Here is a 57,175-nt window from a genome sequence, read left to right as displayed (position 1 = left end):
TCAAGCAAGTCACTTCAACGCCGACGCTGGTCAGCGGTCCGACCGGCCAGGTGGATATCGTCAAGCAGGCCAGCGACCTGACCGCTGCTCTGCACGGCGGTTCCAGCAGCTCGGAACTGGCGCCCTCGGGCCACGACACCATCTCCGGCGGCGCGGGTGACGACATCATCTTCGGTGACACCATCAACACCGACAACCTGCCCTGGGGCGTCAACGGCAACCCGGCCAAACCGGCCGACATGCCAGCAGGCTCAGGGGTCAGCGCACTGTCGGCGTTCCTGGAACTGAAAAACGGCCACGCAGCGACCAGCGACGAGATGTACGACTACATCAAGACCAACCACGCGCTGTTCAACGTCGAGGGCGATACCCGTGGCGGCGACGACCACCTGTATGGCGGCGATGGCAACGACATCCTCTACGGCCAGGGCGGCAACGACTTCCTGTTCGGCGAGAACGGAAATGACATCCTCTTCGGCGGCACCGGCAACGACCAGCTCACCGGCGGCAAGGGCAACGATATCCTCACCGGCGGTGCGGGTGCCGACACCTTCATCTGGAAGGCTGGCGATATCGGCAACGACACCATCACCGACTTCAAGGCCGGTGAAGGCGACCGCATCGACATCAGCGACCTGCTGCCGGAGACCGCGCACAACGACATCCTCAGCTACCTGAAGGTGGACACCACGACCTCGACCCTGCAGGTGAGCACCACCGGGCAGATCAACAACGGCGGCGCGGCGGATGTCACCATCAAGCTGAGCGGCGTGGATCTCTCGGCCTACGGCTCGACCTCCACCGAGATCGTCAACAAGCTGGTGGCGGGTTCCGACCCGGTGGTCAAGACTGAGCATCACTGATCCGCGGTTGCCGCAAGGCGTCCGAACGATCAGGCTCTGACACGGCGACAGCGGGATCATCCCTGGGATGATTCCGCTGTCGTTCCTTCACATCACGAGAAATGGGGACGGGTCGATGCTGTACATCCAGCGCAACGCCGAGGGAAAAGTGGCGCGCGTCGAGGACGCCGAATTCGAAGGCGCCACCGGCACACTGCCGGCGGACCATCCGGATATCCAGGCTTGGGCGGCCGAAAGCAGCCTGCTACAGCTCAAGCAGAGCGACCTGGACATGATCCGGGTACTGGAAGACTTGATCTCGGTGCTGATCACCAAGGGCGTAATCCGCATCACTGACCTGCCGCCGGCCGCGCGCTCCAAGCTGCTCAACCGGACCCAGGCGCGGGAAGCCCTGGGCGGCCTGACCCGGCTGATCAACGACGACGAGGAAACGGGGCTGATCTGAGCCCCGTTTTCTTTTGCTCGATGGCCACGCGGCATCCCCTCCCCTGTAGGAGCGAGCTTGCTCGCGAACAAGCTCCGCTGCGAGGCCAGGTTCGCGAGCAAGCTCGCTCCTACGTGAAAGGCACGCTCCGCACTTTGGATTTAGCTCTCGAGAGACTTCCAGAGAAACGCCCGCCCTCGTAGGAGCGGACTCCGTCCGCGAAGCTCATCAGCGGCACGGAAACATCGCGGACAAAGTCCGCTCCTACGAAAAGCACCCCGCCCCGACATCCATCACCAGGGCGCCGGCCCACCGAACAGCTGCCCCTGCACGCCCTGAATCCCCATCTCTTTCAACACACGGAACTCCCCGGCCGTCTCCACGCGCTCGGCGATCAGCGGCAGGTCGATGCTGTGCGCGGCTCGCTGCATCGCCTCGATGAACAGACGCTTGTCGTTTTCCTGGTCGATGTGGCGGATATGGCTGCCATCGACCTTGAGGTACGCCAGCCCGAGGCGCGCCAGGTTGCCGATCATGCTGAAGCGCCCGCCAAAGTGCTGCAGGCTCAGGCGATAACCCAGCTCGCCGAGGCGGCGGGTCAGGGCTTCGAGAACCGGCTGCGCCGGCAACTGGTCTTCCTCCAGCTCCAGGGTCAGGCGCCCGGCGAATTGCGGATGCTGCTTGAGCAGATCGAACACCCGAGTGGTCGCCCACTCATCCCGCAGCAGCGCGGCGGACAGGTTCAGCGCCAGCGGGCGGTTGTGTTTGGCCATGTCCGCCAGCACGCTTTCGAGCATCAACAGGTCCAACCGAGCGGTCCAGCCGAAGCGGTCCAGCCAGGGCAGGAAGCGCCCGGCGGCGATGCTGCCGCCCTGCCCGTCCGGCAAGCGTGAGAGCACCTTGTAATGCAGCACCACCTGCGGATCGGCGCAGGACACCACTGCCTGGAAATGCAGCTGGAAGCGCTTGTGCACCAGCGCCTCGTCAAGCAGTTGATGCCAGGTGTGTCGCTCCTCGGCGACCGGCTTGGCGCCGCCCTGGAGCAAGGCCCAGCAGCTGTCGTTCTGCCGCTCGGCCTGCACCAGCGCCTCGTCCGCGCGCTGCAACAGCGCCTGCGCCGATTCGCCGGAAACGAACGGCACCAATCCCAGGCAGGCAACCGGACTCACATCGCTGGCACCGGTGGTAACCAGTGCCGCCAGCATGCTTTCCAGGCGCATCGCCAGCGCCGGCGCGTCCTCGGGCATCAGTCCCGGCGCGAGCATCACGAACTCACCGCCACGGCTGCGCGCCAGGGTCAGGCCGGCCCCCAGGCCCTGCCCGGCCAGCCGCAGCTGATCGGCTACCGCCTTGAGCAGCTGATCGACGCGCTGGCCGCCCAGACGCTGGTTGAGTCCTGCGAGATCATTGACCCGCAGCACCAGCAGCACGCCGCTGCTCACCTGGTCCTCGGCGCTCAGCCGGTTGCTGAGTTGCATGTCAAAGAAACGCCGGTTGCCCAGCCCGGTCAGGCTGTCCTGGTAGGCTTCGTCGCGCAGGCGTTCGCTGCGCTGGGCCTGCTCCTGGAACAGCGCCTTGAGCTTCTCCACCATCTGGTTCATGGCCTGTACCACGCGGCGCAGCTCAGGGGTGCGCGGCAGCTCCGGCAGGCTGAGGAATTCGCGGCGGGCGATGGCGTGGGACTGCTCAACCATGTAGTCCAGCGGCTTCAACTGGCGGCGTAGCAGGATGGCGCCGAGCACGGCGCTGGCGATGCCGCACAGCACCAGCCAGAGCAGGCTGCCCAGGGCGCTCTGCCAGAGCTTGGCGATGGCGAACATCGGGTGGCTGAGCACCTCGACCCGCGCCGCCTGGGTCCAGCCACGGCTGACGATGGCATCGCCACCGGCCGAATGCAGGTTGATCAACGAGATGAACCACTGCGGCACCTTGGCCGCCACCGCGTCGGGCACCCCGGTGCGCTCCACCATCACCTTGCCGGTGGCCAGGTCAATCACGCGGATGCTCTCGAAATAGCCACTGTCGAAGATCGAGCTGACCATCAGCTCGACCATCGCCGGGTCGTCGATGTTCGGCGTCAGCGACAGGCCCAGCGCGGTGGCGGCGTCCTGGGCGTGGGAGCGCAGCTGGTTGCCGTACTGCTCGCGCGAGCTTTCCAGGCCGACCATGAAGCTGCCGCTGAAGGCGACCACCAGGAACAGGCAGATGGCGATCAACAACTGTTTGAACAGGGACATCGTGTCTCCAGGCTCCCTCATCGGAGCTATTCGTGCCGGTGCAGCTATTGGTTCTGCCGCGAATGGTTCAGGGACTATTCATTCGAAGGGAACCCTTCGCCCTTCATCTTCTTCAACAGGTCCTGCCAGCGCGACAGCCGCTTGCTGTCGCCCACCTGCTTGCCGCCACCCGCGCCGCTGCCGGCGAGCCACAGGCCCTCGCCGTTGAACGCGTAGACCGGCTGCAGGTCGCTGCGCTGGCTGGCCGGCAGGATGCTGCCGATCAGGTTGTCCAGCACCAGCGGCACGGCATCGGGCCTCGGGTAATAAGTCAGCACCATATGCGCCTGGTTCAAACGCAGTGCCTTGACGTAGGTAATGCGCAGCTTCTGCGCCGGCACGCCCAGGTGTCGCAGGCTGATGTACTTGGCGATGGCGAAATCCTCGCAATCGCCGGCTCCCTTGAGCAGCGCCTCAACCGGCGTGGCCCAGTAGTCCACCTCGTGCCAGAGGCTGAGGTCGTCGGTAAAGCGCAGCTGGTCGTTGAAGAAGCGATTGACCGCCTGCAGCTGATCGCGCTCCGCCGCGCCAGCCTGTTGGGCGAGCAGCTTCTGCCAGGCATCGATGCGCACCTGGCCTTCGCCCAACGGCCCATAAAGGCGCGTGGATTGCTGGCTGATCAGCTTGAAGTCCCATTCGGCCTGCTGTGCCCCCGCCAGGACGCCGAGCGAAGCCGCCAGCATCAGGACCAACGGCCCCGGCCAGCAACGACGCCACACCCTGGAACAACGGCTCAACACGATCGCGACTACTCGACTGCGAGCGCCGGCAACCAGCTGCAGGCGCAGGGGTCGCATGGTGCAGACTGGGCACGAAAAAAACAATGGCACAATGCAATCACTGCATTGTGCCATCACCGGATGACGCGGCCTGGAGAGATGTCAGCCGCGCCGCAGAGGGGAGCGCGTTCAGCTCTTTTCGGGCGGGGTCACGATGTCGAACCAGAAGTCGAAGTCTTCGAGCATGCCGAACAACTTCGCCAGCAGCAGCGGATTGCCCGAGCTCTTGAGTTTGCCCTCGAACACCAGGCGCACCGGCGAGACCTCCTTGAGCATCAGGCGGTTGAGGTCGGCGCGGTCGATGGTGACGGTCTGCCCGGCGTTTTCGCTCTGCACACCCTTGATGTTGTTCAGGTGCGAGTTCTTCAGCTCCAGCAGGTACTGCTCGTTCTTGTCCGGCAGCACCAGATTGATGCTGAAGTCCTCGCCTTCGGCCTTCTGCGCATTCATGCGCACGCCGAGGTAGTCGAACAGCAGGCCGGTATCCATGGCTGCCAGCGCATCGGGATTGCTGACGCGCAGCGATGGCAGGTTACGTGGTACGCCGTTGCGCAGCTCCTGCGCGGCGACCAGGTAGCTGTTGCGCCAACCGGCGTTCTCCGCCTGGTAGCCGAGCTGCTCCAGGGCGTCGGCCTGCAGGTTGCGCGCGGCCTGGTTGGTCGGATCGGCGAACACCAGCTTGTTCAGCACCTCCACCACCCAGCGATATTCACCCTTGTCGAACGAAGCCTTGGCCATCTGCAGCAAGTGATCGGCCCCCCCCATGAACTCGACGTACTTCTTCGCCGAATCCTCCGGCGCCAGCGGGTTCAAGGTCGCCGGGTTGCTGTCGTAATAGCCCAGGTACTTGTTCACCACCGCACGCACGTTGTGGCTGACGCTGCCGTGGTAGCCGCGGTTGAACCATTCGTTGGCCAGCTCCGGCGGCACCTTCAGGCGCTCGTGGATCTGGTTGATGGTCACCCCGTTGTTGGCCAGGTGCAGGGTCTGGTCGTTGAGGTAGCCGTACATGTCACGCTGCTTCTCCAGGGTATGGACGATGTCCTCGTGCCCCCAGCGCGGCCAGTTGTGCACCGCGAACATCACCTCGGCCTTGTCGCCGAAACGGTGCAGCGCCTCGTTGATGTACTTGCTCCAGCCCAACGGGTCGCGGGTCTCGGCGCCGCGCAGGGTGTAGAGGTTGTGCAGCGTGGCGGTGACGTTCTCGGCCATCAGCAGCGCCTTCTGCTGCGGCAGCCAGACGTTCATCTCCGCCGGCGATTCGGTGCCCGGGGTGTTCTGGAAGGTGAAGGGAACACCATCGATTTCCAGGTCCTGCAGCTCACCCTCGATCAGTTTGGTCGGCGCGATGATGCTCAGCGGACCGTGCGCCACGCCCTTGCCGATGGCCATGTCCACCTGGCCGTTCGGCCCCTTGGGCAGCAACGTGCCGTACTGGTAGCTGGCGCGGCGCAGCATGGCATTGCCGGCCATGACGTTTTCCTTGATCGCCGCTTCCATGAAGCCCTTGGGCGCAATGATCTGCACCTCACCCTTGTCCACCTGCTCCTGGCTGACCAGCCCCTTCACCCCACCGAAATGGTCGGCGTGGGCGTGGCTGTAGATGATCGCGCGAATCGGCTTCTGCCCCAGCTCCTGGCTCACCAGGGCGTAGGCCGCCTTGGAGGTCGCCGGGGTGGTCAGGGTGTCGATGACGATCCAGCCGGTCTTGCCTTGGATGAAGGTGATATTGGCCAGGTCATAGCCGCGCACCTGGTAGATACCGTCGGTGACCTTGAACAGACCGTAGCTGAGGTTCAGCTGCGCCTGGCGCATCAGGCTCGGGTTGACGCTGGCGATGTCCTTGGCGGCCTTGATGAAGTCGTAGTCGCCCAGCTGCCAGGCGACGCTGCCGTCATCGTTCTTGATGATGAGGTTATCGGGGCGCTTGATCAGCCCCTTCTCCACCCGATCGAAATCGGCGCGATCACCGAAGGGCAGTGACTGGCGCACCTGCTCCTGGGCGGCCTGGGTGAAGGAAGTCGCGGGCTTGGGCTGTTCGGCGGCGAGCAGCAGGCCAGGACAGAGGCTGGCGACCAGCACGGCAGCGGAAAGACGGGACATCGGAGGACTCCGGAATTTGTTGTTGTGCTCGCACTATGCCGGCCGTCGCGCTAATAATTCCAATGCATTCCAATTTCACTATCAATGCAGGAAGCGCATGAGCGATCTCCGCCAGCTACGCCACTTCGTCGCCCTCGCCGAACACGGCCACTTCGCCCGTGCCGCCGATGCGGTGAATCTTAGTCAACCCGCTCTGTCGCGGAGCATCCAGACGCTGGAAGGCCAGTTGAGCTGCCAACTGGTGGACCGCAACCCGCGCGGCGTGACCCTCACGGCCCACGGCCGACTGGTGCTGGAACACGCCCGCCGCCTGCTGGCCGGTGACCGCGCGCTGAAGAATGCGGTGCTGCAACTGGCAGACCTGGAAACCGGCGAACTGCGCCTGGGCGCCGGCCCCTTCCCCGGTGCGCGGCTGCTGCCACAGGTATTGGCGCGCTACAGCGGCGCGCACCCCAAAGTGTCGATCCTGCTCTCCATCGAGAACTGGGGCGAGCTGCAGCAACGCCTGCTGGACGACGAGTTGGAACTGTTCGTCGCCGATTACCGCGAACTGGAGGGTGACACTCGTCTCGATATCCTGCCGCTACGAGAGCATCGCGGCGTGCTGTTCTGCCGACCAGGGCACCCCTTGCTCGGAACCCCGCCGACGGTCGAGAGCGTACTTGACTACCCGTTGGCCGGCCCGCGCCTGCCGCGTGACGCCCACGAAGGCCTGGCGCGCACCTTCGGCCGCGAGCAGCCGCTGAGCGTGCAATGCGATGACGTACTGATGCTCAAGGAGCTGGTGAAAGGCAGTGACGTACTGTGCCTGGCGACCTGGGACGTGGTCGCCGCGGATGTGCGAGCCGGAAACCTCGCCACTCTGCCCTGGCCCAGCGGCGAAGTAGCTGGACGCGGCTCCGCCTACGCCCTGGTGCGCCATGCCAGCCGCAGCCTGTCGCCTGCGGCCAGCCAGTTCGTCGAGTTGTTGCTGGAGGAGGATGCGGCTTTCAACACCGTGTCTTGAGCGCAATCAGCGGGCAGCAGAAAAGGCTCGGCGCAAATGCTTCCTCCTCACCCCGGCCCTCTCCCTCAGGGAGAAAGAGCCGCCCTTACCATCTGATGCCGAGGTTTCACCCTGCACCGAACGGTCTCTCTCCCGCTTGAGGAGCGGGGCGCGCCGCCAGTGTTGGGGTGTGGGGCTCTGGCTCGACCTTCACCGACGCCACCCGTGTTGTGGGCCGCCGTAGTACGCCGGCGGCGGCGCCGGCTGGTAATAGCGAGGACCATCCCGCCAACCGCCGTGACCGTGCCCCGGCGGCGGAAGAATCACGCAGCCAACCAGCGGGAGAAACAACAGTGCAGCAGCAAAGATACGACGCATGGCGCCTCCATCAAGCGAGCCGGCCGCCCCGCCGGGATGCGGGGCGTACATTCTTCCGGTCTCGCAAGATCAGACATGCATGTCAGAAGGCGGTGCCACAGGCGAAGGTAAAGCTTGGGTAAATCAGCCGTTTACAGTTTCCAAACGGCGAAGCTTGCGGCTCTGCAGGTGCAGCACGCCAAACAGCAGGACCTGCACCTTCTCGGTGACCGAACGCCGGCGCGCCAGCAACAGCACCTCGCCCACATGCACCACCAGCAGGATCGCGGAGAGCCACAGCAGCGGGCGATGCAGCTCGCCGAAGGGATAGATCAGGTTGAGCACGGCGGCGACCCAGAACATGGTCAGCGCACCCTTGGCAAAGCTCAGCAATTCGGACATGGCGATGGATTCCTCAAGGTGAAGGTCGCAGCAGTCTGCCGCCGGCCACGCCCGCCACGCTCCTGCCTTTCGACTGGCCCGCGCACCAGGAAGCGGCGCCACGCTTCATTTGAGGGCAGGCGAATGCCCTCGCGTGCACCGAAAAACATCCACCACTCCACCGCAGCCCTTCTGCCCCGGCACTTTCGCCAACTTGGCACGCTGCTCGCTTTGACTCGGCTGTGCAGGAACGATCCGAAGCACTCGGACAGCGGCACCACAATCTGACAATGGATGACTAGGGTTCCGGCTCGCGAAGCGAGTGACTGGTCCGAGAGTCATCGACCTCCAGCGAGGTTACACGGCGGGACAAAAGCCCGGGAGACGAGAGCGACACGTGCCGCCCGACTCCTGCCCGCCCGACAACCGACCTGGAGACTCTCCATGCGCAAGCCCCTCCTCTCTGCCCTATTCGCCGCCGGTCTCGCCGCCTTCTCTCTCTCGGCCTCCGCCGCGCCGAAGAACAGCTTCAACCTCTGCTGGACCATCTATGCCGGCTGGATGCCCTGGGAGTACGCGGCCAGCCACGGCATCGTCGACAAGTGGGCGAAGAAGTACGGCATAGAGATCAAGGTCACCCAGCTCAACGACTACATCGAGTCGATCAACCAGTACACCGCCGGCCAGTTCGATGGTTGCACCATGACCAACATGGACGCCCTGACCATCCCCGCCGCCGGTGGCGTCGACTCCACCGCGCTGATCGTCAGCGACTTCTCCAACGGCAACGACGGCATTGTCATCAAGGGCGAAGGCAAGACCCTGGCCGACCTCAAGGGCATGAACGTCAACCTGGTGGAGCTTTCCGTCTCCCACTACCTGCTCGCCCGCGCCCTGGAGAACGCCCGCCTGAGCGAGAAGGACGTGAATACGGTGAACACCTCCGACGCCGACATCGCCGCCGCCTTCAACACCGACGACGTACAGGCCGTTACCACCTGGAACCCGATGCTCGCCGAGGCCCGCGCCAAACCGGGCACCACCGAAGTGTTCAACTCCAGCCAGGTCCCCGGCGAAATCATGGACATGATGGTGGTCAACAGCGCGGTGCTCAAAGACAACCCGGCGCTGGGCAAAGCCCTGACCGGCGCCTGGTTCGAGACCGTCGCGCTGATGCAGGGCGACAGCGCCGAAACCCGCGCCGCGCTGGAACACATGGCCAAAGCCTCGGGCACCGACCTCGCCGGTTACCAGAGCCAGCTCGCCACCACCAAGCTGTTTGCCACGCCGAAGGAAGCACTGGCCTTCGCTACCAGCCCGAAACTGCCGGCGACCATGGACAAGGTCGCGGCCTTCTCCTTCGCCCACGGCCTGCTCGGCGAAGGCGCCAAGAGCGCCGACGCGGTGGGCATGAGCTTCGCCGGTGGGCTGTCCACCGGGGATGCGAAGAACCTCAAGCTGCGCTTCGACCCGACGTACGTGCAGATGGCGGCGGACGGCAAGCTCTGACGCTCTTCGTAGGAGCGAGCTTGCTCGCGAACGGCGTTTCGCTTGGCGCTAAGGCGCCGTGCGGTTCGCGAGCAAGCTCGCTCCTACAGGTTATCGACCAACAGGTACGAAGCATGCGCCTGATCAACCGAACCCCCGACCGCAGCGGCCGCCTGTTCCTGGTACTGCTGCCCTTCGCCCTGCTGCTGTTCGCCTACTTCACCGGGTCGGCGTCACGGCTGGCGGAGAACCCCAACGACAAGCTGCTGCCCAGCGCCGCGCAGATGGCCGACGCAGTCAACCGCCTGGCCTTCAACGAGGACAAACGCACCGGCGAAGTGCTGTTCTGGAAGGACACCGGCGCCAGCCTGCAACGCCTCGGCCTGGGCCTGGGTATTGCCGCCCTGCTCGGCCTGGTGCTGGGCATCGCCGCCGGCAGCGTGCCGTTGTTCGGTGCGCCGCTGTCGCCGCTGCTCACTGTGCTGTCGATGATCCCGCCACTGGCAATCCTGCCGGTGTTGTTCATCGTCTTCGGCCTCGGCGAGCTGTCCAAGGTGGTGCTGATCGTCATCGGCGTCGCCCCCTGCATCGCCCGCGACATCGAACAGCGCGCCCGGGAAATCCCCCGTGAGCTGCTGATCAAGGCGCAGACCCTGGGCGCCAGCACCTGGACGCTGATCCTGCGCGTGGTGCTGCCGCAACTGATGCCGCGCCTGCTGATTTCCCTGCGCCTGATGCTTGGCTCGGCCTGGCTGTTCCTCATCGCCGCCGAGGCGATCGCCTCCACCGACGGCCTGGGCTACCGCATCTTTCTCGTACGCCGCTACCTGGCCATGGACGTGATCCTGCCCTACGTGGTGTGGATCACCGCGTTGGCCTGGCTGATGGATTGGGGTCTGCGCGCCCTCACCCGCCGCGCCTTCCCCTGGTACGAAGGAGGCAAGGCATGAGCTTCATTCAAGTCCGCAACGTCTGGCAGGAGTACGACGGCAACGTGGTGCTCGAACGCCTGAATCTCGAGGTGAAGGAAGGCGAATTCTGCACCCTGGTCGGCGCCTCCGGCTGTGGCAAGTCCACCTTCCTGCGCCTGCTGCTCGGCCAGGAGCGCCCCAGCCGTGGCGAGCTGCTGCTCGAAGGCCAGCCGCTGCCGGGCGAGCCCGACCCGAGCCGGGGCGTGGTGTTCCAGCGCTACTCGGTGTTTCCACACCTGTCGGTGCTGGACAACGTCGCCCTCGGCCTGGAACTGCCGCGCTCGCCGCTGCTCGGCCGGCTGCTGGGCAGCGCCAAGCGCGAAGCCCGCGAACAGGCCGCCGCCCTGCTCGAACGAGTCGGCCTCGGCCATGCGCTCAAGCAGTATCCCAGCGCCCTCTCCGGCGGCATGCAGCAGCGCCTGGCCATCGCCCAGGCGTTGGTGATGAAGCCGCGCGTGCTGTTGCTCGACGAGCCCTTCGGTGCGCTCGACCCCGGCATCCGCAAGGACATGCACGCCCTGCTGCTGGAGCTGTGGCAGGAAACCCGCCTCACCGTGTTCATGGTCACCCACGACCTCGCCGAGGGCTTCAGCCTGGGCACTCGCCTGCTGGTTTTCGACAAGGTCCGCCACGACCCGCAGGCGCCCACCGCCTACGGCGCCCGCATCACCTACGACATCCCGCTCAACGCCGACCGCAAGGCCTCCCGCGCCGCCCTGCCCGAACCGCTCGCCGCGCGCCTGGAAACGGCCGCCGCTGCGCTGATCACGCCGGCCTACTAAGGAGCCCACCATGAATGACCTGCGTACCACCCTCTACGAAGAAACCGTCCCCGGCGGCGGCCACACCTCCTTCGTCCTCAAGCGCGGCCAAGTGCTGCGCCTGACCGACCTGGAAGGCGGCGGCAACGTCAGCCTCCTGCTGTTCAACGCCGCCGAGAAGAGCGAGCGGCTGAACCTGCCCGACAGCCTCAAGTGCCAGCACACCGCCAAGCTGACCGCTGGCCATTGCCTGTACTCGGACATGGGCCGCGTGCTGGCCGCCATCACCGCCGACAGTTGCGGCTGGCACGACAGCTTCGGCGGCGTGCTCAACGCCGCCGAAGTGCAGGAGAAATACGGCCAGGGCCGCTACCAGGAGTTGCGCAACGGCTTCTACCGCAACGGCGTGGACAACCTGCTGGTGGAAATGGGCAAGTGGGACATGCGCCTGCAGGACCTGCTGATGTGCCTGAACCTGTTCAGCCGCGTGGACGTCGACGCCGATGGCTGCTTCCACTTCGCGCCGGGCAACTCGAAAGCCGGCGATTTCGTCGAGCTCTACGCACCGATGGACACCCTCGTCGTCCTCACCGCCCTGCAACACCCGCTGGACCCGAACCCGCAATACGCACCCAAGCCCACCGGCCTGACCTGGCAGCAGGTCGCCGCCGACGGCATCAGCGTGCTCTGCCGCACTTCCCGCGCGGAGAACGGCCGCGGCTTCCACAACACCGAACGCCAGTACCTGTAAGGAGCGCGAGCATGCCCATCGTCCCCAGCGACAAACACCCCGAGGCCTGCGTCTCGCGCACCCTGATCGCGGCTGGCGAACCCAGCCTCACCGAACTCAAGGCCGGACAGACCCTGCGCATCCTCGACCTGGAAGGCAACCAGGCGGTAGACACGCTGTTCTTCAGCGCCGCCAACCCGCGCGAGCGCTACGACGTGCAACGCACCCTGCGCAAACAGGGGCAGGTCTACCTCAGCGCCGGCAGCGTGCTCTGGTCCAACCTCGGCAACCCGATGCTGACCATCACCGCCGACACCTGTGGCCGCCACGACACCCTCGGCGGCGCCTGCGCCCAGGAAAGCAACACCGTGCGCTACGCCCTGGACAAGCGCTACATGCACAGCTGCCGCGACAACTTCCTGCGCGCCAGCCTGCACGACGGCCGCCTGAGCAAGGCCGACATCAGCCACAACATCAACTTCTTCATGAACGTGCCGGTCACCGCCGAAGGCGGCCTGACCTTCGAGGACGGCATCTCCGGCGCCGGCAAGTACGTCGAACTGATCGCGCACATGGACGTCATCGTCCTGATCTCCAACTGCCCGCAGCTCAACAACCCCTGCAACGGCTGGAACCCGACGCCGGCGGAGCTGCTGGTATGGGACTGACCGCGCGTCTGCGCCGCTGGTTGTTCCTGCTCGCCCAGAGCCGCAGCGCCCAATGCAGCCCGACGCTGAGAACCTGTAGGAGCGAGGGGGACGCCATCGTTATTGCTCGCGAACGAACTCCGCCCCCGCGCCGGAGTTAAGCGGGGTTCGCGAGCAAGGGCTAGGCGCCCCCCTCGATCCTACGAAAAGCGCTTCAGCGCCATGGACGACCGTGGTGCACACCGAATCATGGCGGGACGGCCCGCCACCCCATGGGGACGCCCTCATGTTCGACAAGCTCCTGATCGCCAACCGCGGTGCTATCGCCTGCCGCATCCTGCGCACCCTGCGCGAGCTGCAACTGGACGGCGTGGCCGTGTACTCCGACGCCGACATGGCCAGCCTGCACATCCAGCAGGCAACGCAGGCCATCAGCCTCGGCGAGGGGCCCGCGTCCACTACCTACCTGGTAGTGGAAAAGATTCTCCAGGCCGCCCACGACAGCGGCGCCCAGGCTATCCACCCCGGCTACGGCTTCCTTTCCGAGAATGCCGCCTTCGCCGAAGCCTGCGAAGCCGCCGGCATCGCCTTCGTCGGCCCGACGCCGGAGCAACTGCGGGTATTCGGCCTCAAGCACACGGCCCGCGCCCTGGCCCGCGAACAGGGCGTGCCGATGCTCGAAGGCACCGACCTGCTGCCCGACCTCGAAGCCGCGTTGCTCGCCGGTGAAGAGGTCGGTTACCCGGTGATGCTGAAAAGCACCGCCGGCGGCGGCGGCATCGGCATGCGCGTGTGTCGCTCGGCAGACGAACTGCGCGACGCCTTCGACGCGGTGAAACGCCTGGGGCAGAACAACTTCAGCGACTCGGGCGTATTCATCGAGAAGTACATCGAGCGCGCCCGCCACCTGGAAGTACAGGTGTTCGGCGACGGCCAGGGCGAGGTGATCGCCCTTGGCGTGCGCGACTGCTCGGTACAACGACGCAACCAGAAGGTGCTGGAAGAAACCCCGGCGCCCAACCTGCCCGCCGGCATGGCCGAGGCCCTGTGCGCGGCGGCGATCCAGCTGGCGAAAGCCGTCAGCTATCGCAGCGCCGGCACCGTGGAATTCGTCTACGACAGCCAGGCGCAGCGCTTCTACTTCCTCGAAGTGAACACCCGCCTGCAAGTGGAGCACGGCGTCACCGAACAGGTCTGGGGCGTCGACCTGGTGCGCTGGATGATCGAACTGGCCGCCGGTGACCTGCCGCCCCTGGCCGAGTTGGCCGCCGCGCTGAAGCCCAGCGGCCATGCGATCCAGGCACGCCTTTACGCAGAAGACCCCGGCCGCGACTTCCAGCCCTGCCCCGGCCTGCTCACCGCCGTGCAGTTCCCGGCGGCCGACGGCAAGGCCCTGCGCATCGACACCTGGGTCGAGGCCGGCTGCGAGATTCCGCCCTACTTCGACCCGATGATCGCCAAGCTCATCGCCTGGGCGCCGACCCGCGAGCAGGCCAGCGCCGGACTCGACCGCGCCCTCGAAGGCAGCCAGCTCTATGGCGTGGAATGCAACCGCGACTACCTGCGGCAGATCATCAAAGACGCGCCCTTCGCCAGCGGCTCGCCCTGGACGCGCTGCCTGGAAGGCCTGCGCTACCGCGCGCAGACCTTCGAAGTACTCAGCGCCGGCACCCAGACCAGCGTGCAGGACTACCCCGGCCGCCTCGGCTACTGGGCCGTGGGCGTGCCGCCGTCCGGGCCGATGGACGATCGCGCGCTGCGCCTGGGCAATGTCCTTCTTGGCAATGCCGAAGGCGCTGCCGCGCTGGAAATCACCATGAGCGGCCCGACCCTGCGCTTCAACACTGACGCGGTCGTGGCCGTCACCGGCGCGGCGCTGCCGATCAGCCTGGACGGCGTCGAACAGCCGATGGATACCGCACTGCTCATCGCCGCCGGCTCTACGCTCAGCCTAGGCACCGTCGGCGGCGCCGGCGCCCGCAGCTACCTGTGCCTGCGCGGCGGCCTGCAGGTGCCGGATTATCTGGGCAGCAAGAGCACCTTCACCCTCGGCCAGTTCGGCGGCCACGGTGGCCGCGCCCTGCGCGCCGGTGATGTGCTGCACCTCGACACGCTGGAAGACGCGAGCCACGGCGACAGTCTGCCAGTGGCACTGCGCACCGACCTCCCGGCCGTGCGCAGCATCCGCGTGATCTACGGCCCCCACGGTGCGCCGGAATACTTCACCGCGGCCTACATCGAGACCTTCTTCGCCACCAACTGGGAAGTGCACTTCAACTCCAGCCGCACCGGCGTGCGCCTGATCGGCCCGAAGCCGGAATGGGTGCGCGAGAGCGGCGGCGAAGCCGGCCTGCACCCGTCGAACATCCACGACAATCCGTACGCCATCGGCGCGGTGGACTTCACCGGCGACATGCCGGTGATCCTCGGCCCGGACGGTCCGAGCCTGGGCGGCTTCGTCTGCCCGGTGACGGTGATCGAGGCCGACCTCTGGCAGCTTGGCCAGCTCAAGGCGGGAGACAAGGTGCGGTTCGTGCCCGTCGATATCTCCACCGCCCGCTCGCTGAGCCGCTCCCAAACCGCCGAATACCGGACTCCCTGTAGGAGCGAGCTTGCTCGCGAACGCATTCTGCCGGAGGTCCAGGAGCTGGGCGGGTTCGCGAGCAAGCTCGCTCCTACAGGAGAGTCCAGCTCCGGCAGCGCCGTTTTCCCCTCACCCCAACCCTCTCCCGGAGGGAGAGGGGGCAGTGCGGAGCTACCGGCGATTGCAGTGCTATCCGGCCAAGCGGACAGCCCCCTCTCCCGCGTGCAGGAGAAGGCGGGGAGTGAGGGTAGCCCGAGCACCGCGCTCACCTCCCCCATCGTCCTCGACCTCGGCCAGGACGACACACGCCTGGTCGCGCGCCTCGCCGGCGACACTCACCTGCTGCTGGAAATCGGCCAGCCCGAGCTGGACCTGGTCCTGCGCTTCCGCGCCCACGCGCTGATGCAGGCGCTGGAGGCCAAAGACCTCGACGGCGTAATCGACCTCACCCCCGGCATCCGCTCGCTGCAGGTGCACTACCAGCCGGAAACCCTCTCACTGGAAACCTTGCTGGAAACCGTCGCCGGCCTGTGGGACGCCGTCTGCGCCGCGCAGGACCTCAAGGTACCGTCGCGCATCGTGCACCTGCCGCTGTCCTGGGACGACCCGGCCTGCCAGCTGGCCATCGAGAAATACATGACCACCGTGCGCAAGGACGCGCCCTGGTGTCCGAGCAACCTGGAGTTCATCCGCCGCATCAACGAACTGCCGGACCTCGAGGCGGTGTATCGCACCGTGTTCGAGGCCAGCTACCTGGTGATGGGCCTGGGCGACGTCTACCTCGGCGCGCCGGTGGCCACGCCACTGGACCCACGCCACCGCCTGGTGACCACCAAGTACAACCCCGCGCGCACCTGGACGGCGGAGAACTCGGTCGGCATCGGCGGCGCCTACCTGTGCGTCTACGGCATGGAAGGCCCCGGCGGCTACCAGTTCGTCGGCCGCACCCTGCAGATGTGGAACCGCTACCGCGAGGTCGCGGCGTTCGACGGCAAACCCTGGCTGCTGCGCTTCTTCGACCAGATCCGCTTCTACCCGGTGTCGGCGGACGACCTGCTGCGCATCCGCCGCGACTTCCCGCTGGGCCGCTATCCGTTGCGCATCGAAGAAAGCGAGCTGCGCCTGGCGGACTACCAGCAGTTCCTCGCCGAGGAAGCCGCGAGCATTGCCGAATTCCGCAGCCACCAGCGTGCCGCCTTCGATGCTGAGCGCGAGCGCTGGATCGCCTCGGGCCAGGCACATTTCGAAAGCGAGGAGGCCGCCATCGACAGCGGCGAGGACGCCCCGCTCGGCGCCGGCCAGCACGCCGTCGAAAGCCACATCGCCGGCAACCTCTGGCAGGTGCAGGTGGAAGCCGGCGCCAGCGTGAAGGCGGGCGACATCCTGGTGATCCTCGAGTCCATGAAGATGGAAATTCCCCTCACCGCCCCGCGCGACGGCGTGGTGCGCGAAGTCCGCGTGCAGCCCGGCTCACCAGTGCGCGCCGGGCAGCGGGTGGTGGTGATGGAGGAGGCTTGAGCTGACGTAGCCGATGTTGCGTAGAGCCCCTCTCCCCAGCCCTGGCTGCGCGCCCCGCTCCTCAAGCGGGAGAGGGAGCCGTCCGGAGCAAGAGGCCACACCCGACTCATCCTGAAACCCATTGTCAGACCCGCGCCGAACTGCTCTTCCCCCTCTCCCTTCAGGGAGAGGGCCGTCCGAAGCGGGGAAAAAATCCGATTCATCCTGAAACCACGGCCAAGCCAGTGGATTGAACCCGACACCGCGCCGGACTGCTCTTCCCCCTCTCCCTTCAGGGAGAGGGCCGGGGAGAGGGGCTGCGCCCAGCACAGGAACCTCAACCATGCCCATCACCTTCGACCTCCGCCTCGCCGCCCTGCGTGCCGCCTACCGCGAAGGCCGCGCCACGCCGCGCCAACTGATCGCCGGACTGCGCAACAAGGCCGCCGCACTGAACCCGGACTACCACCTGTTCATCCACTTTCTCAGCCTGGAAGAACTGGAACCCTACCTGGCCGCCCTGGACGACAAGTCGCCGGATAGCCTGCCTCTCTACGGCATCCCCTTCGCCATCAAGGACAACATCGACCTCGCCGGCGTCCCCACCACCGCCGCCTGCCCGGCCTTCGCCTACACGCCGAAAACCTCCGCGACGCTGGTGCAACAGCTGATCGACCTGGGCGCCATTCCGCTGGGCAAGACCAATCTCGACCAGTTCGCCACCGGCCTCAACGGCACCCGTTCGCCCTACGGCGAATGCCGCAACAGCGTACTGCCGGAGTACCCGTCCGGCGGCTCCAGCGCTGGCTCTTCGCTGGCGGTGGCTCTGGGGGTGGCGAGCTTCGCCCTGGGTACCGACACCGCCGGATCCGGCCGCGTGCCAGCGGCGCTCAACGGTCTGCTCGGTCTCAAGCCGAGCAAGGGCCTGCTGTCCAACCACGGCCTGGTGCCGGCCTGCCGCACGCTGGACTGCATCACCTACTTCACCGCCAGTGCCGCCGAGGCCAGCGAGCTTCTGGCTCTGACTGCCAAGCTCGATCCGCAGGACGGCTACAGCCGCGCCAACCCGGCGTGGAACGACGTCAGCGCCTTCGGTGCGCCCAAGCCATTTCGCTTCGGTGTTCCCCGCGCCGATCAATTGGAATTTTTCGGCTGCCACGAAGGCCCGGTGCTGTTCACCGACGCCCTCGACCAGCTCAAGGCGCTGGGCGGCGAGGCTCGGGAGATCGACTTCGCCCCCTTCCTCGAAGCCGCGCGCCTGCTCTATGAGGGGCCGTGGGTCGCCGAGCGCTACAGCGTGGCCGGCGAGCTGATCGAGCGCGACCCGCAGGCCGTGCTGCCAGTGATCCGCGACGTGCTGGCGAAAGCCCCCGGCGCCACCGCCGTGCAGGCGTTCCGTGCGCAGTACCGGCTGCAGGAACTCAAGACGCAGTGCGATGCAATCCTCGCCGACCTCGACTGCGTGCTCACCCCCACCATCGGCCGCCCGGTAACGCTGGAGGAGCTGCACGCCGAACCGGTGAAACGCAATTCGGACCTGGGCTACTACACCAACTTCATGAACCTGCTGGACTACGCCGCCGTGGCGGTACCCAGCGCAATCATGGACAACGGCCTGCCCTGGGGCGTGACGCTGTTCGGCCGCGCCTTCACCGACCAGTACCTGCTTGGCGTGGCTGACGCCCTGCAGCGCCAGCACAACCTGCCACTCATCGGCGGCAACGCCATCGCCCCGGCGTCCTCCGCCAACGCCGCGCGCAACGACCGTGCGCGCCTGGTGGTATGTGGCGCGCACCTCGACGGCCTGGCGCTGAACTGGCAGCTGCGCCAGCGCGGCGCCCGCCTGCTGCGCGCCACCCGGAGCGCACCGGCCTACAAGCTCTATGCCCTCGCCGGCGGCCCGCCGCTGCGCCCCGGCATGCTGCGCGTGGCCGACGATGGCGTGGCCATCGAGGTGGAAGTCTGGGAACTGCCCAGTGCCGAACTGGGCTCCTTCCTCACCGGCATTCCTGCGCCGCTGGGGCTGGGCAAGGTGCAACTGGAGGACGGCAGCTGGGAAACCGGCTTCATCTGCGACGTCTGGGGCCTGGACGGCGCCGAGGACATCAGCCATTTCGGCGGTTGGCGGGCGTGGCTGCACAGCCACAGCTGAGCGGCTTTTCGTAGGAGCGAGCTTGCTCGCGAACAGTCTCCGCCACCGAGGTTTGTTCGCGAGCGAGCTCGCTCCTACAGGTCCGCGGCATCGTGGATGTGTGGGCGTAGAGGGTGGGCACCGCGCAGGAGCGGACTCCGTCCGCGATAGCCCGACCACGCGCAAATGGTTATCGGCAAACCCATGGAACCCCGCCGCGCCACCAGCTAGAGTCCCAGCATCACCCGCCGCAAGGACCGGCCATGCCCGACCTCAGCCACCAGCAGGCGCAGCACCGCGTCAACGATATCCTGGCGTTCGACCGCGAGCTGCGCCGCCTGCATGACGAAGGCGCGCTCGTCCTCGATACCACCCAGCGCGACCGCCTGCACGACCACCAGCAACGCCTGCTCGCCGATTACCGCGCGCGCTTCGACATCGACCGCGACAGCCAGGACCATCGCCTCTCGCTGGGCATGCGCATCGCCTCGTTCCTCGGCGCGCTGGCGCTGGCCGCGAGCCTGTTCTTCCTCTTCTACCAGTTCTGGGGCCTGTTCAGCGAAGGCGTACAGGTCGTCATCCTCATCAGCGCCTCGCTCATCAGCCTGTTGCTGACCCTGATCCTGCAGCGGCGCGACGCCTCCGGCTACTTCGCCAAACTCGGTGCCATGCTGGCCTTCGCCTGCTTCGTATTGAACGTCGTGATGGTTGGGCAGATCTTCAACATCACGCCGTCGGACAAGGCCCTGCTACCCTGGGCCGCCTACGCCCTGGTGCTCGCCTACACCTGCAACACGCGCCTGCTGCTGGCCGCCGCGCTGATCTGCGTGATGGGCTACGTCGCCGCACGGGTCGGCACCTGGAGTGGCGTCTACTGGCTGGATGTGGGCGAGCGCCCGGAGAACTTCTTCCCCGCCGCCCTGCTGATCTTCTTCGTTCCCTCGCTCATCGCGCAGAACCGCTTCGATGGCTTCGCCGCGATTTACCGGGTGCTTGGCCTGCTCGGGGTGTTTCTGCCGATGCTGGTGCTGGCCAACTGGGGCAGCGGCAGCTACCTGCCCCTGGGCTTCGCCACGGTGGAGAGCCTCTATCAGGTACTCGGCTTTATCGTCTCGGCGCTGGTCATCTGGCTTGGCGCGCGCCGCGAGTGGCCTGAAGTGGTGAATACCGGCCTGACCTTCTTCGTGATCTTCCTCTACACCAAGTTCTTCGACTGGTGGTGGGAGATGATGCCCAAGTACCTGTTCTTTCTCGTCCTGGGTCTGTGCGCGGTGCTGATCCTGCTGGTGCTGCGTCGCCTGCGCCGGGCCCACGGCCTGCTGGGAGCTCGCCCATGAACTGGACACGCACCCATGCCCTGGCCGGCGGTGTCGGCCTGATCCTGCTGGTCAACGCGGTGGCCCTGGCCGGCGTCGCCTGGAACCGCTCCGGCGAGCCGGACAGCGTGCTGCCGCTCAGCCAGCGCGAGCTGCTGCGCAACAGCGACTGGTACAAGGAAAACAGCGGCCTGAGCCTGCGCCTGCGCTGGCGCACGCCCAGCCGGGACGAAGAGGCGCGGCAGCACAGCCGTGGCTGGCAGCCCGCCCTCGACGGCCAGAAGATGGCCGAACTCGGCTTCGCCATGCCCGAACAGGTGGATGACAACAGCGCCCGACGCTTCGGCCGCCAGCAATCGCGCGATGCCCTGCTGGTGCTGGAGCTCAACGGGCCGCTGTACGAGCGCGAAGTGCAGCTGACCCGCAAGCGCCTCGATGAGGCGCGCCAGGCCGCCGATGCCGCGCCGCAGAATGCCCGGCTGGCGGACGAGCGCGACTTCATCCGCCGCGAGCTGGACAGCGAGGAGAAGACCGACACGCGCCTGCTGCTCAAGGACGTCGGCCTGGACCTGCAAACGCTGCGCGCACGCTATCCCGATCGGCAGCGCTACCTCATCGTCCACGGCCAGGTACGCCCCGTCTCCAACTACTACCAGCACATCTGGACACTCGGCGGCACCGCCACTGCCATCGGCACCGACAGCCTCAACGTGCCCTACCAGTGGCGCGAGCGCCTGGACCAGATCACCGCGCAGCCTCACCGGGCAGCAGACGGGCGCGCCCAGCCCTTCGTCGCCGAAGTCGCCTTCGGCCAGCGCCTGGAACCGTGGATCAAGCGCATCGACATGCCCTGACCGCCCCCTCCGCGCCGATCCGAATCCGCTTGCGCGATGCGGGTCGGCGCTGCACCCTGTGCGCCCGCCTCACTGCCACTTGCCGCCCTGACCGGCCATGAACGACTCCATTCCCGATCCCAGCCGCTGCCCGCTCTGCGGCCAGTCCAATCGTTGCACCCAGGCCGACCCGGCGCTGCAGGGCCAGAGCTGCTGGTGCTTCGGCACGCGCATTGACCGCAACATCCTGGAGCGCATTCCAACCGAACTGGTCGACCGCGCCTGCCTGTGCCCCCGCTGCGCCGCCGGGCTTTCGCCGCAGAGCCAGGACGACGAGAACGCCTGATGCGCCTGGATCGCTTCATCGCCAACCTGCCCCACCTGAACCGTCAGCAAGCCCGCCAGTTGCTCGCCGAAGGCCGCCTGCGCGTGGATGGCAACGTGGTGCGCGATGGTCGTCACGAGGTGCGTGAGTTCTCCCGGGTGGAGTTGGACGAAGACCTGCTGCAGGCCGGCAAGCCGGCGCGCTACTTCATGCTGCACAAGCCCGCCGGCTGCGTCAGCGCCACCCGCGACGCCGAGCACCGCACCGTAATCGACCTGCTGGAAGAGCCGGACAAGCATGAGCTGCACATCGGCGGCCGCCTGGACTACAACACCACCGGCCTGCTGCTGATCACCAACGACGGCCAGTGGTCGCGGCGCATGACGCTGCCGGGGCGCAAGCTGCCCAAGGTCTACTACGTGGAGACCGAAGACCCGATCGACGAGCGCTACGTCGCGACCTTCGAGCAGGGCCTGTACTTCGCCTTCGAAGACCTCACCACCCTGCCCGCCCAACTGGAAATCCTCGACACCCGCGCTGCCCGGTTGACCCTGCACGAGGGCCGCTACCACCAGGTCAAGCGGATGTTCGGCCACTTCCAGAACAAGGTCACCCGCCTGCACCGCGAGAGCATGGGCAGCCTCCAGCTCGATCCGGCGCTGCAACCGGGTGAATACCGCGCGCTGACCCCAAAGGAAATTGCCGAGCTCGGCTGATCTGCACCGTGTAGGAGCGAGCTTGCTCGCGAACAATCTTGCCGGCGAGCACGGCGTCCGGGCAGTTCGCGAGCAAGCTCGCTCCTACATACCGTGCTCCGTTCAACGTTCCGAAAAGCCTTACGCAAACCGTTCAGCCCGGCGGTTTGCAGCCGCCGTCACCGCTTGGCTAAGCTCCCTGCCATGCCCGCGTTCCAAGGAAAGGTAATGAAGAAACTGTCGGTTGCCCTGCTGATCGCCCTGAGTGCCAGCGTCGCCTTCGCCAATCCGAGCAAGCCCTCACCGCTCTCGGACCTGCAGGCCGCACTGAAAACGCTCAAGCCCGGCCAGTTCCTCTGGTATCCGGAAATCTCCCCGGCAGGCCCGGTCACCCTGGTGGTCAGCCTCACCGAGCAGCGCGCCTACGTGTACCGCAACGGCATCGCCATCGGCGTGGCCACGGTGAGCACCGGCAAGAAGGGCAAGGAAACCCCCACCGGCGTGTTCTCCATCCTGCAGAAGAAAGTCGAGTACCACTCCGACCTCTACAACAGCGCACCCATGCCCTACATGCAGCGCCTGACCTGGGATGGCATCGCCCTGCACGCCGGCAACCTGCCCGGCTACCCCGCCTCCCACGGCTGCATCCGCCTGCCCATGGCCTTCGCCAAGAAGCTCTACGAAGTCACCGGCTTCAGTACCACCACGGTGATCATCTCCGACGCCAAGAGCTCGCCCGTGGAGGTCTACCACCCAGGCCTGCTCGCGCCCATCGTCAGCGACGGCCGCCCCGCCGGCCCGCACGACGACAGCGGCATGGTGGTGCCGTTCTGGAGCGATCCGGGCGCAGAAAAGGGCCCGGTCTCCGTGCTGGTCAGCCGCGCCGACCGTCGCCTCTATGTCTACCGCGGCGGCCTGCAGATCGGCACCGCGCCGGTGGCCTTCGAGCATCCGGAAGAAAGGACCGGCGTCGCCGCCTTCTCCCTCATGGAGAAACCCTCCCAGACCGAGATCGAGAGCGAGAGCCCGAACCTGCGCTGGACCAGCGTGCAGGTCAGCGACCCGCAGCGCGGCCTGACTCCCGCCGAGCAACTGGGCAAGTTCAGCCTCGACCGCGAATTCCTGCGCAGCCTGCTGGCCAGCATGGACGTCGGCAGCACCCTGGTGATCACCGACCTGCCCTCCACCCGCGACATGCGCAGCAACCCGGACTTCACCGTGATCACCACCAACGACCGCAAGGCGGAACAGAAGCCGGTCAAGAACCAGACGGTGGAATGAGGAAATGGTCCGGGGCATTGCGGCACCGTCCTGGACCTCCCCTACAGCGCCTCATCATTCCACTGCACCCCACACTGCCCATCCCCGCCGGACTGCCCAGCCTCACCTCCGGACAGACGGCCTCAAGCCCGCCCTGCCAGCCGCCGAAGAATCTCGAAACACAAAGAGTCCAGGCGCCTGCCGGGAGTGCGTCGATTCCCTCTGCCCTCCCGTAAACCGGCGCCTTGCGGTGGCAAATCGCAGCGGAAAGTTCGTAATTACCGACGGGCGGAACCATACTTGATCAAAAAACAACCACATCACTGGTCAAAAATCGCGCACAATGCGGCGTTTCCCAGAAAAAACCATATCGATTCAACGGGAATGTTGTATTCATGCTGACTTTTTTGAAGTTACGGGGGTTCTTCCGGATTTCGCTCGCCAGTGCCGCGCTCTTCGCGATCGGTAGCTGGCAGACCGCGTCCGCTGCCCGCCTGCCCACGGCCGAGGAACTGCACCGCCTCGCGCCGGCGACCAATACCGAAACCCTGCGCCTGGCACTCAGCGCCCTGCAGTGCGCCAGCACCCAGTTGGGTGGCCAGAACCAATTGCTGACGGTGATCGACTACTCCAAGCCGTCCCGCGACAAGCGCCTCTGGGTCTTCGACCTGAAGCAGCGCAAGCTGCTCTTCGAAGAATGGGTCGCCCATGGCAAGAAGAGTGGCGACGACATGGCCACCTCCTTCTCCAACCGCCCGGAGAGCTTCCAGTCCTCCATCGGCCTCTACCAGACCGGCCAGACCTACAGCGGCAAGCACGGCCGTTCCCTGCGCCTGCTGGGCCTGGAGCCGGGCTTCAATGACAACAGCGAAGAGCGCGCCATCGTCATGCACGCCGCCGCCTACGCCGACCCCAAGGTCGTCCCCGGCCTCGGCCGCCTGGGCCGCAGCCTAGGCTGCCCAGCGGTGCGCCCGCAGGTGGCGCAGAAGCTGATCGACACGGTGAAGAACGGCAGCTACGTGTTCGCCTACTACCCGCAGCAGCAGTACCTGAAGACCTCGCAGTTCCTTGCCGGGCAAAGCTGCACCGTGGCGAAGAACCCACAGATCAACCGCTACGCCACCAACCTCGCCAAGCGCTGATCGACTCCCGCACCTGAAACGCAAACCGCCGGCTGATGCCGGCGGTTTGCGTTTGCGAGTGTTGCAGGGGCGAGCTTGCTCGCCAACCAACATCGGCGAAGAGGTGTTTCGCGAGCAAGCTCGCTCATACTTGAAGCCGCCAGCTACGCCTTCACCCCATCCAGGATCGCCAGCAACGCCCGCACGTCCACGGCATCCATCTGCTCGGGGTGGAGGAAGCGCTCGCCGTATTCGCGGTAGACGCCCTGGCTGATGAACAGGCGGAACAGGTCGGCGTCAATGTGCTGGTCGCGCGCCATGAAGGCGAGGATCTTCAGCGATTCGGAGAGCGTCTTCGGTGCCTTGTAAGGGCGGTCGGCGGCGGTCAGGGCCTCGAAGATGTCGGCGATTGCCATCACCCGCTCCGGAATGCTCATCTGCTCGCGGGAGAGCTTGCGCGGGTAGCCGGTGCCGTCCATCTTCTCGTGGTGGTTGGCGGCGATGGTCGGCACGCGGCGCAGGTTTCGCGGCAGCGGCAAGGTGGTGAGCATCATCAGGGTCTGGACGATGTGCTCATTGATCTTGAAGCGCTCCTCGTCGTTCAGCGTGCCGCGGCGGATACCCAGGTTGTACAGCTCGCCGTAGTGGCTCGCGTAGGGCGGCAGGCGCATGTCGAAACCCCAGATGTTGCGCGGGTCGTCCTTCACCACCGGTGGCTTGCGCTCGCCCCAGGGCACGCGATGTTCGGGTTTGTCGGCGAGGAGGAATTCCTCCGCCGGCAGCGGCCGCTCCGGCCGGCCCTGCAGGCGTTCGGCCTCGTCGTGGGAGATGCCCAGGCGGTCGTCGAAATGGCGCAGCCAGCGGCGCTCGCCGATCTGCTTGAGGCGCTCGATGTCCTCGTCCTTCATGAACTCGCCGCCGACGTTGGCCTGGGCGACGAAGGCGTAGTCATCGCGCAGCGATTCGTGCAGCGCATCCCGGCGGGCGGCGAGCAGGCCGATGTCACTCCCCTCGGCGATACCGCGCCAATAATCCAGCTCGATGTCGCGCCAGATCACCTCGAAGCGCGTGCGTACCTCGTGCAGGCGGTTGTACAGCGTCTCCAGCTTGGTGGCCTTGTCCACCACGTACTCGGGGCTGGTGATCTTGCCGCAGTCGTGCAGCCAGGCGGCGATCTGGAATTCGTAGCGCTCGGCATCGCTCATGCTGAAGCCGGCGTACTCGCCGTCACGCGAATCGATGACCTTCTGCAGCAACAGGTCGGCCAGTTGCGGCACGCGCTCGCAGTGGCCGCCGGTGTAAGGGCTCTTGGCGTCGATGGCATCCGCCAGCAGCTTGATGATGGCGTCCAGAAGGCGCTGCTGGGCTTCGATCAACTGGCGGGTTTCGATGGCCACGGCGGCGGCGCCGGAAAGCTCCTCGACAAAACGCTTGAAGGGTTTGCGCGGCTGACGGCTGTGGGCGCCCTCCTCGGCCAGTTGCAGGACCAGGATGCCCAGCAGCTCGTCCGAGCGGTTGCGCAGGGAAACCTCCAGGTACTGCCCGCGGTTCGCCAGCGCCAGATCCACGCGCTCGGCCAGTTGGGTCTCGGTGAAGCCTTCGATCAGCATGGATTGCGGGTACTGCTCGCCGTTCACCGTGCACGCCAGGCGCAGCCGGCACTCGTCGTCGTCCAGCAGGTACACCGCGCCGCCCATCACGCCGGTGGCTTCCACCAGGCGCGAGAGCACGCCTTCGAGCATGCTTTCCAGGCGCGTCTCGCGGCTCAGGGTCAGGGTAATCGCCTGGAAGTTGTGGATGGTGCGCGACATGCTGCCCATCACGCTGCTCAGGTCGCGAACCTCGGCGATCTTCGACTCCACGCCCACCGGCCGGGCGAAGTCGAAGGCAGCCAGCGCGCCGACCTGATCGGCCAGCGCGGTCAGCGGGCGGGCGATTCGCCGGCCTATGTACCAGCCGATCAGCAGCAGGACGAGCAACAGCGTGCCGCTCCACATGGCTTGGTTGAACAGCAGTTGCCGTGCGCCCGCCAACAACTCCACCGCGGGGATCGCGATCAGCACTTTCACTTCGTTGCTGGTGAAGTTCGACAGCGGCACCCAGATGCCGTACCACTCCTCACCCTTTACCCGGTACGCCTGGGGTGTGCCGGAAGGCACCGATTCCGTGTTGAGCTCGCTCAGGCTCGGCACCTGCAACTCGGCGAGGGTAGCCAGACGCAGCTCCTTGCCTTCATGGACCATCAGCTTGGACAGGTCGGGATAGGCGATCACCGTGCCCTTTCCGTCCACCACCGCCAGTTCGGTATTGGCGGTCTGGCGCAGGTCGCCCATCTCGCCGCCCAGGTCGTTGACCGAGGCGTCCATGCCGATCACCGCGGCGCCATCGACGCTGCGGTGAGCCAGGGTCAGGCCGATCTCGCGGGTGGTGAAGAACACGTAGGGTTGGGTCAGCACCGTCTTGCTGGTCAGGCGCGCCTCGTTGTACCAGGGCCGCTGGCGGGGGTCGTAGTTGTAGTCGGGCCGCTCCTGCACTCGCAGCAGGCGCAGCTCGCTGTCGTAGAAACGCCACTCGCCGAGCAGGCCGCCCTGGCCGTTGAGGGTCTGGCTCTGCACCAGGTACTTGGCCGCATCCGGCGCCTGCAGCACGCGGCGCACCTCGGGCACGCGCAGCGCGCGTATGAGCAGGAACTCGCCGTTCGGGTAGCCGATGTACACCGCACTGAGGGTGCGATTGGCGCGCAGGTTTTCCACCAGCATCGGCAGGCGATCGAGGCGCGCCGGCAGGTTGTCGGTCTGCGAGATCGGGTCGTGGGTCAGCAGGCGCAGCGCGCTTTCCGCCGGATCGATCAGGCGGCGGATACGCTCGTTGATGGTCGCGCCCAGCTGGCTGGCCGATTCCCCGGCCGCCGTCACCAGCGCACCTTCCACGCCGCGGTATCCCTGGATCAGCAAAGCACCCGCCAGCACCAGCATGCTGGCGATAATGGCGCCAGCCACCAGCAGTTGCAGCGGAATACCCCGTTCGAATGCCTTCATCCTTTACCAGCCTCTGTCCGTGGAGCTGTAACGATATCCGCTGTCGAGCAGTCCTTCCGCCACCTGCGGCGGTGCATTCTTACGCATGATCCGGGCCAGGGTTCCGTCCAGCCACAACGTTTCCAGCAGGCGCATCCATTCAGCGCTTTGCGCTGGGGTGAAGCGCTTGCGCGAGAGCATCAGGTTGTGGGGTGTCGCCGGCCCGGGCATCACATCTACCACATGAAAGCGGTCGCGTTGACGACGATCGCTCACCGCCCCTTCGAGGTTCATCTCGTGGCCGATCACGCCCTCGACGCCGCCGTTGAGCAACGCGGTGAAGCGGGTCGCATCGTCCTTGTACTCCAACACCCGCCCCTCGGCGCGAAGGATGCGCAACATGCCATCGATATAAGCGCCATGGCGGTAGCCGGCGATCACACCCAGGCGGGCTCCGGGCATATCGTGGAAAGCGTCCAGGCTGTTCATCTCGCCCAGGTCGTCACGCACGATCAGCTTGTTGCGCATGTACAGGTAGGGAAGCAGGTAGGTATAGGCACGCCGCTGCGGTGTGGCCACGCCGCTGGTGCCCATCTGCAGGTCGCCGCTTTCCAGCATGCGCCAGACTTCATCGCGAGGGCGGACGGACACCTCGAACTGGCAGCCGGTGCGCTTGGCCAGTTCGGCAATCAGGTCCGGGTCGATGCCGACGTCGTCATGGAAGAACACCACGTTGCGGGTGAAGGCGACGGTGAGCGGTTGCTCGCAGCCGTAGCGGTCCTCGGCCATGGCTTCCGCACACAGCCATGCGGCCGGGGCCAGGACCAGCAGTGGGACGAACGTTCGGTGAAATGCCATGGACCCGCTCCGCACGCGGTATCGGCCTCAGGGGGAGCACGGCACAGTCGCTCGTCTTCGGCAGGGGGCGTTACAGCTATCACAAGAGTGTAATCCGGCTTCACCAAAGCGCCGGACAATCGCGCGGAGAAATGTCATTTCGTCGGATTTTGGCCAAACGATGTGACTCAAGCGCTCGGTGGCTGTTGCAGGTGCCAGACCACCCTGCTTAACTCTGGCTCAAGCGTGACCAATGAGTCACGCAGCGCAACCAACAATGATTTCCGCGGCAGCTGTTCCCCAAGCCGCACCTTCCCCGCCTGATCAGAAGCCTCCGTCCGCGCCCCCACGGGTTTCGGAGCGTCGTCTTTTGATGCCTTAAACCATTGAAAATAAAGAAATTATTAACTTTCGTCGAGTGACATGAAGCTGTCACGTCAAGACGCTTTCCTCTGCCTGGGTACTTTCTTCGCATCCGATGGTGGATGCGCACCATGACCTGCGTCTGGAGGAATACGACATGAGGCCGGAAACCGCCGTCGTCGAGATTCAGCAACACCGGGTATACACGGAGTTTCACGCCAACAGGGAAGCGCGCCAGACCATCATCCTGGTCAACGGCTCGCTGGCAACCACCGCCTCCTTCGCGCAAACGGTGAAATACCTGCAACCGCATTTCAACGTGGTGTGCTACGACCAGCCCTACGCAGGCCGGTCCAAGGCTCACAACGACTGCCGCGAGTTCATCACCAAGGAGTACGAGGCGCAGTTGCTGCTCGGCCTGATCGAACACTACCGCGCCGACGTGGTGATGTCCTTCTCCTGGGGCGGCGTCGCCACCCTCCTGGCCCTGGCGGAACGCCCGGCGCGTATCCAGAAGGCCGTGATCAACTCCTTCTCGCCGCTGCTCAATGCCTCGATGCTCGACTACCTGCACCGCGGCCTGGACTACCTGTCCGCGTGCGACCGCACCAACGTCGGCAACCTGGTGAACGACACCATCGGCAAGTACCTGCCGCATCTGTTCAAGCGCTACAACTTCCGCCATGTCAGCGGCCTCGACGAGCACGAATACCAGCAGATGCACTTCCACATCTGCCAGGTGCTCAAGCTCAGCGCGGAGAGCTACATGGAGAAGTTCGCCGCCATCGACATCCCGCTGCTGTTCATGAACGGTGAGCTGGACATCTACACCACCCCGGCCGAGGCGAAGCTGTTCCAGCAACTGATCCGCGACTGCGAGTTCCGCACCATCCGCAACGCTGGCCACTTCATCGACGTGGAGCACAAGAAGGCCTGGCAGGACACCCAGGACGCCCTCCTGACCTTCCTCCAGCCGCAGCGCCACCCGGTACTGGCCAACCCCTACCTGCCCAGCAGCCAGGGCGTACCCATCGCCGCCATGGTGGGCTGATGCAGCCAGCGCACACCGCCGGGGGCCGGCCCCAGACCTTCCGCCCCCGGTTTTTCATCGCCCCACGTAAACACGAATGCGCTCCAGCGACCCCACCTGACCTATCGAGGCTTCACTAAGCCCCGCCCTTCTGGTAAAAAGGCACCCCCAAGCGGGCGTCGTATAATGGCATTACCTGAGCTTCCCAAGCTCATGACGAGGGTTCGATTCCCTTCGCCCGCTCCATATCACACCCTGAAACCGCTCTAGCACGCGGCTTTCAGGACAGAAATGGTGGGAACGCAAATTAGGTCAGTCACGAAATCAACCATTTCGAGGACTGTCCCATGTCACAGCGTCCCCCCCACACCCCTCATGTGCTCTTCACCCGCGATCGCGGTTTCCAGTACGTTCGTAGCCTGCCCAAGGCCCTGCTCACGGACGAACGCCTGCCCAAACAGATCCGTTGGCCGCTCGGCCAGCACCATGAAATCGCCCGCGATATCGCACGCCAACTCAACGAGGCGTTCGACGATCTGCTGCACCTGATCACCGAGCGTCGCCTCGGCGCGGACTACCTGCTGCAGTCGCTGGGCCAGATGTACCTGCAGCATCAGCGCGTGATGCAGGACATGCGCGTGCCGCTGGGTAGCCTGATCACTCCCAACGCGTTGGCGAAAGAGCCGCTGGAGCTCGGTTACGAACGCCTCGCCGACCAGGAGGCGGTATCCACCGTCCTCTTCACCGATGCCCACGGCGAGTACAGCTTCGTCCTGCGCGACAACGGCTACGCGAAGCACCTGGAGATGCTCCCCTTCGCTCGCTATGACATTCCCCTTGGCACTCACGATTTCGCTGCAGCACGCTGGAAAGCCGCGTTCCTGCTGGAGGCTCTGGAGCGTCTGAGAGGCTGGAAGCGTGACGGCTATCTGCATGTGCTGCATCCGCTGCTCACCCGCACCCTGGCGTGGGAGCAATTCATCCGTTTCGCGGCCAAGCCGCGGGAAGTGTCACTGTTAGAACAGCGTCTGCCGATCAGCTTGAGCGCGCTGGAATCCCTGCCCAGCCTCCAATACCTCGCGCCGCCGCACGCAGAGCTGATGCAGATTCGCCAGTTGGAAACGGGCGTCTATGTGCTGTATGTCGATGTCCAGAAGCTCGGCGCACCGCATGTGCCCGAGGGAGGCGCGCTCCAACTACTGCTCCAGACCACCGACTGGGTTCTGGCCAACCTGCTGTTTGCCGTGGCAGCACCGGATTTGCTCAGCCTCCTGGCAGCCTTCCTCAGGCAGGAGGAAATCGACACCGCATCGTTGTTACAACTCCTCCAGCAAATTCACGACCTGTTGGAGAAGTACCTGGCGGGACTGCCAAAGCCGGACAGCCTGCCAGAGCTGCCAGCGCTGCCAGCGCCCAGTTCGCCTCAGGCCGTCCTGCCCGCACAGACGCAGTCGGTGCTCCAGGCCCTTTCCGGCCTACTGCCCGAGACACAAGCCGTGGCCCTCAATCGCGCGTTGAGGGACGCCGGCGTGTTTACCGCACCATCGCCCGGCGGGATTCGCTACGTCACGCTGGTCGAGCGCTTTAAAAAACATCATGAGATCAGCCAGACTTGGACGAATGCCGATACCCGTATCCAGAACCTGGCCCGTCTCGATGCGCTGGTCGAAATCGTTGGCCCTGGTGTTGCCATCGAACAGATCACCCGCCAGGAAGCCGTACGGGTACGCGACGCCCTGCGGCTGTATCCGAAATCGCGGAACAAGACACCGGGCCTGCGGCAGAAACCGCTCGGCGAAATCATCGCGGAGGGTGGCTATACCCCCATCCACCCGCGCACGCTCAAACGCTATTTTGCGCTGTTCAAGTCAACCCTCGACTACGCCGTCGACCAGGGGCTGCTGGAGCAAAGTCCTGCGCAGTTGGTGCATTACAAGGCACCACAGGCTGGACGCAGCAATCGGAGTTACAGCCGAGAGCAACTGCGGCTACTCCTCACCGGGCCGGTGTATACCCTGAACAGTCTGCCGCGCTGGCAATTGCACGCCTTCAAGTTCTGGCTGCCCTTGTTGGGGGCCTATCAAGGCGCCCGTCTCAATGAACTCTGCCAACTGCGCGTCGGCGACGTACGTCAGGACGCGGGGATCTGGTACCTCTCGCTGAACACCGAGCAACTCGGAAAACGCTTGAAAAACACCAGCAGTGAGCGCGACGTCCCCATTCATCACCGCGTCCTGGAGGCAGGTTTCCTGGAGTTTGTGGAAATGCGCAGCCGTGAGGTCGGCGCGGATCGCCATGCGATGCTGTTTGACGGACTCACCCCTGTTCGCAATAAATTGCCAGGCGCCAGCGCCAGCCGATGGTTCCTAGGGAATGACACCAACTTTGGCGGCTACATTGAGGCCTGTGGATTAGAGGGGCAAGGCCGAACCTTCCATGGACTGCGCCACACATTCATTGCCCAATTCCGCGCGCAGAAATTGGACATGGCGATTGCCAAGGCTTTGGTCGGACATACCGATCGCTCCGTGACCGGACAGTACGGACGTGGCTATCCGCTGGAGGTACTCAAGGACGAGTTGGATCGTATGGATCACGGTCTTTCCCTCGAGCATATTCACTACCGCAATTACCTGAAGCTGCAGGAGCAACAAGAACCCTCCAAGGGACATTCTGCCACTATGTCGCGACGCGGCATGACCAAGGTACAAAAACGTAACTGGCGGCGATTCATTCCGCTCAACATCGCCGCGAGCTAAAGCAGCGAGGCCCCTAAAGGGGCCTCTTCTTTTTGTAATAGAAGAAATTGGTCACGCTCAGCTGGATGCCCCGTAATACTGGGCCAATCACTCAATGGAGTTTATGGAAGTATCACTCCACTTCCGATACATTGATCCAGATAATTTTCTTCCCGAGGTTACGTCAATGTCCAAACTTGCAGAATTCCGTGCGGCCGAGAAAGCCCTCGCGGAACAACTGGCCCATCTAGAATCCCTGCAAAAGAATTCCGCTCTCCAGCGGGAAATCGAGTTCGAGGAGAAGCTCAAGAAACTGATGGCAGAGCACGCTAAATCGCTGCGCGATATCGTGGCAATCCTGGATCCTGATTCGGCGCGCACCGTCGCCACCCGCGCTGCACGCCCTGGCCGCCGTCAGCGGACTGTGAAAGTCTACAAAAACCCGCATACCGGCGAGGTCGTTGAGACCAAGGGCGGCAATCAAAAGACCCTGAAATCCTGGAAGGCCGAACACGGTAGCGACACTGTCGAGTCGTGGCTGCAAGAGTAAGTGACGCCCTCGCTCGAACGCCTGGCCAAGTAGGGCTCTTCCCTTCTCTCCGCGGGCCAGGCGTAAGGCATTTATCTCTTCCGTGACTATCCTCACCAATCACTACTACCTACCTTCGCGGCTCTCCCCCTCCCGATACACATGTCGTCAACCTCCGAGATGTCGCCCGTCTCGTAAGCTCAAACTCCGCACCACCGCGCGCTATCTCTGATCAGGCCTTTAACTGCGTAATTGCATCGCATTTGGTCACCCAATTACATTGCCGCAGACCAGTCAATTGCATTCGTACTGACCACCGTTTGCATCCGACCTGGCCTGTACACGCCGAAGAGGCGACCGGCAGAGAACGGCCAGAAGCGGGCACTTAGAGTCCAGATTTCAAAGTCGAACTCAACTGCGCCGCACCGCAAGAGGTTACCAAGAGCGGCTATATGAGCATTCGCTTCTCCTACCAAGACGAGAGCGTCCAAGAACTCAAAGAGTACAAGTCAGAGCCGGCTCACTCAGAAGCTCACATTCAGCCCCAATCGAATGCCGTTTTCCTTGTAGCCGTCGCCGAACTGCCCGGAGTAACCCAGGCCCACGGTGGTGCCGTTGGCGACCTGCGCGGTCACGCCCAGTTGCGCCAGGGCGGTGTCCTGCGCCAGCGGTGTGCCTTTGACGGTGAAGGAATCGCCACCGGCAAATGACAGCTGGCGCTTGGGGTCGAGGTCGTCGAACGCGTGTTGCCAGCCGAGTGTGCCTTGCAGCGCGAGCGGCACCGAGCCCAGGGTGGTCAGCGCCGTCGCGGCGTGCAGGCCGAGGGTGCCGTAGGTCACTTCGTCCTTCTCGCTGTCGCCGTGCAGTGCGCTGCTGCCGCCGTGTTCCTTGAAGCTGTCGCTGTCGACCTTGACGTGCGCCAGGCCGCCGAAGGGCTCCAGGGTGAAGTCGCCGGCGGCGATGGCGTAGCCCAGTTCGCCGAAGACCTGCGTGGTGTTGGCGTCGTAGCTGGCCTTGTCGTGCTCGGCGAGGCTGCCGGCCTGGACGTGGCGGCTGCTCTCGATGTCATTCCAAACCTGCGACGCGCCCAGGCGCAGGTTGATGGCGTCCCATTGACCGGCGGCGAACAGGGTCAGCGAGGTGCTGTCGATGTCGGCTGAAGAATTGCGGGCATCTACGTCCAGGTTGCTGCTGCCGTAACCGACCGCCATGCCCATGCGCCAGTTGTCACCCACCGGCAGGTCGATGCCCAGCAGGGTGCCGCGGCTGTCGTGATCCAGGCTCGCGGTGTTGCTGTTGCCGCTGGTGTCGCCCCAGCCGCCGTAGCCTTGCAGCCAGAACGTCATGCCGCTGTCGGCATCGGTGTGCAGGATGGCGTCGGTGGAGGCTTGCCCCTGGGCCGCGCGCAGGCGCTGGCCAATGGCGTCGCGCACGTAGCGGCTGTCGTCGAACAGCGCGCCCTGGGTGCTGGCATGCAGTTCGCCGGAGAGGCTGTCGTAGGCAGTCTGAGCTTGCTCGGCGGAGAGTACGCTGATGGCGTTGTACAACGTGCCGGTGCCCAGCGATTCGATGTTGGCAGCGATCGTGCGCTGATTGTAGGTACGACCCGCCGAGATGAAGCTGACGTTGTTGCGCTCCAGGGTCAGTTCTACGCCACTCGCGCTGTAGGCCAGTTCCGGGGTGAGGAACGCCAGGTTGCTGCTGACCGTGGCGAAGGTGCCATTGAGCGCGGCGGCCTGGATGATGCCGTAGGTGGTGCTGGGCGCCCAGTCTCCTGCTCCGGCGAGTACCTGGAGGTTGGCGCCAGCGACGGTGACAGTGCCGGTCGAGATCAGCTTGTCCGAGCTGCCGTCAGGGTTGGCTTCGATCTGCAAGGTGGAGCCTGCCGCCAGGTTGACGTCGCCGTCGACGTGCAGCATGCCGATGGAGTTGCCCGGATTGAGTGTCGCGCCGCTGGCGACGTCGAGGCGGCCGATGAGGGTGCCATGGCCGCCCAGCATGGCGCCGTTGGCGACCTGCACATCGCTGGCCAGGCTCGCCGTGCTGCCACTGGCGCCGCCGATGATCAGGCTGCCGGCGTTGACTCGGGTGCCACCGGTGATGCTGGACTGGCCGTTGAGCACCAGCTTGCCGCTGCCGGTCTTGCTCAGGCTGCCGGCGCCGTTGAGGTTGCCGCCGTAGACGCTGTCGGCGTTGTTGCTGCCCACTTGGAGTTCGCTGCCCGCGGCAAGGGAGAGATCGCCCTCGCCACTCAAGGCACCCAGCACGGTGATACCGCTGACACCGACGGCAGCGGCATCGCTGACGTTCAGGCTGGCATTGCCCAGGGCATTGTCGCCGCTCAGGGTCAGGCTGCCGTCGAGAATGTTGAGCGCGCCACTGAAGGTATTGTCGCCGCTCAGGGTCAGGTTGCTGGTGCCCTGTTTGGTCAACGAACCGGCGCCGCTGATGACGCCGGCCAGGCTTAGGTCATTGCTGCCGGCGAGAGTCAGTTCGCCAGCCAGGGTGACGGCATTGTTCAGTGTGAGTGCCGTGCTGCTGTCCAGCGTGGTGCCGTTGGCGGCGGTCAGGCTGCCACTACCCAGTGCTCCGGCGTTGCCCAGCACCAGCGTGCCGCCATTGAGCAGGGTGCCGCCGCTATAGGTGTTGGCGCCGTTGAGTGCCAGTGCGCTGCTGCCGTTCTTGGCCAGCGAGCCATTCCCGCCCACGTTGCCGTTCAGGGTCAGGTCGTGGCTGCCGGCCAGGGTCAGTTCGCCATTGAGGGTTACTGCATTGTTCAGCGCCAACGCCGCGCTGTTGTCCAGCGTGGTGCCGTTGGCGGCGGTCAGGCCGCCGCTGCCCAGGGCGCCGGCATTGCCCAGCACCAACGTGCCGCCATTCAGGGCGGTGCCGCCGGTGTAGCTGTTGTTGCCATTGAGCAGCAGAGTACCGGCGTCCAGTTTGGCCAGGGTACCAGCGCCAATGAGGCTGACATCCAACGAAGCAACCTTGCCGTTGTCGACGCGCACGGCAGCAGTACCATTGGTACCGTTGACCAACTGCAGCATGCCCGAGTTACCGCCAGCAAGGGTGTAGCCATCGCTCACAAACTGCAGGCCTGTCACGCTCTGGGTGCCATCAACGGTGACCACGCCACTGGCACCCTGGAATACCGCGAAGGTGTTGTTCCAGGCCCCGTTGAGGTCTGCATTGGCGGTGGTCCAGTTGGCATTGGCGCTGTTCCAGGTACCAGTGCCGCCTTCGATGATGCCGTTACCCGTCAGCTGGCTGCCATCCCAGAAGCGGACATTCGAATCGCCGCCCACCACCAGGTTGACCTGGCCATGGACGCTGGTTTGCAGTGCCAGTTCGCTGAGCGGAACCCCACTTCCGAGCGTGCCAAACGTCAGGCCGTTGTCGGTCAGCGCTCCACCGTAATCGAACAGGCGGTACACGCCGGCACCGAAGCCTCCCGCGTCGGAGATATTGAGCTGGCCGTCCAGGGTCAGGTTACCGGCGACATTTGCCAGGCCCGTAGCACCCGGCACAGGAGCGCCCAGCGCTGCGTCGACATAGGATCCGCTGTTGAGTACCAGCGAGCCCAGGCCCAGGACGCCACCGCTGGCGAGGCTCAGATGGCCACCATTGCCGATCGTGACCGCCCCCCCCACGTTGCCTCCGCCGGCCAGCGTCGCGCCGCTCTGCACGGCGACACCGCCATTGCCCAGGCTGCCATCGACCCGCAGGGTGCCAGCATTGAGCTGCACGCCGCCGCTGAAGTTGTTGCTGCCATTGAGCGCAAGGGTCGCCGAACCGTTCTTGGTCAGCCCGCCACTCCCGAGAATGCTGCCGTTCATCGTCAGGTCGTGACTACCGTCGATGGTCAGGTTACCGGTCACCTGGACGCTGTTGCCGATCGTCCGTGCGGCAGTGGTGTCCAGGGAGGTGTTGGCGGAAGCCCGCAGGAAACTGCTGCCCAGGGCCGTGTTGCTGTCGAGGATCAGCTTGCCACTGGTCAGCTGGAAGGTGTTGGCCAGGCCAGCGCTGTTACCACTCAGGGTCAGGTCGCCCGCCCCTGTCTTGGTCAGCGTACCGGTGCCGCTGAGCGCACCGGAAAGGGTGGTGGCGGTGTCGTTGTTCAGGGTCAGGTTGCGAGTGGACAGGTTGATCGCGTTACCGATGTTGAGCCCACTGACATCCATGCCGGAGTTGGCCGTCAGGCTCAGTTGGCCGCTGCCCAGGGCGGTGTTGTTCTGCAGCACGAGGTAGCCGCCGCCAAGGGTAGAGTTGCCGGTGAAGTCGTTGGCGCCGCTCAGGGTGAGGGTATTGGCGCCGGCCTTGTTCAGCCCGCCGGTACCGGAGACTTTCCCCGACAGGGTCAGGTTGCTGGTGCCGGTCAGGGTCAGGTTGCCATTGAGCTGGACCAGGTTGGTCAGGGTCCGTGCGCTGCTGGTATCCAGAGCCCCCGTGCCACCGACGCCGGCAGTGATGGTGGCTGCACCGATGTCGCCGAGATTGCCCAGGGTCAGCTTGCCGCCATTGATGAACGCGCCGCCGCTGACATCGTTCACGGCATTCACTGTGACGTTGCCAGCGTTGACGAACAGGCCACCGGCGATCGAGTTGGCGCCGTTGAGGATCAGGTTGCCGCCGTTGCTGAACAGGCCGCTGGCGAAGCTGTTGGCGTTGATCAGGGTCAGGTCGCCGCCGGAGGTGGACTTGGTCAGGGAGCCGGTGCCATTGATCAGTCCGCTGAGGGTCACGGCGCCGACGTTGTCCACCGTAAGGTTGGCGCCGTTGAGGTTGATGGCATTGTTCACCGTCATCGCGCCCGTGGTCGCCAGGGTGCTGGCACCGGTGACGTTGAGCCCCTGGGGGCCAAGCCCAGCGATATTGCCGAGGGTAATGGTGCCGCCTGCAAGGGTGGTGCCGCCGGTGAAGTTGTTGGCGCCACCAAGGGTCAGGTTGCCGGTACCGGTCTTGGTCAGGGCACCACTTCCGGTGAGCATGCCGTCGAGCGACAGGGCATTGGTACCGGTGGTGACCGTCAGACCGTTGGTGCCGAGGGTAATGTCGCTGGCCACCGTCGCTCCGGCGGTCGCAGCCCCCAGGGCACCGCCGTTGGCGGTAATGCCGGCGCCGGTCAGCGCGGCACTATCGACATTGAGCAGGCCGCCGCTGAGCAATACGCTCGGACCGATGGCACTGGCGCTGAACAACTGGTTGGTCAACGACCAGGTACCGCCAGTGACCACCAGGTTGTTGAAGTTGACGTAGTTGCTGCCGTTGATGCTGCCGGTATTGGACTGGCTGTTGTCGGGGTTCAGTTGCAGGTACAGGGTGTTGCCGTTATTGAGGGTACCGCCGTTGACGAACCCGGTGGCGGCATAGGTGAGGCCCAGGCTGATGATGCTCGGCAGGTCGAGGGCGACGCCGTTGCCCTTGTTCACCGATGACCCGGTACTGGCGTAGAAGCTGTTGGACAGGCCGCCGGCCCCCAGGTTGACGCTGCCGTTGATGGTGCCGCTGTTGGTGAAGGTGTTGCCGGTGCCTCCCACGGGCACGGCCTGCAGCGCCACCCGGCCAGTGATGGTGCCGGTGTTGGTCACAGTGTTCCTGGCGCCGCCACGCATGGCGACTACCGGGATATCCTCTTCCGGGACATTGCTGTTGCTCAGCGCCGTGGCGCCGATCAGCCCGGAGTTCTGCAGGGTAGAGGAGCCGCCAGCGCCGTTTTCGATGATGACTGCATTACCATCCAGGCTGCCCATGAGGCCTGCAGGGAGTCCAGTCGTGCTTCCCTTTAGCACACCGCTGGACAGGTTCCTTACAGTCACCGTGCTGCCGGCGGCATTGGAAATTTTCAGGCCGGTGGTCTGTGCGGACATTCCAGCGAGCAAGGCCGGATCGATCCGCCCGCTGTTGTTGACAGTGACCCCGGTGCCGGTGAGGCTGACCACCGGGGTGCCCTGTATTATTGGCGTGATGGTCGCGCCGCTCACTACGTTGAGGGTCAGGTTGGAGTTTGCCGCTGACTGATTACCAATCGTTGCTCCACTGCAGGTAAGAATACTGCCTGCGGTGGAGCAGACCGCAAGCGCATCGGGGCTGGATGCGGCGCTGATCAAACCTGCTGCGCTAAGTGCTACAGCGAGGGCCAGGGGGTGACGACGTACGCGGAATACGGAAGATGCTCGACTGCCCACAACACTGCTCCATTTGTCGCTCGCAATTCATCCCTGAAGCACAGAACCACACAGCGCTTAACGAACTGGAAAATCCTGCAGCAGTAGAAAGGCTGAGCTTGGCGAATTGTTTTTTTGATGGTGGCCTTTTTACTTCAAATGGCCACCAAATGAACAGGGCTGTTCATCTCTTTTCAAGGGAGTGTCAGGATTTTGGGGGGTGAGATAACGGCGGAAGAATCAGAATCCTCCGCTGAGAGCGCAGTTGAAAGGTGAGCCTTGAGTGTCTTGTTGAGCACCACGCCATCGATGCTCAGGATCGACTGATGGAACATCTCCTCCATGTACTGCGTAGCGGTTTTTTCCTGGCGCTGTGCACGCAACTGCTCACGAACTTCATCACTCCCGGCGATGCGGGCCGGCCAAGATTCAACGCCTCGCGGACGTTGCCGGGCAAAACCACCGCTGCGCGGCAATGCCAGGGGGAGTGAGCAGGCCTTATTAGCGGCTCAGAAAGATCAGATTGGCCTATCGAGAAAAACCTCGACACCGGTTTCTACCGTCCGGTGGTCAACTCGGGGGCAGTTGCTTACCCTGGCTCGCAAAGGACGTTCCGAAGGGAACTGATCTCTCGCTGTACTCGCAGGACGCGCAGGATAAGGTCGCTCGGCGATTGAACGAACGACCCAGAAAGACCCTGGGGTACTCGACTCCCGCCGAGTGTTTTAATCAGGCTGTTGCGTCGATCGGTTGAATCCACAGTTGATTGCCGCCGGTCGTAACTAGGGTGTGACTGGTTAAGCCGCATGCAAGCGGTGGTCAGCACGAATGCAAACTCTTGGCGAGGAGGAATGCGATCGGGTGGTCAAGTCAGTGCAATTACGCACTTAACTGCCAAGTCGAGTTGCGCCTGCGCCTGCGCCTGCGCCTGCGCCTGCGCCTGCGCCTGCGCCTGGAAATCCTGCAGCGACTCATCGTCAATGCACGACCACACGCGAGCCTCCATCGTTGCTGTGTTACGTAAAGCTCGCGGTCTTCGATCACCGATCAGACCTGAAGTGGGCTTTACTCTCCCAGTCAACGCTGGAGCAGGAGTGGTACCAACGATTCCACACCTGATCAAAGTGGTTGCGGCAAGAGAAATATTTTTAGGCTATCTGGCCGAAAAAAACCGCTCTCTTAATAGTTTCTACGCCCGCCTGGGACCTGGAATTTTGCAAAGTTTGACAGCTTGTCAATAACTCTTAGAAGAGCTCTCCGCGAAAATAGGCTCTTGTCGAAGAGGAGCTTTCTAAATACGATTTCCGGGAATCAATCATTGACGGAGACGCCTATGAGTGAAACCCCAGAACTGCGCCTCAGCGTGATGCCTGGCGTGGATGTTTGCTGCCGCACGGAAGCGGGTACTTCTTATGTTTTTGATCTGATTAAGATCCTAGAGGCGCCTATTCGGCAGTTCCAACGGATGCAGTCGGCTCCGCTCCTGAGAGAGTTTGCAAGTGGTTTAATTGAGTGCCATATACGAGAAAACTCACCCAGCCCCAAACATGCAGCTCAATTGCGTAGCAGAGTTTACAACCTGACAGAGTTACTGACAGCGACAGATCCCAATAGAAGTGTTAGCTCACTGAGTGGCGCCGATGTTACGATGCTGCGGACTAAACTGCATCAGCATCTGGAGCGTTACTCTGACGGGCAAGGCTCTACACTTGATCGCTATTACTCCTTGTTTAACAGATTAGTGCGAGCAGCTAAGAAGGAGGGATACGTTTCAGAGGACTTGGTGATCGAATCTTCCTACGAGCGCCCGACGCTGGATGTGACGCCTCCATTTAGTCTTTCAGATCTGCAGAAGCTGTTTGACGGCTACATCTATCAGGTGAATGGCGACGAAGGTCGGAAACCGTCATGGGATCCGCAGTCGTTTAAGTTTTGGATCGTCCCCCTCGGAGCGTTCTGCGGGCTTAGGCTAAACGAGATTTGCCAACTACAACTCAAAGATGTTCAGCCTGAGGAGGCGATGTGGATCATCCATGTAAACGATGATGGCAAACATCAGAGTATCAAAAATCCACATTCTCGCCGAAAAATCCCGGTTTCACAGTTGCTGATCGATATGGGATTTCTAGAGTTTCTGGAGGAAAGGCGGAGCGAATGCGAAGGGAAAGAGACAAGCCAGTTGTTTCCGGAATTATCGTTTAATGAGATGCATCTCTTCTCTCGTCAGGCCAGTCGATTCCTGATGGGGTATGACCGCGTAGCTGGTTACCTGGATCGCAGTTGTGGGATCGCGACCAGCGAGGGGGGATGGGGAGCACGCAGCCTTCGCCGCACGTTTGCTGAGCAGTTGCGGCAACGAGGCGTTTCGGCTGAGATCATTGCGGATTTACTGGGGCATGCAGACCCTACAGGTTTGGAGGTCACCCGCCCCCACTATGCGGGTAAGACGCTGTTGGCCGCGAGAAAAGAAGTTCTCGAACTTCATCTGAACTACGGACTGGCACTAACTCATGTGCGCTGGTGCAACTATCGTGAATTTCGCAGAAGGGTAGGCAAGCGAAAAACCAGGGGCACTAATCGCTCTCGCTGACCTAACACCGCACGCGCAGGATGCGCGATCCTTAGTATCTCCCACCACGCTCAATGCCTTTCTCAGAATTCCCTCTCTAAAGTACCATCGCCATCCTAGGCGATATCACCCAATCTCTCTTAGCCTTCAAATTTATCATTGCTTCGCGTTGAACTAGGCTTATGGCCGATTTCACTTTTTTCGACTCTATACGCCTCAGCTAATAGCCCCATAATTTCATCGCTGGTTGGCGTGAAGTTTGTAACAGCAAGCCCGGTCAGCGCGCACGCCAACCATAACTTGGTCAATGCCTTCCTGTCTGAGGCACGAATTTCTACGCTGCTCCAGCCCTTATTCCTGGCAAGCTCGGCCATGGCTAAATATATGGTCTGATTCTGCCGACTGTTTGTAACGATCCTGTCTCCGCGATCTGAAAAAGCTGGCTTTGTGCAGCGCTTTTGATTTCGCCAATAGTAGTCCCTAGTACCGTCGCTAGAGCTTTCATATTTAAACCGTCTAAGAGCATTTGACCAATTCTTGTCAGGAGGTCCTAGCTTATGAATTTTGCTTTCAGCGTCCCTAGATGTTTTCATATTGGACTGTTTTAATTCCAATTTTGACTCTACCGGCTTTAGTCGCTCCAATTCATCGACGATGTCTCGATGCCGGGTTTCGTCAAAACTCAATCTTCTGCTCAATTTGCTCCATGACCAGTCTCGATTGAGTTGACTACCTTTAAAAATAGGCCCCTTCGACATTTGGAATGAGATACCGGAAACTCGCCCACTTTGTGAGCGCGTTAGAATTATCGACAAACCTATCTTTCGGCATATCTGAATGAATTCTCGAAACTCAATATTGCCCCGCCCCAGTATCCTGCCGAGATGAAATTTCACCTTTCTTTTTTCGCTTTGATCACCAGTCCGCTTTTCCATTTGAATAGAACTATGATCAAGTGCGATGTCGGCCACCACTTCGCCACGAGATATCCGATTGGGTGTACGGTAAAGTTTGTACTTAATTTCTAGTTTCTCGGCTGCGCTCTCCCACAGACGATAGTCATGACGCGGGTTCCATATTTTCCCGTTTCCGCAAACGGTGGAGAACAACACATGGACGTGTAGATGCAGGGTGTCACCATGAACCACATAGAGCGCGAGTCGTTCACCTGGGGCAACATCGCCAACCAACTCCCTCGCAATTTCGATAGCTCGTGATGGGTCAACTGGATCCCTAGGAAAAGCTTTGCAGCCAGGGTAAAAACTAACGGTTACGCTCTGCGCAATCGATTTTGGCTCCTTTTTATTTGCCCTATGCTGCGCTGTCCACTTTCGAGCCAGATCACTAAATGTTTTGGCATAAGCTATTGCGGAGCTACTTGAATTTGGAGGGAGCGCATAGGTGGCCGCAGCCAGTAACACGCGCTCACCATCAGAGGGTGGCTTCCTTTTATCGGAGAGCAAATAATTTACAAGCTTCTGTGCAGAGCTGGCGTCAGCCACTTTTGAGGTTTCGACGATCATTGGAATGCCGCCCACAGAACCTCTAAGGAGTGCCAAATCCGAGCGAGGTCAGCGGACGTAATTGAGTCCCCGCGGTTGGCGTGCCTAGTCAGCTGATTCAGGTTGTTGCCGATCCTAGATAACTCTTGGACAAGACTCGCAGGAGCGTGACTTTCTCTTCTAACGATAATTTCTTTGCCCAGCAAAACGCTACGCAGATAGTCGGAAAGGCTCATCCCCTGTTCGGCAGCCAGGCGAATGAGCTCTCTTTTTTCCTCTTCCGAAACACGCACGTCAATTCTGAGATTTCTCATATATTTGCCTTTTTTATTATTCTTGTTATACGGCTGAGAACGCAGTGATTGGCCGTCGAGCGTTTTGCCAGGACAAATGTACACACGTTAGTGGGTGCGGTTTGTCCTGACAGAACCTTTGCTCGCCGGCCTTTTATTGTTAACAAAGAGGCAGGAGCGAATCAACAGCCCCTGGAGTTGGCAAGATCTTTACTTTTACTACAATTTATCAGCAGGGCCAACGCAGATTAGATCCGCAACGCTTCCATACCAAATAAAATTCACACTAAAAACTTAGTCAATCGACTTCCGTTACCCTCCCGCAAACCATACGTACCGCGCCCTGCTAACGAGCTTACTCGCTGCAATAAACCTTCATACGAGATGTTGGAGCTTCACCCTCCGCAATCGGGTCATCGGTAAACTCTCCATCTACAGTCTCGACCAAAAACGACGAGCCGCCCTGTGAGGAAAAGACTGCTTCATAGATATTGAGAACCTTTTTGCACTCTTGCTTAGTAGCTACGCCATCGTGCGAGCAGAATAGGACATAAAGAGTGTGCCGACTCCATACGGGGTCGGTAGCCAGATTAACTGCATCCACTAAAGATCTGACCAGATAGGTTCGCCAGATAATAGAGCGATCATCAATTGCTCGGAGTAAAAAGCTCCATCGAGACCCTTCTATTTCGACAACTCGATAGCAGGCCCGATTGACTCCTCTATTGAAAATCGCCCCTCGGATCTCCGCATCGCGATCGCGAAACTCCTCCAACACGCTAAAGCTCATGGTTCATCCCCCTCGGATTTACGACGAGACGCTCGCCTTGGTAAGCGTTCGTCCTGCAGCTGCCGCCCGAGGTCGTCTCCCTGGGCCCACAGATCAATGCCCTCAGCCAGCCCTAGCACCTCTAGCACTCGTGCATAGCTCCCCAATGCAACACCTGGATCTCCACGCTCAATTTTGTTGAGCGTCTCCCGGGAAATTCCCGCGTTGTCGGCGACAACCACCATGGAAAGGTCCCGTCTCAGGCGCGCTAGACGGATCCGCTCGCCGAACCCCAATAGCAGGCGCTCCAGCATTGGGTACAGGTTGGGGCGTTCGCGACCCATTGATTATTCCCCTCAAAATGTGCACTTAATGACTATAGTATTTGGCATTAATCACTGCAAGCCCCTACCATCAAGGTCGTTACAGGAGAGCTAGCCACCATGTCCCCCACCCCTTATCCACCAGAGGTCGTCTCCGCATTGAAGGAATGGCAAGAGGACGAGGCACCTACCGCGTATCTCGTCGACGTCGCCATCGTGTTCGGCTACCTCGTCGGCATTGTGTATGGCGATGTTCACAGCCGATTCCTAGACGGGCGCCGGATAGCTACATCTATCGTAATCAGCTTGGGAGTCCAATATGGTTATCTAGTGGCATGCACGCTATCAGGGAGTCGCTATGTGGTTGTCACCTACCGACAAGAGCAATCGCCTCTATTTGAGGCCTGTCTGCGAAATCTAACTGATGATTACGATGAGACAATCCAATGAATTCATTAACTTTGTCAGGCTTACATAAAGAGCCCGACATATATCAGAAAAACTCTAACCATGATGATCTGGGTACGTCTGGGCTCAACGAATCCTGCACATATACCTAAGGAAATTTGAGGCGCAGGATAGTCGATACTGATGGATGCGAGTTGAAGGTTGGATCTCAGCACCACGAGGAGGAAAGAACTAAATCTATAATGGTGATAATTACGAATTAACTCTTTGTGAGCCTTTCTTCGAGTGTTCGAACATCTGCGCCTTCAGCAAGCGATTCAATGCACGCTGACAACGGCGAGGAAAATCTAAAAGCTTTTGATCGCATTGCGAGTGAGCCGGACGACTAATAAAATGACAACTAACGTAAAACGAGATCATAATGTAGAGCATGCTATGACCTCAGCGAGACTCTCCGGCATCAGGCCTGGCAAGAAATTCCTAGAACTGGCCGATCAATATCGACGCGGCGACATTTCCGCTGCTGAACTAGTCCTACAGACGAAAAAACAACATGAGTATTCGATTGGGCAGCAGGACCAATCGTTCCCAGCATGACTGTACTACTCATGTGGGTTTCCACATCCAAAATCTGATATTGATCATGGATCGTTTAGCAAAGACGAACCAAGGACCGCTTCCGGCTGTGGAATCAACCAGCCGACGTAACGGCGAGATCAAAATACTCGGCAGGAGTCGAGTAGCCCAGAGCGTCCTAGGGCGCTCGTTCAACTGCAGAGCGAATTTATCCAACTCGTCCTGCGAGTAATTCGAGAGATCCGCTCCCTCCGGGAGGTACTGCCGCAGTAGGTCATTGGCTTTTTCAGTCGCTCCTCGCCGTCAGGGATTTTGCAGGTCGCAGAAATAGATCTGAATAACCGCGCTGTCACCACGGCTACGGGGAGGCCGCGCTCGGTCACTTGTTTGACCGCTTCGATTTTGGGTTATTCGGGGTAACACCGGCTGCTCTTGGCATCTCCTAACGGGCCTCATTATGAGGTTTAGAAGTGTCTACGAAACTTGATGGGAGACTCACTAGATGTTTACTGTCAAAATTAATGGTTCATGTAACAAGATCAGCCACTTCCTTCCAAATTCTTTTAGTACACGTTGACTCACTGCGATTTCCGGCTCGCGTCTCGTACGAAGACATTTGAACACCGGTTCCAGTCTGATCATATCCAGCTGTTCCGCCCCCCAGCAATTGACGCATACCTTATAAAACTGTGTGACTTTCCATTGAGTTAAGCTTCATGGCCAGGCTTCGTGAGGGAACGCGGCGAATTTGGGAGCTACGGCTTCCGGCACTTCTAGGGACCAGCCGACGTTTTCGCCAGATTTTGCAACAAGTTGAAAGCCTCGATGGGAGCTGAAGAGGCTGAGATGAAGGGATTACGCGGGCGCCCGCGCTCGAACTCCAACTGAACCAGCGAGTTGAACGGCTGGCCCGAAGGCTCGTGACCAAGCCGTTCCCAGATAGATTCTCCGGAGTGACCAATCGCCTGAACCAGGCTGAAAACCTTGGAAATGCTCTGCACCGAAAACGTCACCAAGGCGTCGCCCGCGCAGTGATAGCTGCCATCGTTGCCATAGACCGCTAACCAGGACGAACCATGGTCTGCTATCGGTCCAGAGCCAAATGCCCCGGCATTAGCGGCCGGCCAGCATTGCTGATAGATAAGGCTCTAACTGACGGAATTATCAGTGGACGACTAATAGTCGCCGCCCCCTTCCTGCGCCTTCGAATGCGCATTGCAATTGCGAAGAGGATGCCCCCCAAGAGGCACGGAATTGGCTTCTGTCTGCTGCGGAGTGATCACGAAGCCATCTGCTGGGAGCTGCCCGAAAATCTCAGACTTGAGAGCCGAACCGTCCCCAGCAGTAACTCGAGACGCAAGAGCACGCTTCGTCTCGGTGCTCTAACGTCAGCTCCGGCGCAATTCAGATTCGAATTGTATGATCAGCTCAGTCAGATCACACCCCATGGCTTTGCATAAGTCCCGGATCTGGATGATGTCCAGACGACGCACCCCTCTTTCAACGTCACTCATGAATGATTGGGGACGTCCGAGAGCGCGCGAGCACTCCTCTTGGGTGAGGCCAGCCTCTTGGCGGCGCCGCTTCAGGACAGCGAGGAACACTCCGTACTCCTCCCGGTAAATCGCTTTCGTCATAGGTGCCGGCCTTCAAGGGTCAGCCCTGCAACCTATATCTGGTTTTCAAATATCTGATTTTCAGATATTTTCATCATCCCAGCCAGGCCACGCAATGAAGCCGGAAGGGATGGAGGCCAAGGCTCAAAAAGAAATGGCATGCCTCTATAAACTTTCATCATAAGGAAATAGCAGTGCCAAAATTCTTCTATAGCGACTGCACCATTACTAACATTCAAAAAAAATCGCAAATCAATCTAGGAACGGTAGAAGCCACAGCACTGGTAAACGGAAGAGAGGCCAAAAAAATCGCAATAAGCCCTGAGCTGTATGATTATTTCAGGGGTAAGGGAAATAACATCCAGCACAGAATATGGTTCATCACCAAAAGCAAGAAAAAGCCGATAACAGTAATTGCAGTAAAGAATGCGCAGGGAGATATTAGTTCCACTCCAACGAGCGCCAAGAACTACGTTGCCGCTGCGCTCAGCAGCCTCCTATTCTCCGCAATCATCTGGGCCATTTCGTGGCCATTTATGCCAATATTCGTAGATAGAAGAGATCAGGACTCCAGTGCCCTCTGGATCGGATTCATCGTTTTCCTATTCCTTTTCGTCCGTGGGGCCAGAGTAATATCTAAAATATCCAACTTCAGATCATGGCCGCAGGGGAGCATTGATGAAAGCACCACCAAGGTAAAACAACTATTTGAAAAAGACGAAAAAGACCATAGCTCGAAAGGGGGATGGCAAAATAACTAGCGAATGGATATTTGACCATGATTCGTTGGGTAACGACGACCCGTGGTCAGCTTTCGCCTACATCCCGGAAAGAAATAGAAGAAAGACCGGCTCGTATCAGCGCAATGAGAACCATCAATATGGCCCCCAGAAATAGGAAATATAGATCACAGCTCCTGTCGAGCACTGATGTCCAGCCCTCCGCTTTTCGGTCCCTATAACATCCTAATAGAAAGGATATTTACTTGGAATTTTCCATGCTGAAACGTGCTCTGATCATCTCCACAATGTTTACAGCTCTGGTTGGCTGCGCAGGCGCCCCGCTCGGCCTAGATATGAGTCAAAAGCCCATGGCCGGCACCTGGAAGGGTGACTTCGTCTGCCCGCAGTCCCGCATGAGCCTGCAGTCCTTCACCATCGACCTCCAGGACGGCAACATTCCGGGCTCGGTCAACGGAGTGGTTGAAAACCACTTGGTGTGGGTGGGTAAACCCCAGTACCTGAAATACACCGTCGTCGGCTCTAACATCGGCGGCCACGTGGTGCTAAAGCCCAAACAGCTGATCGAGCGCAGTCGCGAAGACTTCGAGATGGGCGAGCTGGAGGGCAGCGTGACCGCTGCCAATACCATGCAGTTCAACATGTGCGGCCGTGTTCATACCCTGATGCGCGTCTCTGCTCCGAAGCAAACCGCACAACGCTAATCACATAGCTGCTCTAACTAGGGGCTTGACCCCTAGTTTTTGTTCTAGGCATGCTGATCGACGCCCCTGATGGAAGACTGCAACCGGCCAGAAGCCGACACTCGTGATCAGGCTCACAAACAAACTGCCTTGAGTGAAGTGCACCGTGGTGTTTACAGCTCCGGAGCTGGGCCACGCTCGACGAAGGTCGATAGAACGATGTAGCTCCTCGTACCGTCGACCCCCTCGATGTCCTGAACTTTGCCAAGCAGTTCTTCCAAGCCTTCAGTTTCACGGACTCGCACCTTCAGCAACACTCCACTGTCTCCGGCGACCGTATGCATCTCCTCAATTTCCGGCAGATCGCCAAGCGACAGTAGGCGTTTAGTGCTAAGCACGTTCTTCGTGTTGACCAGTACAAAAGCCAGCAGCGTGCGTCCCACCTTGCAGCCGTCAATCTTCGCAACCGTGGCCTTGATGACGCCGTCTCGCTTGAGGCGTTTTACTCTCTCGTGGACTGCCGGAGCAGAGAGATGCAGTACCTCGCCAAGCTCTACATAGCTTCGCGAACTGTCCTGGGCCAGCAGGGTTAATATTTTTCGGTCTACTTCATCGAGCTTTGCAGGTTGGTGCCTGATCTGCTTAACGGCGTTCGTTTCTTGTGTTTTGTTAGGCATTTGTCGTTTATCACAGAATGGGGTTAGGGATATCGTGCGCTCGACAAATGAATTTAGCCACTGGAAATATCATGCCTATCGCACTCTGGGCCCTCGTTATCGGGGCCTTCGGAATCGGCACCACCGAGTTCGTCATTGCCGGCCTGCTGCCAGCCATCGCAGCTGATTTCGGCGTCTCCATTCCCGTCGCCGCATACTTGGCTACCAGCTACGCGCTGGGTGTTTTTGTAGGCGCACCGGTACTCATCATCCTGGGTAGTCGCACCTCCAAGAAAAGCATGCTGGCGTTTCTGTCGGTGTTGTTTGTAATTGGCAATCTAGTCACAGCCATGGCGCCGACGTTCGAGGTTGCAGTAATCGGTCGCCTCATTACATCCCTGACACACGGTGCATTCTTCGGAATTGGATCGGTACTGGCCGCTGAAATGGTCTCACAGGAAAAACGTGTGAGCGCCATTGCGTTCATGTTTTCAGGCCTGACCGTCGCCAACCTACTTGGGGTTCCGCTCGGCACCTGGCTCAGCCAGCAGTTCTCCTGGCAAGCCACGTTCTATGCCATCACGCTGATTGGCGTGGCGACCCTGATTGGTGTGATTACTCTTATTCCGGCTACCCCAAAGCCAAAGGCACAACGCATAGCTCACGAGTTCGCAGCCTTCGGTAATGCCAGGGTATTGCTGGCAATGGGCATAACCATTCTTGGGCCTGCGGCGTTTTTCACTTCCATTACTTACATCGCGCCAATGATGGTTGAAGTCGCAGGCTTCTCAAAGGCTGCTGTTACGTGGCTGTTGATGGTATTCGGTTTTGGGCTTTTCGTAGGTAACTGGCTGGGTGGCCGCTATGCCGACCGTGCCTTGATGCCGATGCTCTATTTCACCCTGTTTGCGCAGGCTGCGGTGCTGTTCGCCTTCCACTATCTGGCCAGCAGCCAGTGGGCATCTGTGGTGTGCATCTTCCTGATGGCTGCATTTGGTTTTGCAACCGTGTCCCCAATACAGAAGTTGGTGATGGACAAAGCCAAAGCGGCTGGTGCTCCGACTCTTGCCTCAGCGGTAAACATCGGTCTGTTCAATCTGGGCAATGCATTGGGTGCCTGGGCGGGTGGTTTTGTGATTGCCCATGGCCTAGGTTTCACATCTCCAAATTGGGCTGGCGGCCTGTTGTCCATCGGGGCCCTCGTGCTCGCCATTACTTCTGGCTTGCTCGAGCGGCGCGATACATCGCGGCAATTGCACTGCAGGTTGCAGGCCCAGTAAGTAGGCAAGCATTGCCTCGTGGTGAGCTAGTTGCCGCCGCTGTGAACATCGGACTCTTCGACCTGGGAAATGCCATCGGAGCCCGGATAGGGGATTGGGTGATCAGCGCAGGCTTCGGCCCGGTTGCCCCGAATTGGGCCGGCGGGCTCCTGTCTCTCGGGGCCTGGCACTGGCCCTGATATCCGGCGTACTGGACAGGCGCGAAGCCATGGGGATTCCCCAGCAGGCTTGAGCAAAGTTTTAGAGCGCCTTTGACGGGCGGACATTACAGCCTTTACTGCTGAACATTCGTTCAGCTATAAGACTAGTCCCGACCCAGACCACGCTGAGCATAGGTGGAACACCACTGCCCCCTCCCAGGGCGGCTCACACTGCCTTCCATGCTCTTCGCCGAACCGGAGTGCCCATGCGTAATCAGCTGTTCAGAACTCGCATTACCGAGATGCTTGGAATCCGTCATCCCATTCTTTGCGGCGGCATGGGCCCCAGAGTCTCAGACGCGAACTACGTCGCGGCTGTGGTCAACGCAGGCGGGATGGGATTTGTGGTTGCTGCCGGCTTCCCGGATCTGGACGAATTCCGGGAGCAACTTCGTCGGTGTCGCAGCCTCACCTCGGGAAAAGGGTTCGGGGTGAACCTCTACCTTTCTGGCCAGGCCAAGGCAGCTGAGCGCTTGCGGCAGCAGATTAGGGTTCTTGCTGAAGAAGAAGTGCTCTGTGTCGAGACTTCAGGTGGAAGCCCCGAGGAAGTCCTGCCTGTGCTGCGAGAAGCAGGTATCAAGGTTCTGCACAAGGTTCCGGCGGTTCGCTACGCGCGATCAGCCGCGCGTCTTGGCGTGGACGCTGTGATCGTGGTTGGCAACGATTGCGGCGGCCATCCCGGAACCTACGGCATCAGCAGCATGGTTCAAGCCGCCCATGCACCGAAAGAGGTTTCCATCCCGGTGGTTATCGGCGGTGGGATCGGTGCAGGAAGCCAACTGGCGGCGACCCTGATGATGGGAGCTGATGCAATCCTGATGGGATCGCGAATGCTGGTAGCCGAGGAGCTGTGGATTCACCGTCAGTACAAGGAACGACTGGTTCAGAGCGACGGCACGGAAAGCATCATCGTGAAGACCGGGCTGCGGCAACATCATCGAGTCCTGAACAACGACAGCGCCAAGGCTGTTGCAGCATTGGACGCGGCGGGAGCGAGCGATTTCGAAAGCTATCGCCCTCACGTCATGGGCACGCTTACCACCCAGGCCTACAAAACAGGTGATAGCCGCCAAGGCATGCTCGATTACGGCCCATCGATCGTGTTTGCCGACGCTGTGCAAAGCGTAGAGGCCATTTTTGACTCGGTACTGGATGACGCCTGCCTATCGATGCGGCGCTTTCAGGATATCGTCTTCAGCGGATGATCGAAGATCGCACCGATCCTGAATCAAGCTAGCGTGTTGCGTCGATACCGAACGCCTCTACCTGCTTGCCGAGACATCAAACGGAAATCGCTAGAGGATAATTTCTACCAAGCGGAATTCTTGTCCGAAGCTGTTTACGAATTTATCGCCCGAAATATCACCGACTGAGCCAGCCTGACTCACCACCCGCAGTACTCCATCGCTTCCCCATACAGTACGACCAATAGGCGCACCTTCGAAGCGGAGCGATGGATCATTCAACCGAATCTGACTCGCGTGGAAAAGAGATCCTTCTTGGAGGTAGAAAGTGTGTTCCTTGGCCAAACTGCCATCATCGTCAATTCGCACGAGCGCGTAATCGCTGCTGGAGCAATAGGATGTGTGGGGCATAATGACCAATTCGATGCTGGCTTAAATTTTATTTAACAGAGAATAACTTTCAGGTGAAGCTGATACTCGTTACAGTCCTCTTCGCATCGAAATGAATGGAATCGCTTTGATGTAAGGCCGCTCGCCCCGCTGTGCGGCCTTTCTATTTCTCAATTGAGGAAGCGCACGTTCTCCAAGCGCAGCCCCACTCGCCCAGTTCGTTCCACGCCGAAGATAATTCATAGGGGCAGCTTAGCAAACCAAGCTGGTCGAATCCCCGATCAGGTCGCAAGCGTATGTTCTTGGCGAGATCAGCCCGGTACAGCTCAATGACCCGCGAAGCGTATTCCATGGGCTGAATGCCTGCTTGCTTCGCCGCATTGCAAAGCTCAGACCAAGCCTTATGGCGAAAAAGCTCGCCCGCTTGCTCGTGCGGCATCGACGCAGGGATTAGCAGCTTTATCTGTTCGCGGAGGGAGGGCGTTAGCTCTAGGAAAGCGAGCGTTGCGAGTTCGATCGTTTGAAGGTCAGTATCTTTCATGGTTGCTGTCCGAAGGCATATGAAAGTAAGTGCGATGAATGGAAGGCTTGAGCAAAAACACAGCGGTCGTTTTTGGGCCTTCATGCCTAACACTCTCACAGCGCAAGCCACAGTTCAGCATAGTCGCGTAGAGCGAGCGCCCGCCATGAACGAAAGAGCCGCCCATCGGGGCGGCTCTGTCTCACGGAAATCCTTCGCGGGGATCCGTTTGACGGGAGCAAAGATAATCTGATTTCGACGATAGATGAAACTGCTGTGAGCCCCCATGTTGAGAGATTGTCAGTGTCCATTACCGGCCAGTAGCAGACATCAAAGCCGTTAGCTGACTTCTCGAGAGCGTCGTACTTATTGGCAGCGAGGTACGGGCTGTAAAAAATGGCAAATTGCCAGTACAGAAAGCTAACCTGTGAAGTGGATCACAAAGTCGCCGACAACAATGTACTGATGTACCAAATCAGAAATGCTTCAGCTCAAACCATCAGGAGCTTGGCGAGGCCAAGCAACCAAGGATTGTGAGGTGCTGGAAATGACAGGCAGAAACGTCGAGCACAGCGTCGCGTCGGCAACAAAACAACAACGCCTGCTGGATTTCATACGGAGAGTCGGCGGCTATCCTCGCAGCGCTGAAGAGCACGCTGAGTTGCAGAGCTTGCTGGCTTCAGCATCCGAGGCGTATTTCGGCTCCGTTGATCGCACACCGCCTAGTAGCGAACCGCAGCAATAGCACGAGCGCTCCCGACACTACCCCCCAAGCAGACAGCCATCATTGACGGCGCAGAACATCTCACCGTTCCGATAAAGGCTGTCCAGCTCAAGGTGCTAATGGAGTTGACTAGCAGCTCCGCTAGCTCTCCAGGCGAGCACTGAGCTTCTCATGCTTAACGTCCGCTATGCGTCGGTAAAAAAAGCTACCCGACTCGGGGGCAAGCCGGGTAGCACGGGACGCGAATGACGAATGTAGTCCAGATTGGCCAGCTTTCTGCGACCGGCTTGGCCTGAAAAACTATGCAAGGACAAAGGCCACATTTGCGGATGCCGCCTTACGCCTTCAGCTTCCTTTCTGCCAGGCGCATAAAGAATTTACCGATAATTGCACTAGGCCAGTATGACTGCTCGCACCATTCTGAGTAACTTTGCAGGCCTCGTGGGCACTGCTAATTTTCCTCAGTAATGAGCTCTGCCAGTGCATCGACAATTACGTCGGAGTTCCGCATCAACACCTGAAGATGGCTTTTGACTAGCGCGGCGGTTTCGCTATCCCCATGCTGCAACTCGACCCAAATTGCCAACTCCTCGACAGCTGCGCCGATGGCATTGATGTTCTCGTTGAGGCGATAAAGCACAACGGGCAGGCGCGGCTCTGGCATGGCATCTGTCTCGAGAGAGGTTCATGGCGTCGGTTTTGCTCGACGTCAGGGATAACCGCAACTCCCAGGGACGGAGTTGCATCGATCAAGGGAGGATAGCTCCGTCATGAGAAGTTTTGAGAGAAGCCTATGCCTGTATGGTTTCCCTGTGTTTCTCGTTCTGGTCGGGCTGATCGGCACGACGCTGATTGGCTCAACAACGGTCTCCGCGAAAGTCCTGGATCAGATTCTGGCCCCCTTCAACCAAATTGCCCTCTTCGTATCCTATGCGGCGGTTGCAGTGGGACTGCTCTGGGTTGGCTGGAATGCCTTTCGCCAGCGCCGATTGTCTCGTGGCGAAGACCAAGCTGTAGTCACGACTCAAGAAGAACGGCCAGTGGATCGCTGAGTTTCGCAGGCTGAACGTCCGCTATGGGGCGGAAGCTGACTCACGGAGGCGCCGGTTCGAAACCCGGCGCCAAAGTGGCGAATAGGTCAAACCTCCGTCTGCTCCGCCATTTCTAGAGCGTCGTCTACCTCAATCCCGAGGTATCGAACAGTGCTCTCCAGTTTCGTATGGCCTAGCAGCAGTTGAACTGCCCGCAGGTTCTTCGTTCTGCGATAGATCAGCGATGCTTTGGTTCTACGAAGTGTATGGGTTCCGTAAAGCGTGGAGTCGAGACCGATTGTAGTTACCCAAGCTTTCACTATGCGGGCGTACTGCCTCGTGGATATGTGCGCTGAATGTCGAACACGGCTGGGAAAAAGGAAATCGTCGTTGCGACGGCGAGCGGCAAAGATCCAAGCTTCAACTGCTGCTCTCGTCTGGGCGGTGATTTCGAACTGCACCGGGCGCTGAGTCTTCTGTTGCATGACGATTGCACGCGTCGATACATGATCACCGTGAGCGATGTCTCTGACGCGCAGCTTCGTTAAATCACAGGCTCGTAGCTTGCTGTCGATAGCGAGGTTGAACAGCGCCAGATCACGATCCTTGTTTGCGATTTCCAGCCGCACTCTGATAGCCCAAATGTCCCTGAGTCTCAGTGGTGCTTTCTGGCCGACCAGTTTGCCCTTGTTCCAAGGTTCGTGAGCTTTCGTTGTAGGTGTGGCCATGATTCGTCCTCCACATGAGTGAAGGAATAGGGTGCATCGCTCCCAGCTCCAGAGGCTCTACGACCAGACCCTATGGCCGGAGATGCTCTTAAAACACGCGTGTCGGATATTTCGCTTCAACCGCCGCTGACTCTCAGCGACTTCAGACTACTTTCAGATTCGCCGCTGATACTCCCCTCATCGAACGACCCCTGGGGGGATCACCATGACCCAGCAAGAATGGAGCGGCCTGTTTCCATTCCACTTTGGCTCTGTCATCGAGCGACAAGCCCGTCTGACCTTGCGCCGCGAGGGCGACTCCGACCGCGAGGAGCTTGAAACCTTCATCCACGAGCGTTTCGAGTCCATCCACCACGCTGACGTCCACCACTATCTGCCGGAGCTCATCGGGCTTCAGGACAGCCACGGGCGCTTGATCGCAGCCGCTGGCATTCGTCCGGCCAGTCACGGGTCGCTGTTTCTCGAGCACTACCTGGACGAGCCGCTGGAGGGTGTTGTGTCGCGGCTTGCAGGCCGTGCCGTCGGGCGTGAGCAGTTGGTCGAGGTAGGCAACCTTGCCGCCCTGAGTGCTGGCAGTGCGCGCGTGATCATCACCGCCGTGACCTGGCTGCTGGCTGCGCGCGACCTGCAGTGGGTCGCCTTTACCGGCGCCTCCACCCTGGTCAACAGCTTCCACCGATTGGGATTGGAGCCAACCGTGATCGCCGAAGCAGATCCGCGTCGCCTGAACGGCGAGCTGGCCAGCTGGGGCAGCTATTACGCGCAGCATCCTCTGGTCTACGCAGGAAACATCGGCTACGGCCATGACGAACTGGAGCGCGCGGGTGTGTACAAGCGCATGGGTTTCCCGATGCTGCTACAGGAGGCCGGCCATGCCGCATGAACTGAACGCCTTTCGTGAGGTGCTGCAGGCGCATGCCACGGATCATGCCTCGAAAGTGGCTGCACGCGGAATCACTAGCAACGTCACCTATGCGCAGCTTCTGGCTGAAGTTGAACGTCGCGAAGCATGGCTGCGAGAGCAACCCGATGGCCCGTTTGCCCTCGCACTGGAGAACGGCCCCGAAGCGCTCTTCTGGGATCTGGCCGCCCTCTTCGCTGAGCGCCCGTCCGTCATCCTCCCGCCCTTTTTCAGTGCCGCACAGCGTCTGCATTGTTTGATGCAGACCCAGGCGACACTGGCCGTTGCCAACGACTCCTTCGCAGAAGATCTGCGAGCAGCCGGTTTCACACCAGGCGAGCGCTTCTGGGAGCGGCCGGCCGTACTCGACGCCGGCTTACCGGCAGGCACTGCCAAGATCACCTACACCTCCGGTAGCACTGGGTCGCCCAAGGGCGTATGCCTAAGCGCCACGTCACTGCTGTACGTTGCACAGGAGCTCGAAGTAGCGAGCCGTCCAACCGAGCCCACGAAGTACCTCGCAGTACTTCCGCTGGCCGTCTTGCTGGAGAATCTTGGTATTTATGCAGCGCTGCTGGCGGGAGCCAGCATCACGCTCTATCCGCAAGCGCAGATGGGTATCGGTGGCGCCAGTCAGGTCGACTGGAAACGCTTCCTCGGCACCATTGCACTCAGCGGCGCCGAGAGCCTGATTCTGGTACCACAACTCCTGCTTGGCCTGGTCACCGCCATCGAGCGAGGCATGATGAAAGTCGGCCCCCTGCGTTTCGTCGCAGTAGGTGGTGCCAAAGTCGCGAGCAGCTTGCTGGAGCGCGCCGAAGCAGTGGGGCTTCCGGTCTTCGAAGGCTACGGGCTCTCCGAATGCGCCTCCGTGGTT

The 57,175-nt window shown here is 61.6% G+C and carries 47 protein-coding genes, 1 tRNA gene, 2 pseudogenes and 1 riboswitch (1 of these 51 cut by a window edge); of the genes and pseudogenes, 32 read left to right on the top strand and 18 right to left on the bottom strand.

Going from position 1 to position 57,175, the window contains the following annotated elements:
• Together ACNFH5_RS15710 and ACNFH5_RS15705 are read left to right on the top strand one after the other, a co-directional pair.
• Positions 1-863, top strand: the final stretch of a protein-coding gene (locus tag ACNFH5_RS15710; RefSeq protein ID WP_416747426.1) for a retention module-containing protein. The gene continues 13,369 nt to the left of window position 1, outside the view; the window shows 863 of its 14,232 coding nt (coding positions 13,370-14,232); its start codon lies beyond the left edge, outside the window; it ends in the stop codon at positions 861-863.
• 115 nt (positions 864-978) lie between these two features.
• Positions 979-1,308: a hypothetical protein gene (locus ACNFH5_RS15705; protein WP_024767779.1), complete on the top strand. Its 330-nt coding sequence runs from the start codon at positions 979-981 to the stop codon at positions 1,306-1,308.
• A gap of 272 nt (positions 1,309-1,580) precedes the next feature.
• Here the strand turns inward: ACNFH5_RS15705 and lapD are convergent, their stop codons facing one another.
• The 3 genes from lapD to ACNFH5_RS15690 all read right to left on the bottom strand — a co-directional run bounded on the left by lapD (position 1,581) and on the right by ACNFH5_RS15690 (position 6,445).
• On the bottom strand, positions 1,581-3,524 hold the full coding sequence (gene lapD, locus ACNFH5_RS15700; protein WP_416747424.1) for a cyclic di-GMP receptor LapD: 1,944 nt from the start codon (positions 3,522-3,524) through the stop codon (positions 1,581-1,583).
• A gap of 74 nt (positions 3,525-3,598) precedes the next feature.
• On the bottom strand, positions 3,599-4,246 hold the full coding sequence (lapG, locus tag ACNFH5_RS15695; RefSeq protein ID WP_416747422.1) for a cysteine protease LapG: 648 nt from the start codon (positions 4,244-4,246) through the stop codon (positions 3,599-3,601).
• Positions 4,247-4,471: 225 nt separating this feature from the next.
• On the bottom strand, positions 4,472-6,445 hold the full coding sequence (locus tag ACNFH5_RS15690) for an alkyl/aryl-sulfatase (protein WP_416747420.1): 1,974 nt from the start codon (positions 6,443-6,445) through the stop codon (positions 4,472-4,474).
• A gap of 97 nt (positions 6,446-6,542) precedes the next feature.
• Here ACNFH5_RS15690 and ACNFH5_RS15685 point away from each other — a divergent pair, with 97 nt between their 5' ends.
• On the top strand, positions 6,543-7,451 hold the full coding sequence (locus ACNFH5_RS15685; RefSeq protein WP_416747418.1) for a LysR family transcriptional regulator: 909 nt from the start codon (positions 6,543-6,545) through the stop codon (positions 7,449-7,451).
• Positions 7,452-7,931: 480 nt separating this feature from the next.
• On the opposite strand, the gene ACNFH5_RS15680 is transcribed toward ACNFH5_RS15685, so the two are convergent.
• Positions 7,932-8,189, bottom strand: coding sequence for a DUF1145 domain-containing protein (locus ACNFH5_RS15680; protein WP_045209740.1), 258 nt, complete (start codon positions 8,187-8,189; stop codon positions 7,932-7,934).
• Between the two features lie 266 nt (positions 8,190-8,455).
• A riboswitch (guanidine-I (ykkC/yxkD leader) is annotated at positions 8,456-8,554 on the top strand.
• Between the two features lie 58 nt (positions 8,555-8,612).
• Here ACNFH5_RS15680 and ACNFH5_RS15675 point away from each other — a divergent pair.
• The 13 genes from ACNFH5_RS15675 to ACNFH5_RS15615 all read left to right on the top strand — a co-directional run bounded on the left by ACNFH5_RS15675 (position 8,613) and on the right by ACNFH5_RS15615 (position 24,548).
• Complete coding sequence (locus ACNFH5_RS15675) at positions 8,613-9,677, top strand: putative urea ABC transporter substrate-binding protein (RefSeq protein ID WP_416747416.1); 1,065 nt, start codon at positions 8,613-8,615, stop codon at positions 9,675-9,677.
• A 113-nt stretch (positions 9,678-9,790) separates the two neighbouring features.
• Entirely contained in the window at positions 9,791-10,606 is an 816-nt protein-coding gene (locus ACNFH5_RS15670; RefSeq protein WP_416747414.1) for an ABC transporter permease, read from the top strand.
• On the top strand, positions 10,603-11,409 hold the full coding sequence (locus tag ACNFH5_RS15665; RefSeq protein ID WP_416747412.1) for an ABC transporter ATP-binding protein: 807 nt from the start codon (positions 10,603-10,605) through the stop codon (positions 11,407-11,409). The genes ACNFH5_RS15670 and ACNFH5_RS15665 overlap by 4 nt, the downstream gene beginning before the upstream one ends.
• Before the next feature lie 10 nt (positions 11,410-11,419).
• Complete coding sequence (locus ACNFH5_RS15660; RefSeq protein WP_416747410.1) at positions 11,420-12,139, top strand: urea amidolyase associated protein UAAP1; 720 nt, start codon at positions 11,420-11,422, stop codon at positions 12,137-12,139.
• A gap of 11 nt (positions 12,140-12,150) precedes the next feature.
• A complete protein-coding gene (locus tag ACNFH5_RS15655) occupies positions 12,151-12,786 on the top strand; it encodes an urea amidolyase associated protein UAAP2 (protein ID WP_416747408.1) in 636 nt (211 codons plus the stop codon).
• A 265-nt stretch (positions 12,787-13,051) separates the two neighbouring features.
• Entirely contained in the window at positions 13,052-16,867 is a 3,816-nt protein-coding gene (locus ACNFH5_RS15650; RefSeq protein ID WP_416747406.1) for a 5-oxoprolinase/urea amidolyase family protein, read from the top strand.
• 322 nt (positions 16,868-17,189) lie between these two features.
• A complete protein-coding gene (gene atzF, locus ACNFH5_RS15645) occupies positions 17,190-18,998 on the top strand; it encodes an allophanate hydrolase (protein ID WP_416747404.1) in 1,809 nt (602 codons plus the stop codon).
• Positions 18,999-19,240: 242 nt separating this feature from the next.
• Positions 19,241-20,314, top strand: coding sequence for a DUF2157 domain-containing protein (locus tag ACNFH5_RS15640; protein ID WP_416747402.1), 1,074 nt, complete (start codon positions 19,241-19,243; stop codon positions 20,312-20,314).
• Positions 20,311-21,147 (top strand): DUF4824 family protein, encoded by an 837-nt coding sequence (locus ACNFH5_RS15635; protein WP_416747401.1) that lies wholly within the window; start codon positions 20,311-20,313, stop codon positions 21,145-21,147. Before ACNFH5_RS15640 ends, ACNFH5_RS15635 begins: the two co-directional genes overlap by 4 nt.
• Before the next feature lie 97 nt (positions 21,148-21,244).
• Positions 21,245-21,472 (top strand): cysteine-rich CWC family protein, encoded by a 228-nt coding sequence (locus tag ACNFH5_RS15630; protein WP_416747399.1) that lies wholly within the window; start codon positions 21,245-21,247, stop codon positions 21,470-21,472.
• On the top strand, positions 21,472-22,167 hold the full coding sequence (locus tag ACNFH5_RS15625) for a pseudouridine synthase (protein WP_416747397.1): 696 nt from the start codon (positions 21,472-21,474) through the stop codon (positions 22,165-22,167). Before ACNFH5_RS15630 ends, ACNFH5_RS15625 begins: the two co-directional genes overlap by 1 nt.
• A 207-nt stretch (positions 22,168-22,374) precedes the next feature.
• Positions 22,375-23,427 (top strand): L,D-transpeptidase, encoded by a 1,053-nt coding sequence (locus ACNFH5_RS15620; RefSeq protein ID WP_416747395.1) that lies wholly within the window; start codon positions 22,375-22,377, stop codon positions 23,425-23,427.
• Positions 23,428-23,801: 374 nt separating this feature from the next.
• Positions 23,802-24,548 carry a murein L,D-transpeptidase catalytic domain family protein gene (locus ACNFH5_RS15615; RefSeq protein ID WP_416747393.1) on the top strand — a complete coding sequence of 249 codons (747 nt, stop codon included), beginning with the start codon at positions 23,802-23,804 and terminating at the stop codon, positions 24,546-24,548.
• Positions 24,549-24,691: 143 nt separating this feature from the next.
• On the opposite strand, the gene ACNFH5_RS15610 is transcribed toward ACNFH5_RS15615, so the two are convergent.
• Positions 24,692-27,565 (bottom strand): HD domain-containing phosphohydrolase, encoded by a 2,874-nt coding sequence (locus ACNFH5_RS15610; protein ID WP_416747391.1) that lies wholly within the window; start codon positions 27,563-27,565, stop codon positions 24,692-24,694.
• 3 nt (positions 27,566-27,568) lie between these two features.
• Positions 27,569-28,402, bottom strand: coding sequence for a substrate-binding periplasmic protein (locus tag ACNFH5_RS15605; RefSeq protein WP_416747389.1), 834 nt, complete (start codon positions 28,400-28,402; stop codon positions 27,569-27,571).
• Between the two features lie 499 nt (positions 28,403-28,901).
• Between ACNFH5_RS15605 and ACNFH5_RS15600 the strand changes: the two genes are divergently transcribed.
• The 4 genes from ACNFH5_RS15600 to ACNFH5_RS15585 all read left to right on the top strand — a co-directional run bounded on the left by ACNFH5_RS15600 (position 28,902) and on the right by ACNFH5_RS15585 (position 33,062).
• Positions 28,902-29,795: an alpha/beta fold hydrolase gene (locus ACNFH5_RS15600; RefSeq protein WP_416747387.1), complete on the top strand. Its 894-nt coding sequence runs from the start codon at positions 28,902-28,904 to the stop codon at positions 29,793-29,795.
• Positions 29,796-29,946: 151 nt separating this feature from the next.
• Positions 29,947-30,020 (top strand) — tRNA-Gly (locus ACNFH5_RS15595).
• Between the two features lie 101 nt (positions 30,021-30,121).
• The gene (locus ACNFH5_RS15590; protein ID WP_416747385.1) at positions 30,122-32,533 is read left to right on the top strand and encodes a tyrosine-type recombinase/integrase; all 2,412 of its coding nucleotides are present in this window, start codon (positions 30,122-30,124) and stop codon (positions 32,531-32,533) included.
• A gap of 166 nt (positions 32,534-32,699) precedes the next feature.
• Positions 32,700-33,062 carry a histone-like nucleoid-structuring protein, MvaT/MvaU family gene (locus ACNFH5_RS15585; RefSeq protein ID WP_416747383.1) on the top strand — a complete coding sequence of 121 codons (363 nt, stop codon included), beginning with the start codon at positions 32,700-32,702 and terminating at the stop codon, positions 33,060-33,062.
• Positions 33,063-33,565: 503 nt separating this feature from the next.
• On the opposite strand, the gene ACNFH5_RS15580 is transcribed toward ACNFH5_RS15585, so the two are convergent.
• Positions 33,566-39,022: an autotransporter domain-containing protein gene (locus ACNFH5_RS15580; protein ID WP_416747381.1), complete on the bottom strand. Its 5,457-nt coding sequence runs from the start codon at positions 39,020-39,022 to the stop codon at positions 33,566-33,568.
• Positions 39,023-39,531: 509 nt separating this feature from the next.
• Here ACNFH5_RS15580 and ACNFH5_RS15575 point away from each other — a divergent pair.
• Entirely contained in the window at positions 39,532-39,696 is a 165-nt protein-coding gene (locus ACNFH5_RS15575; protein ID WP_416747380.1) for a hypothetical protein, read from the top strand.
• Between the two features lie 122 nt (positions 39,697-39,818).
• Positions 39,819-39,959 (top strand): annotated as a pseudogene (locus ACNFH5_RS15570) (IS30 family transposase); the annotation flags it as partial.
• 111 nt (positions 39,960-40,070) lie between these two features.
• On the opposite strand, the gene ACNFH5_RS15565 reads toward ACNFH5_RS15570, so the two are convergent.
• The gene (locus ACNFH5_RS15565) at positions 40,071-40,199 is read right to left on the bottom strand and encodes a hypothetical protein (protein ID WP_416747379.1); all 129 of its coding nucleotides are present in this window, start codon (positions 40,197-40,199) and stop codon (positions 40,071-40,073) included.
• Positions 40,200-40,538: 339 nt separating this feature from the next.
• Between ACNFH5_RS15565 and ACNFH5_RS15560 the strand changes: the two genes are divergently transcribed.
• Positions 40,539-41,795, top strand: a complete 1,257-nt coding sequence (locus tag ACNFH5_RS15560; RefSeq protein ID WP_416747377.1) for a tyrosine-type recombinase/integrase — start codon at positions 40,539-40,541, stop codon at positions 41,793-41,795.
• A gap of 119 nt (positions 41,796-41,914) precedes the next feature.
• On the opposite strand, the gene ACNFH5_RS15555 is transcribed toward ACNFH5_RS15560, so the two are convergent.
• The 4 genes from ACNFH5_RS15555 to ACNFH5_RS15540 form a co-directional block, all read right to left on the bottom strand.
• Entirely contained in the window at positions 41,915-43,297 is a 1,383-nt protein-coding gene (locus ACNFH5_RS15555; RefSeq protein WP_416747375.1) for a relaxase/mobilization nuclease domain-containing protein, read from the bottom strand.
• The gene (locus ACNFH5_RS15550; RefSeq protein ID WP_416747373.1) at positions 43,294-43,590 is read right to left on the bottom strand and encodes a plasmid mobilization protein; all 297 of its coding nucleotides are present in this window, start codon (positions 43,588-43,590) and stop codon (positions 43,294-43,296) included. The genes ACNFH5_RS15555 and ACNFH5_RS15550 overlap by 4 nt, the downstream gene beginning before the upstream one ends.
• A gap of 334 nt (positions 43,591-43,924) precedes the next feature.
• Positions 43,925-44,359 carry a hypothetical protein gene (locus ACNFH5_RS15545; protein WP_416747371.1) on the bottom strand — a complete coding sequence of 145 codons (435 nt, stop codon included), beginning with the start codon at positions 44,357-44,359 and terminating at the stop codon, positions 43,925-43,927.
• Complete coding sequence (locus ACNFH5_RS15540) at positions 44,356-44,652, bottom strand: helix-turn-helix domain-containing protein (RefSeq protein ID WP_416748072.1); 297 nt, start codon at positions 44,650-44,652, stop codon at positions 44,356-44,358. Before ACNFH5_RS15540 ends, ACNFH5_RS15545 begins: the two co-directional genes overlap by 4 nt.
• A gap of 810 nt (positions 44,653-45,462) precedes the next feature.
• Between ACNFH5_RS15540 and ACNFH5_RS15535 the strand changes: the two genes are divergently transcribed.
• The gene (locus ACNFH5_RS15535; protein WP_416747369.1) at positions 45,463-45,666 is read left to right on the top strand and encodes a hypothetical protein; all 204 of its coding nucleotides are present in this window, start codon (positions 45,463-45,465) and stop codon (positions 45,664-45,666) included.
• Between the two features lie 803 nt (positions 45,667-46,469).
• Here ACNFH5_RS15535 and ACNFH5_RS15530 read toward each other — a convergent pair.
• Together ACNFH5_RS15530 and ACNFH5_RS15525 are read right to left on the bottom strand one after the other, a co-directional pair.
• Positions 46,470-46,733, bottom strand: a pseudogene (locus ACNFH5_RS15530) (glutaminase); the annotation flags it as partial.
• Positions 46,734-47,033: 300 nt separating this feature from the next.
• Positions 47,034-47,282 carry a helix-turn-helix domain-containing protein gene (locus ACNFH5_RS15525; protein ID WP_416747367.1) on the bottom strand — a complete coding sequence of 83 codons (249 nt, stop codon included), beginning with the start codon at positions 47,280-47,282 and terminating at the stop codon, positions 47,034-47,036.
• Positions 47,283-47,455: 173 nt separating this feature from the next.
• On the opposite strand from ACNFH5_RS15525, the gene ACNFH5_RS15520 reads away from it, so the two are divergent.
• Both ACNFH5_RS15520 and ACNFH5_RS15515 read left to right on the top strand, forming a co-directional pair.
• Positions 47,456-48,022 (top strand): hypothetical protein, encoded by a 567-nt coding sequence (locus ACNFH5_RS15520; protein ID WP_416747365.1) that lies wholly within the window; start codon positions 47,456-47,458, stop codon positions 48,020-48,022.
• A gap of 236 nt (positions 48,023-48,258) precedes the next feature.
• Positions 48,259-48,705, top strand: a complete 447-nt coding sequence (locus ACNFH5_RS15515) for a hypothetical protein (protein ID WP_416747363.1) — start codon at positions 48,259-48,261, stop codon at positions 48,703-48,705.
• A 152-nt stretch (positions 48,706-48,857) separates the two neighbouring features.
• Here the strand turns inward: ACNFH5_RS15515 and ACNFH5_RS15510 are convergent, their stop codons facing one another.
• Positions 48,858-49,361: an Lrp/AsnC family transcriptional regulator gene (locus ACNFH5_RS15510; RefSeq protein WP_416747361.1), complete on the bottom strand. Its 504-nt coding sequence runs from the start codon at positions 49,359-49,361 to the stop codon at positions 48,858-48,860.
• Positions 49,362-49,432: 71 nt separating this feature from the next.
• On the opposite strand from ACNFH5_RS15510, the gene ACNFH5_RS15505 reads away from it, so the two are divergent.
• Together ACNFH5_RS15505 and ACNFH5_RS15500 are read left to right on the top strand one after the other, a co-directional pair.
• Positions 49,433-50,620, top strand: coding sequence for an MFS transporter (locus ACNFH5_RS15505; RefSeq protein ID WP_416747359.1), 1,188 nt, complete (start codon positions 49,433-49,435; stop codon positions 50,618-50,620).
• A gap of 406 nt (positions 50,621-51,026) precedes the next feature.
• On the top strand, positions 51,027-52,025 hold the full coding sequence (locus ACNFH5_RS15500; protein ID WP_416747357.1) for an NAD(P)H-dependent flavin oxidoreductase: 999 nt from the start codon (positions 51,027-51,029) through the stop codon (positions 52,023-52,025).
• A gap of 532 nt (positions 52,026-52,557) precedes the next feature.
• Here the strand turns inward: ACNFH5_RS15500 and ACNFH5_RS15495 are convergent.
• Entirely contained in the window at positions 52,558-52,935 is a 378-nt protein-coding gene (locus ACNFH5_RS15495; RefSeq protein WP_416747354.1) for a hypothetical protein, read from the bottom strand.
• Between the two features lie 517 nt (positions 52,936-53,452).
• On the opposite strand from ACNFH5_RS15495, the gene ACNFH5_RS15490 reads away from it, so the two are divergent.
• Positions 53,453-53,659, top strand: coding sequence for a hypothetical protein (locus ACNFH5_RS15490; RefSeq protein ID WP_416747352.1), 207 nt, complete (start codon positions 53,453-53,455; stop codon positions 53,657-53,659).
• A gap of 430 nt (positions 53,660-54,089) precedes the next feature.
• Here the strand turns inward: ACNFH5_RS15490 and ACNFH5_RS15485 are convergent, their stop codons facing one another.
• Positions 54,090-54,302 carry a hypothetical protein gene (locus ACNFH5_RS15485; RefSeq protein ID WP_416747350.1) on the bottom strand — a complete coding sequence of 71 codons (213 nt, stop codon included), beginning with the start codon at positions 54,300-54,302 and terminating at the stop codon, positions 54,090-54,092.
• A gap of 106 nt (positions 54,303-54,408) precedes the next feature.
• On the opposite strand from ACNFH5_RS15485, the gene ACNFH5_RS15480 reads away from it, so the two are divergent.
• On the top strand, positions 54,409-54,690 hold the full coding sequence (locus ACNFH5_RS15480) for a hypothetical protein (protein WP_416747348.1): 282 nt from the start codon (positions 54,409-54,411) through the stop codon (positions 54,688-54,690).
• 86 nt (positions 54,691-54,776) lie between these two features.
• Here ACNFH5_RS15480 and ACNFH5_RS15475 read toward each other — a convergent pair whose 3' ends face one another.
• On the bottom strand, positions 54,777-55,397 hold the full coding sequence (locus ACNFH5_RS15475) for a tyrosine-type recombinase/integrase (protein ID WP_416747346.1): 621 nt from the start codon (positions 55,395-55,397) through the stop codon (positions 54,777-54,779).
• Positions 55,398-55,602: 205 nt separating this feature from the next.
• On the opposite strand from ACNFH5_RS15475, the gene ACNFH5_RS15470 reads away from it, so the two are divergent.
• Both ACNFH5_RS15470 and ACNFH5_RS15465 read left to right on the top strand, forming a co-directional pair.
• Entirely contained in the window at positions 55,603-56,280 is a 678-nt protein-coding gene (locus tag ACNFH5_RS15470) for a thermostable hemolysin (protein ID WP_416747344.1), read from the top strand.
• The coding region (locus ACNFH5_RS15465) for an AMP-binding protein (RefSeq protein ID WP_416747342.1) at positions 56,270-57,175 on the top strand (906 nt) is incomplete at its 3' end. The genes ACNFH5_RS15470 and ACNFH5_RS15465, both read left to right, overlap by 11 nt.

This window comes from Pseudomonas sp. NY15435 (assembly GCF_048068295.1).
Lineage (GTDB): Bacteria > Pseudomonadota > Gammaproteobacteria > Pseudomonadales > Pseudomonadaceae > Pseudomonas.
The sequence above is the reverse complement of the archived record's forward strand: the minus strand, read 5'-3'. Positions and strand labels throughout refer to the sequence as shown.

What these genes read in the sequence shown, in the direction of transcription:
- ACNFH5_RS15705 (WP_024767779.1), top strand. Translation starts at nt 979, where the DNA reads ATGCTGTACATCCAGCGCAACGCCGAGGGAAAAGTGGCGCGCGTCGAG.
- lapD (WP_416747424.1), bottom strand. Translation starts at nt 3,524, where the DNA reads ATGTCCCTGTTCAAACAGTTGTTGATCGCCATCTGCCTGTTCCTGGTG.
- lapG (WP_416747422.1), bottom strand. Translation starts at nt 4,246, where the DNA reads ATGCTGGCGGCTTCGCTCGGCGTCCTGGCGGGGGCACAGCAGGCCGAA.
- ACNFH5_RS15690 (WP_416747420.1), bottom strand. Translation starts at nt 6,445, where the DNA reads ATGTCCCGTCTTTCCGCTGCCGTGCTGGTCGCCAGCCTCTGTCCTGGC.
- ACNFH5_RS15685 (WP_416747418.1), top strand. Translation starts at nt 6,543, where the DNA reads ATGAGCGATCTCCGCCAGCTACGCCACTTCGTCGCCCTCGCCGAACAC.
- ACNFH5_RS15680 (WP_045209740.1), bottom strand. Translation starts at nt 8,189, where the DNA reads ATGTCCGAATTGCTGAGCTTTGCCAAGGGTGCGCTGACCATGTTCTGG.
- ACNFH5_RS15675 (WP_416747416.1), top strand. Translation starts at nt 8,613, where the DNA reads ATGCGCAAGCCCCTCCTCTCTGCCCTATTCGCCGCCGGTCTCGCCGCC.
- ACNFH5_RS15670 (WP_416747414.1), top strand. Translation starts at nt 9,791, where the DNA reads ATGCGCCTGATCAACCGAACCCCCGACCGCAGCGGCCGCCTGTTCCTG.
- ACNFH5_RS15665 (WP_416747412.1), top strand. Translation starts at nt 10,603, where the DNA reads ATGAGCTTCATTCAAGTCCGCAACGTCTGGCAGGAGTACGACGGCAAC.
- ACNFH5_RS15660 (WP_416747410.1), top strand. Translation starts at nt 11,420, where the DNA reads ATGAATGACCTGCGTACCACCCTCTACGAAGAAACCGTCCCCGGCGGC.
- ACNFH5_RS15655 (WP_416747408.1), top strand. Translation starts at nt 12,151, where the DNA reads ATGCCCATCGTCCCCAGCGACAAACACCCCGAGGCCTGCGTCTCGCGC.
- ACNFH5_RS15650 (WP_416747406.1), top strand. Translation starts at nt 13,052, where the DNA reads ATGTTCGACAAGCTCCTGATCGCCAACCGCGGTGCTATCGCCTGCCGC.
- atzF (WP_416747404.1), top strand. Translation starts at nt 17,190, where the DNA reads ATGCCCATCACCTTCGACCTCCGCCTCGCCGCCCTGCGTGCCGCCTAC.
- ACNFH5_RS15640 (WP_416747402.1), top strand. Translation starts at nt 19,241, where the DNA reads ATGCCCGACCTCAGCCACCAGCAGGCGCAGCACCGCGTCAACGATATC.
- ACNFH5_RS15635 (WP_416747401.1), top strand. Translation starts at nt 20,311, where the DNA reads ATGAACTGGACACGCACCCATGCCCTGGCCGGCGGTGTCGGCCTGATC.
- ACNFH5_RS15630 (WP_416747399.1), top strand. Translation starts at nt 21,245, where the DNA reads ATGAACGACTCCATTCCCGATCCCAGCCGCTGCCCGCTCTGCGGCCAG.
- ACNFH5_RS15625 (WP_416747397.1), top strand. Translation starts at nt 21,472, where the DNA reads ATGCGCCTGGATCGCTTCATCGCCAACCTGCCCCACCTGAACCGTCAG.
- ACNFH5_RS15620 (WP_416747395.1), top strand. Translation starts at nt 22,375, where the DNA reads ATGAAGAAACTGTCGGTTGCCCTGCTGATCGCCCTGAGTGCCAGCGTC.
- ACNFH5_RS15615 (WP_416747393.1), top strand. Translation starts at nt 23,802, where the DNA reads ATGCTGACTTTTTTGAAGTTACGGGGGTTCTTCCGGATTTCGCTCGCC.
- ACNFH5_RS15610 (WP_416747391.1), bottom strand. Translation starts at nt 27,565, where the DNA reads ATGAAGGCATTCGAACGGGGTATTCCGCTGCAACTGCTGGTGGCTGGC.
- ACNFH5_RS15605 (WP_416747389.1), bottom strand. Translation starts at nt 28,402, where the DNA reads ATGGCATTTCACCGAACGTTCGTCCCACTGCTGGTCCTGGCCCCGGCC.
- ACNFH5_RS15600 (WP_416747387.1), top strand. Translation starts at nt 28,902, where the DNA reads ATGAGGCCGGAAACCGCCGTCGTCGAGATTCAGCAACACCGGGTATAC.
- ACNFH5_RS15590 (WP_416747385.1), top strand. Translation starts at nt 30,122, where the DNA reads ATGTCACAGCGTCCCCCCCACACCCCTCATGTGCTCTTCACCCGCGAT.
- ACNFH5_RS15585 (WP_416747383.1), top strand. Translation starts at nt 32,700, where the DNA reads ATGTCCAAACTTGCAGAATTCCGTGCGGCCGAGAAAGCCCTCGCGGAA.
- ACNFH5_RS15575 (WP_416747380.1), top strand. Translation starts at nt 39,532, where the DNA reads ATGGAACATCTCCTCCATGTACTGCGTAGCGGTTTTTTCCTGGCGCTG.
- ACNFH5_RS15560 (WP_416747377.1), top strand. Translation starts at nt 40,539, where the DNA reads ATGAGTGAAACCCCAGAACTGCGCCTCAGCGTGATGCCTGGCGTGGAT.
- ACNFH5_RS15555 (WP_416747375.1), bottom strand. Translation starts at nt 43,297, where the DNA reads ATGATCGTCGAAACCTCAAAAGTGGCTGACGCCAGCTCTGCACAGAAG.
- ACNFH5_RS15550 (WP_416747373.1), bottom strand. Translation starts at nt 43,590, where the DNA reads ATGAGAAATCTCAGAATTGACGTGCGTGTTTCGGAAGAGGAAAAAAGA.
- ACNFH5_RS15545 (WP_416747371.1), bottom strand. Translation starts at nt 44,359, where the DNA reads ATGAGCTTTAGCGTGTTGGAGGAGTTTCGCGATCGCGATGCGGAGATC.
- ACNFH5_RS15540 (WP_416748072.1), bottom strand. Translation starts at nt 44,652, where the DNA reads ATGCTGGAGCGCCTGCTATTGGGGTTCGGCGAGCGGATCCGTCTAGCG.
- ACNFH5_RS15535 (WP_416747369.1), top strand. Translation starts at nt 45,463, where the DNA reads ATGACAACTAACGTAAAACGAGATCATAATGTAGAGCATGCTATGACC.
- ACNFH5_RS15525 (WP_416747367.1), bottom strand. Translation starts at nt 47,282, where the DNA reads ATGACGAAAGCGATTTACCGGGAGGAGTACGGAGTGTTCCTCGCTGTC.
- ACNFH5_RS15515 (WP_416747363.1), top strand. Translation starts at nt 48,259, where the DNA reads ATGCTGAAACGTGCTCTGATCATCTCCACAATGTTTACAGCTCTGGTT.
- ACNFH5_RS15510 (WP_416747361.1), bottom strand. Translation starts at nt 49,361, where the DNA reads ATGCCTAACAAAACACAAGAAACGAACGCCGTTAAGCAGATCAGGCAC.
- ACNFH5_RS15505 (WP_416747359.1), top strand. Translation starts at nt 49,433, where the DNA reads ATGCCTATCGCACTCTGGGCCCTCGTTATCGGGGCCTTCGGAATCGGC.
- ACNFH5_RS15500 (WP_416747357.1), top strand. Translation starts at nt 51,027, where the DNA reads ATGCGTAATCAGCTGTTCAGAACTCGCATTACCGAGATGCTTGGAATC.
- ACNFH5_RS15495 (WP_416747354.1), bottom strand. Translation starts at nt 52,935, where the DNA reads ATGAAAGATACTGACCTTCAAACGATCGAACTCGCAACGCTCGCTTTC.
- ACNFH5_RS15485 (WP_416747350.1), bottom strand. Translation starts at nt 54,302, where the DNA reads ATGCCAGAGCCGCGCCTGCCCGTTGTGCTTTATCGCCTCAACGAGAAC.
- ACNFH5_RS15480 (WP_416747348.1), top strand. Translation starts at nt 54,409, where the DNA reads ATGAGAAGTTTTGAGAGAAGCCTATGCCTGTATGGTTTCCCTGTGTTT.
- ACNFH5_RS15475 (WP_416747346.1), bottom strand. Translation starts at nt 55,397, where the DNA reads ATGGCCACACCTACAACGAAAGCTCACGAACCTTGGAACAAGGGCAAA.
- ACNFH5_RS15470 (WP_416747344.1), top strand. Translation starts at nt 55,603, where the DNA reads ATGACCCAGCAAGAATGGAGCGGCCTGTTTCCATTCCACTTTGGCTCT.